48 protein-coding genes and 1 riboswitch (1 of these 49 running past the window's edge) are annotated in these 57,671 nt (G+C 52.1%); of the genes, 21 read left to right on the forward strand and 27 right to left on the reverse strand.

Annotated features, from left to right (window positions below; all coding sequences use genetic code 11):
- Positions 1-942 precede the first annotated feature (942 nt).
- Together Q8W24_RS11390 and Q8W24_RS11395 are read right to left on the reverse strand one after the other, a co-directional pair.
- Positions 943-1,947: an AraC family transcriptional regulator gene (locus Q8W24_RS11390; protein WP_305415666.1), complete on the reverse strand. Its 1,005-nt coding sequence runs from the start codon at positions 1,945-1,947 to the stop codon at positions 943-945.
- A gap of 3 nt (positions 1,948-1,950) precedes the next feature.
- On the reverse strand, positions 1,951-2,715 hold the full coding sequence (locus Q8W24_RS11395; protein ID WP_303434558.1) for a hypothetical protein: 765 nt from the start codon (positions 2,713-2,715) through the stop codon (positions 1,951-1,953).
- A 429-nt stretch (positions 2,716-3,144) separates the two neighbouring features.
- Here Q8W24_RS11395 and Q8W24_RS11400 point away from each other — a divergent pair, with 429 nt between their 5' ends.
- The gene (locus tag Q8W24_RS11400; RefSeq protein ID WP_305415667.1) at positions 3,145-3,387 is read left to right on the forward strand and encodes a hypothetical protein; all 243 of its coding nucleotides are present in this window, start codon (positions 3,145-3,147) and stop codon (positions 3,385-3,387) included.
- 80 nt (positions 3,388-3,467) lie between these two features.
- On the opposite strand, the gene nirD is transcribed toward Q8W24_RS11400, so the two are convergent.
- Positions 3,468-3,812, reverse strand: coding sequence for a nitrite reductase small subunit NirD (gene nirD / locus Q8W24_RS11405; protein WP_305415668.1), 345 nt, complete (start codon positions 3,810-3,812; stop codon positions 3,468-3,470).
- Between the two features lie 11 nt (positions 3,813-3,823).
- The gene (nirB, locus tag Q8W24_RS11410; protein WP_305415669.1) at positions 3,824-6,385 is read right to left on the reverse strand and encodes a nitrite reductase large subunit NirB; all 2,562 of its coding nucleotides are present in this window, start codon (positions 6,383-6,385) and stop codon (positions 3,824-3,826) included.
- A 1,008-nt stretch (positions 6,386-7,393) separates the two neighbouring features.
- Between nirB and Q8W24_RS11415 the strand changes: the two genes are divergently transcribed.
- Positions 7,394-10,063, forward strand: a complete 2,670-nt coding sequence (locus Q8W24_RS11415) for a nitrate reductase (RefSeq protein WP_305475345.1) — start codon at positions 7,394-7,396, stop codon at positions 10,061-10,063.
- A 15-nt stretch (positions 10,064-10,078) separates the two neighbouring features.
- Here the strand turns inward: Q8W24_RS11415 and Q8W24_RS11420 are convergent, their stop codons facing one another.
- Positions 10,079-10,447, reverse strand: coding sequence for an META domain-containing protein (locus Q8W24_RS11420; protein WP_303434562.1), 369 nt, complete (start codon positions 10,445-10,447; stop codon positions 10,079-10,081).
- A gap of 167 nt (positions 10,448-10,614) precedes the next feature.
- Here Q8W24_RS11420 and Q8W24_RS11425 point away from each other — a divergent pair, with 167 nt between their 5' ends.
- The 7 genes from Q8W24_RS11425 (at position 10,615) to Q8W24_RS11455 (ending at position 16,922) form a co-directional block, all read left to right on the forward strand.
- Positions 10,615-10,851, forward strand: coding sequence for a hypothetical protein (locus tag Q8W24_RS11425; RefSeq protein ID WP_305475347.1), 237 nt, complete (start codon positions 10,615-10,617; stop codon positions 10,849-10,851).
- Positions 10,852-10,955: 104 nt separating this feature from the next.
- Positions 10,956-11,537, forward strand: a complete 582-nt coding sequence (rsxA, locus tag Q8W24_RS11430) for an electron transport complex subunit RsxA (RefSeq protein WP_303434563.1) — start codon at positions 10,956-10,958, stop codon at positions 11,535-11,537.
- Positions 11,538-11,559: 22 nt separating this feature from the next.
- The gene (gene rsxB / locus Q8W24_RS11435; protein ID WP_303434564.1) at positions 11,560-12,180 is read left to right on the forward strand and encodes an electron transport complex subunit RsxB; all 621 of its coding nucleotides are present in this window, start codon (positions 11,560-11,562) and stop codon (positions 12,178-12,180) included.
- Positions 12,177-14,495 (forward strand): electron transport complex subunit RsxC, encoded by a 2,319-nt coding sequence (gene rsxC, locus Q8W24_RS11440; protein WP_305475349.1) that lies wholly within the window; start codon positions 12,177-12,179, stop codon positions 14,493-14,495. Before rsxB ends, rsxC begins: the two co-directional genes overlap by 4 nt.
- The gene (gene rsxD / locus Q8W24_RS11445) at positions 14,495-15,541 is read left to right on the forward strand and encodes an electron transport complex subunit RsxD (RefSeq protein ID WP_305475350.1); all 1,047 of its coding nucleotides are present in this window, start codon (positions 14,495-14,497) and stop codon (positions 15,539-15,541) included. Before rsxC ends, rsxD begins: the two co-directional genes overlap by 1 nt.
- On the forward strand, positions 15,541-16,209 hold the full coding sequence (rsxG, locus tag Q8W24_RS11450; protein ID WP_303434567.1) for an electron transport complex subunit RsxG: 669 nt from the start codon (positions 15,541-15,543) through the stop codon (positions 16,207-16,209). The genes rsxD and rsxG overlap by 1 nt, the downstream gene beginning before the upstream one ends.
- Positions 16,209-16,922, forward strand: coding sequence for an electron transport complex subunit E (locus tag Q8W24_RS11455; protein WP_303434568.1), 714 nt, complete (start codon positions 16,209-16,211; stop codon positions 16,920-16,922). The genes rsxG and Q8W24_RS11455 overlap by 1 nt, the downstream gene beginning before the upstream one ends.
- A 193-nt stretch (positions 16,923-17,115) precedes the next feature.
- On the opposite strand, the gene Q8W24_RS11460 is transcribed toward Q8W24_RS11455, so the two are convergent.
- Entirely contained in the window at positions 17,116-19,242 is a 2,127-nt protein-coding gene (locus Q8W24_RS11460; RefSeq protein WP_305475352.1) for a TonB-dependent receptor, read from the reverse strand.
- Between the two features lie 279 nt (positions 19,243-19,521).
- Between Q8W24_RS11460 and Q8W24_RS11465 the strand changes: the two genes are divergently transcribed.
- Both Q8W24_RS11465 and Q8W24_RS11470 read left to right on the forward strand, forming a co-directional pair.
- The gene (locus Q8W24_RS11465) at positions 19,522-19,959 is read left to right on the forward strand and encodes a BlaI/MecI/CopY family transcriptional regulator (RefSeq protein WP_303434570.1); all 438 of its coding nucleotides are present in this window, start codon (positions 19,522-19,524) and stop codon (positions 19,957-19,959) included.
- Entirely contained in the window at positions 19,949-20,857 is a 909-nt protein-coding gene (locus tag Q8W24_RS11470; protein WP_303434571.1) for a M56 family metallopeptidase, read from the forward strand. The genes Q8W24_RS11465 and Q8W24_RS11470 overlap by 11 nt, the downstream gene beginning before the upstream one ends.
- A 95-nt stretch (positions 20,858-20,952) precedes the next feature.
- Here Q8W24_RS11470 and Q8W24_RS11475 read toward each other — a convergent pair whose 3' ends face one another.
- From Q8W24_RS11475 to Q8W24_RS11485, 3 genes are all read right to left on the reverse strand, one after another.
- Positions 20,953-21,744, reverse strand: coding sequence for a sulfotransferase family 2 domain-containing protein (locus Q8W24_RS11475; protein WP_305475353.1), 792 nt, complete (start codon positions 21,742-21,744; stop codon positions 20,953-20,955).
- 381 nt (positions 21,745-22,125) lie between these two features.
- Complete coding sequence (locus Q8W24_RS11480) at positions 22,126-22,830, reverse strand: cytochrome c biogenesis CcdA family protein (RefSeq protein WP_305475354.1); 705 nt, start codon at positions 22,828-22,830, stop codon at positions 22,126-22,128.
- Between the two features lie 2 nt (positions 22,831-22,832).
- The gene (locus Q8W24_RS11485; protein ID WP_303434574.1) at positions 22,833-23,261 is read right to left on the reverse strand and encodes a thioredoxin family protein; all 429 of its coding nucleotides are present in this window, start codon (positions 23,259-23,261) and stop codon (positions 22,833-22,835) included.
- A 363-nt stretch (positions 23,262-23,624) separates the two neighbouring features.
- Between Q8W24_RS11485 and Q8W24_RS11490 the strand changes: the two genes are divergently transcribed.
- From Q8W24_RS11490 to Q8W24_RS11505, 4 genes are all read left to right on the forward strand, one after another.
- Complete coding sequence (locus tag Q8W24_RS11490) at positions 23,625-24,638, forward strand: amino acid ABC transporter substrate-binding protein (protein ID WP_305475355.1); 1,014 nt, start codon at positions 23,625-23,627, stop codon at positions 24,636-24,638.
- Positions 24,639-24,705: 67 nt separating this feature from the next.
- Complete coding sequence (locus Q8W24_RS11495; RefSeq protein ID WP_305452903.1) at positions 24,706-25,902, forward strand: amino acid ABC transporter permease; 1,197 nt, start codon at positions 24,706-24,708, stop codon at positions 25,900-25,902.
- Positions 25,903-25,904: 2 nt separating this feature from the next.
- Complete coding sequence (locus Q8W24_RS11500) at positions 25,905-27,050, forward strand: amino acid ABC transporter permease (RefSeq protein WP_303434577.1); 1,146 nt, start codon at positions 25,905-25,907, stop codon at positions 27,048-27,050.
- Between the two features lie 17 nt (positions 27,051-27,067).
- Complete coding sequence (locus Q8W24_RS11505; protein ID WP_303434578.1) at positions 27,068-27,862, forward strand: amino acid ABC transporter ATP-binding protein; 795 nt, start codon at positions 27,068-27,070, stop codon at positions 27,860-27,862.
- Positions 27,863-28,078: 216 nt separating this feature from the next.
- Here Q8W24_RS11505 and Q8W24_RS11510 read toward each other — a convergent pair whose 3' ends face one another.
- Positions 28,079-28,483, reverse strand: a complete 405-nt coding sequence (locus tag Q8W24_RS11510; RefSeq protein WP_305414101.1) for an STAS/SEC14 domain-containing protein — start codon at positions 28,481-28,483, stop codon at positions 28,079-28,081.
- A gap of 319 nt (positions 28,484-28,802) precedes the next feature.
- Between Q8W24_RS11510 and yghU the strand changes: the two genes are divergently transcribed.
- The gene (gene yghU, locus Q8W24_RS11515) at positions 28,803-29,663 is read left to right on the forward strand and encodes a glutathione-dependent disulfide-bond oxidoreductase (protein WP_305475358.1); all 861 of its coding nucleotides are present in this window, start codon (positions 28,803-28,805) and stop codon (positions 29,661-29,663) included.
- Positions 29,664-29,808: 145 nt separating this feature from the next.
- Here the strand turns inward: yghU and atzF are convergent, their stop codons facing one another.
- The 8 genes from atzF to Q8W24_RS11555 form a co-directional block, all read right to left on the reverse strand.
- Positions 29,809-31,641, reverse strand: coding sequence for an allophanate hydrolase (gene atzF, locus Q8W24_RS11520; RefSeq protein WP_305475360.1), 1,833 nt, complete (start codon positions 31,639-31,641; stop codon positions 29,809-29,811).
- A gap of 19 nt (positions 31,642-31,660) precedes the next feature.
- Positions 31,661-35,305 carry an urea carboxylase gene (uca, locus tag Q8W24_RS11525; RefSeq protein ID WP_305475361.1) on the reverse strand — a complete coding sequence of 1,215 codons (3,645 nt, stop codon included), beginning with the start codon at positions 35,303-35,305 and terminating at the stop codon, positions 31,661-31,663.
- 116 nt (positions 35,306-35,421) lie between these two features.
- Entirely contained in the window at positions 35,422-36,063 is a 642-nt protein-coding gene (locus Q8W24_RS11530; protein ID WP_305475363.1) for an urea amidolyase associated protein UAAP2, read from the reverse strand.
- Positions 36,064-36,066: 3 nt separating this feature from the next.
- A complete protein-coding gene (locus Q8W24_RS11535) occupies positions 36,067-36,783 on the reverse strand; it encodes an urea amidolyase associated protein UAAP1 (protein WP_303434584.1) in 717 nt (238 codons plus the stop codon).
- A gap of 16 nt (positions 36,784-36,799) precedes the next feature.
- Positions 36,800-37,621, reverse strand: coding sequence for an ABC transporter ATP-binding protein (locus Q8W24_RS11540; RefSeq protein ID WP_303434585.1), 822 nt, complete (start codon positions 37,619-37,621; stop codon positions 36,800-36,802).
- Positions 37,618-38,436, reverse strand: a complete 819-nt coding sequence (locus tag Q8W24_RS11545) for an ABC transporter permease (RefSeq protein WP_303434586.1) — start codon at positions 38,434-38,436, stop codon at positions 37,618-37,620. Before Q8W24_RS11545 ends, Q8W24_RS11540 begins: the two co-directional genes overlap by 4 nt.
- A gap of 88 nt (positions 38,437-38,524) precedes the next feature.
- Positions 38,525-39,577, reverse strand: a complete 1,053-nt coding sequence (locus Q8W24_RS11550; RefSeq protein ID WP_305414094.1) for a putative urea ABC transporter substrate-binding protein — start codon at positions 39,575-39,577, stop codon at positions 38,525-38,527.
- A 62-nt stretch (positions 39,578-39,639) separates the two neighbouring features.
- A riboswitch (guanidine-I (ykkC/yxkD leader) is annotated at positions 39,640-39,750 on the reverse strand.
- 536 nt (positions 39,751-40,286) lie between these two features.
- Positions 40,287-42,608 (reverse strand): YgiQ family radical SAM protein, encoded by a 2,322-nt coding sequence (locus Q8W24_RS11555; protein ID WP_305475365.1) that lies wholly within the window; start codon positions 42,606-42,608, stop codon positions 40,287-40,289.
- A gap of 340 nt (positions 42,609-42,948) precedes the next feature.
- Between Q8W24_RS11555 and Q8W24_RS11560 the strand changes: the two genes are divergently transcribed.
- The 5 genes from Q8W24_RS11560 to Q8W24_RS11580 all read left to right on the forward strand — a co-directional run bounded on the left by Q8W24_RS11560 (position 42,949) and on the right by Q8W24_RS11580 (position 48,383).
- A complete protein-coding gene (locus tag Q8W24_RS11560) occupies positions 42,949-43,515 on the forward strand; it encodes an ANTAR domain-containing response regulator (protein ID WP_303434589.1) in 567 nt (188 codons plus the stop codon).
- Positions 43,516-43,517: 2 nt separating this feature from the next.
- Positions 43,518-44,687: a CmpA/NrtA family ABC transporter substrate-binding protein gene (locus tag Q8W24_RS11565; RefSeq protein ID WP_303434590.1), complete on the forward strand. Its 1,170-nt coding sequence runs from the start codon at positions 43,518-43,520 to the stop codon at positions 44,685-44,687.
- Positions 44,688-45,058: 371 nt separating this feature from the next.
- The gene (locus Q8W24_RS11570) at positions 45,059-46,444 is read left to right on the forward strand and encodes a CmpA/NrtA family ABC transporter substrate-binding protein (protein WP_305475425.1); all 1,386 of its coding nucleotides are present in this window, start codon (positions 45,059-45,061) and stop codon (positions 46,442-46,444) included.
- A gap of 121 nt (positions 46,445-46,565) precedes the next feature.
- Positions 46,566-47,570 carry an ABC transporter permease gene (locus Q8W24_RS11575; protein ID WP_303434591.1) on the forward strand — a complete coding sequence of 335 codons (1,005 nt, stop codon included), beginning with the start codon at positions 46,566-46,568 and terminating at the stop codon, positions 47,568-47,570.
- Positions 47,571-47,594: 24 nt separating this feature from the next.
- On the forward strand, positions 47,595-48,383 hold the full coding sequence (locus Q8W24_RS11580) for an ABC transporter ATP-binding protein (protein ID WP_303434592.1): 789 nt from the start codon (positions 47,595-47,597) through the stop codon (positions 48,381-48,383).
- 489 nt (positions 48,384-48,872) lie between these two features.
- Here Q8W24_RS11580 and Q8W24_RS11585 read toward each other — a convergent pair whose 3' ends face one another.
- From Q8W24_RS11585 to Q8W24_RS11625, 9 genes are all read right to left on the reverse strand, one after another.
- Entirely contained in the window at positions 48,873-50,828 is a 1,956-nt protein-coding gene (locus Q8W24_RS11585) for an SGNH/GDSL hydrolase family protein (protein WP_305475367.1), read from the reverse strand.
- A gap of 139 nt (positions 50,829-50,967) precedes the next feature.
- On the reverse strand, positions 50,968-51,603 hold the full coding sequence (locus tag Q8W24_RS11590; protein WP_305475370.1) for a putative phage tail protein: 636 nt from the start codon (positions 51,601-51,603) through the stop codon (positions 50,968-50,970).
- Positions 51,596-52,300, reverse strand: a complete 705-nt coding sequence (locus Q8W24_RS11595) for a hypothetical protein (protein ID WP_305475371.1) — start codon at positions 52,298-52,300, stop codon at positions 51,596-51,598. The genes Q8W24_RS11590 and Q8W24_RS11595 overlap by 8 nt, the downstream gene beginning before the upstream one ends.
- Positions 52,301-52,320: 20 nt before the next feature.
- On the reverse strand, positions 52,321-53,370 hold the full coding sequence (locus Q8W24_RS11600; RefSeq protein ID WP_305475372.1) for a baseplate J/gp47 family protein: 1,050 nt from the start codon (positions 53,368-53,370) through the stop codon (positions 52,321-52,323).
- The gene (locus tag Q8W24_RS11605; protein ID WP_305475374.1) at positions 53,370-53,801 is read right to left on the reverse strand and encodes a phage GP46 family protein; all 432 of its coding nucleotides are present in this window, start codon (positions 53,799-53,801) and stop codon (positions 53,370-53,372) included. Before Q8W24_RS11605 ends, Q8W24_RS11600 begins: the two co-directional genes overlap by 1 nt.
- Complete coding sequence (locus Q8W24_RS11610) at positions 53,798-54,466, reverse strand: phage baseplate assembly protein (RefSeq protein WP_305475376.1); 669 nt, start codon at positions 54,464-54,466, stop codon at positions 53,798-53,800. Before Q8W24_RS11610 ends, Q8W24_RS11605 begins: the two co-directional genes overlap by 4 nt.
- A complete protein-coding gene (locus Q8W24_RS11615; protein WP_305475378.1) occupies positions 54,463-55,545 on the reverse strand; it encodes a phage baseplate assembly protein in 1,083 nt (360 codons plus the stop codon). The genes Q8W24_RS11610 and Q8W24_RS11615 overlap by 4 nt, the downstream gene beginning before the upstream one ends.
- Positions 55,542-56,759, reverse strand: coding sequence for a DNA circularization protein (locus Q8W24_RS11620; RefSeq protein ID WP_305475380.1), 1,218 nt, complete (start codon positions 56,757-56,759; stop codon positions 55,542-55,544). Before Q8W24_RS11620 ends, Q8W24_RS11615 begins: the two co-directional genes overlap by 4 nt.
- 10 nt (positions 56,760-56,769) lie before the next feature.
- Positions 56,770-57,671: the final stretch of a phage tail tape measure protein gene (locus tag Q8W24_RS11625; protein ID WP_305475381.1), read on the reverse strand. Its footprint extends 979 nt past the window's final position; only the last 902 of its 1,881 coding nucleotides appear in the window; its start codon lies off the right edge, out of view; its stop codon occupies positions 56,770-56,772.

The raw sequence follows: 57,671 nt of genomic DNA on the forward strand, positions 1-57,671 counted from the left end.
CTGGTAGTTCAGTTGGTTAGAATACCGGCCTGTCACGCCGGGGGTCGCGGGTTCGAGTCCCGTCCAGTCCGCCATCTTTTCCGATGTAAAAGGAAATGGAAAGACCATGGATCATACGATCTGAATGTCTCTCTGGTTCGTCAGCTTTACTATTTTACCTGCAATAAACGATTCATCCCGCAAATACGATTTCTCTGAAACGGTTTACCGTTGCTTCCCTCAAAAGACAGAATGATTTCTCGGGCACAATAGCACCGGCCATGTCCGCTGGAATACTGCTACCGCCTGCATTGCCTACGCCTCGTTTTTTAGTTATTGATCTAGTCTGTTTGACGCTGGTTACTGCCTGAGCAGTAGCGCCGTGACCCTGTGCGTCACCCGGTCCTGATGCTGACAACCGACGGTTACAGTCGCTTGTGGTCAGTCATACCCGGCAATCAGAGTGCTTCCGTTCACCTTCAGTAATAGCCGAACCAGCCACATCGCTGGCAGCTGTGCCTGAGGAGCCCATCGTCGTCCTGGTCACTTGATACTGGTAACAACACGCCAAAAACCCGGGGATACAAGCCCATGTGGTTATTTATGACACCAGTCTGATAAAACTGCCTTTCTGTGAAACGAGTCATGCACTTGTCACAGACAAAAGCTAACGTCAGCCCTGCTTGAAGAGATGGCAATACGGAACCTTCGCGGTTTCAGTGCATCTTATACAACAAGCAGAGAGTGTCGAAAGGATTTTGGCACACCAGCTGCTTGGTAATTGGTACCACAAACAACAATAAGTCGCTTCTGATTGCAGAGGCATAGTTCGAGTCAGCTAAAAAGAGCTGATCATAAAGGAAAAGGAGAAAGATATGTCGGATTACACAGATGAGCTGCTAGATACCAGCTACGACGAGTACGATGACGACGTCGATGACGCCGTAGAAATGTAAGTCCCGGTTACAACTGCCGATACTGGCGTGGTGTTTCATTCGTCCAACGTTTGAAAGCACGCTGGAAGGCAGTTGCTGAACCAAACCCCGTTAAATAAGCAATTTCCCCCATGGTCAACGGCGTTTCTCTCAGATAACACGTTGCCAATTCCCGCCTTGCCTCATTCAAGACCTCTTGAAAACAGGTATTTTCTGCCGCCAACAAGCGTTTGATCGTCCAGCCGGGTTTCCCCATTTGCGCCGCCACATCCGCCAACTCCGGTGTCTTGCCCTTGAGTAATGGCGAAATCGCCCGAGCCACCTGCTCTGCCATCGACAAACCATGCCGCACTTGCAGTAATTCGGCTTCAGCCAGATCACACAGATAACGAAACTGGGATGCACAAGGATGGCTCAACACTCGTTCAAGGGCGCCATCACGGAGCACCAGCGCATTACACCCCGCACCGAACTGCACCGGACATGGCACAAACCGGCCATAGGCCTCGGCATAATCCGGAGCCTCAAATTCAATACAAAGCGACGCCACAAGCTGATCACCACAGGCCTGGTTCAACACGTTCATCCAGCCCACCAGCACCGAATCAACAACAAAACGATTAAACTCGTTATAGGGGCTGATCGAATAAAACTGTAGCCGCCCTCGCCCCTGCTCAACCACAAATGCCGAACGACCACGGGCATTAAAGCTGAACAATAATTCATAACGCACCAGCGCTTCGCAGGCCTCACGCAAGGTTGATGCACTGTGAGCAATCAAACCCGCCAGCCCCAGATTGGCAGGCCCTGTTAACGACCCCATACGCAGCCCCAGCCAGGGAGCTGCCGACGCCTCAATCAAGGCATGACCAGCACGCATAAAGCGCGGAATACTGACGCGGTTACCGGGTAACGCCAGCCGCGAGGCCGGTAACTGATATCCTTCCAGCACGGCTGTCGGATCAACCCCCTCAGCCCGGGCGGCACGGGCGAGTAATTCGACATAGGCGACGGACAGATCTCCCAGCTTCATGATTCAGGCATCAAAGCCATCCGACGAAGAGGACACGACCGGATGATCATTCCCCGACTCAAACGACGTCAGAAAACGGTAGGATAACGACATCATCACCAACGAGATCAGGCTGGTTACATAAGAACCAAAGGCGGCCAGATAATTCAGCAAGGTATTGTCCAGTAAAAACAGCAGCAGGAATGGCCCACTGATCAGTAGCGGCGCAATCCACACCACCATGACCAGCCGCGAACCGTTACCCTTGCTCAGCTTCCAGGCTCGCTGGAAACTGGTGGTCTGGCCAACGGCGATTTCAGGCAAGGTTATCGCCAGCCGCGCACTCACATACAAGCCCGTCATAATGGCAAGCGCCCCCCCCAGCACCATCATTTGCTGCACTTGCAGCAATGCAAACAGTATTACTATTGGCGTAATCACAACCGAAGTCGCCAGCCCCATCAGCATCAATCGCATCAGATAACGCCACTCTTCCCGACGCCAGATGCCTTTTTGAACCAGACTTTTTTCCGGCATCAGCGTCATCCGATGACAGGCTGTCGCAAACACAACGCCCAACAACATGGAGACCAGCATAAACCCCAGCTGCCCGAATAGATGAGACTCCGACATCCAGGTACTACTGACCCAGTCCAGCCCCGCCAACAACAGCATCACCGGCAAGAATCGAGCGCTGACAATGCCCCGCTTGACCCACAACAATCCTAGTGACTCCTGCACGATATCCATCACCGGCAAGTCTGCATCGAGACCCAGTGGGCTCTTCATTCCTTTCTCCTGCTTGTTATGTCAATAATCACCGTCATCGCCAGTATAACCAAAGCGGATAGGTGGCTCATCTGCATGGCGCCCCGATACAGACCCGGTTTATCCATAAATGACTCCCCGCCCATCGACGGCAAGATGCAATACTCGACGAGATTATCACGACATTGCGATCCCAGGTTCATCGGTGCGGCGGTATCGTTGACCGAACCTTCCGATGATATTCAACTCATAACAAGCCAGGGTGCTCTGCCATAGCGGGAGTTTTCCCCTGTTCTGTGCGGTTGGAGGGTTAGCCTGTCAGTAACCAAAACACAATCATTGCACCAGTCGTCGCACACCGGTAATGATTTGGCGCATTCTTAACCTGTCATTAACCCTTACGCGGTGAGAATAGAATCAATCGAGACAGACACATTCGCAGGAATAACCATGAGACAGGCCAGCCGGTCTGTTGATTGGATCGGGAAGCTGATTGCACCAGCATTATCACAACCAGAGGAATTTACGATGCGTTTGAAATACAAAAATGTGGCACTGGCCATGGTAACGGCCGTTATGTTGGCAGCTTGCGCAGGCCCTCATCACGGTGGTAGTGGTGGCCACAGTCATGATGGCAAGGCACATGACGGGAAGTCACATAGCAGTAAAGATTACAAGGAAGACCACCGCTAATACCACTGCCATAACGATGCTGACTCTGTCCATATCCGCGATAACGGACATGGACAGAGCCACCGATATGGACAAATCCGCTAAACGGACAACGACGCTCCCTGCGCGAGTTCGACCTGTCCTGCAGCAATACGAACCGGATAAGCCTTGACCGTTACTGCGTCATCTTCCAGGCATTCCCCCGTCGCCAGATCAAAATGCTGCTTGTACAGCGGCGAAGCCACTACGTAGCGCTCACCGATAGAGCCAACAATGCCACGAGACAACACATTGGCTCTGCCTATCGGGTCGTAATTGCCAATTGCAAACACCTGTTCAGTCTGGCCAAGACGAAACAGCGCCACCTGCTCTCCCTGATGCAAGGCACACACCCCGGTATCAGGGGCAATATCGGTCAACGCACAAATCTGAGTCCACTGAGTCATGGGATTTTTCCTTATTTGCCAGAATTCAAATCAACGAGTTCGATACGTTCAACATCGGTGGCCGGACGGCGCTGCCCCCGCTCACGGACATACAGCAAGTTATCGTCTGCCGCATCGGCATTGATGTAATGTTGGAAACGCTTCATTTTTTCAGGGCTTTCGATGGTTGTTTTCCACTCGCACTGGTACGTACCCACCACTTTCGTCATGCCGTTTTCCAGCTCATCCGCAATGGCCAGCTTGTCGTCAATCACCACCTGTTTCAGGTAGTCCAGCCCTCCTTCCAGATTTTCCAGCCAGACCGATGTACGCTGTAAGCGATCGGCGGTGCGAATATAAAACATCAGCACCCGGTCGATATAACGAACCAGGGTTTCATCATCCAGCTCGGTCGCAAACAGATCGGCATGGCGAGGACGCATCCCCCCGTTACCGCAGACGTACAGGTTCCAGCCTTTTTCGGTGGCGATCACACCAATATCCTTGGATTGGGCTTCAGCACACTCACGGGTACACCCGGAAACACCGAACTTGATCTTGTGCGGTGAGCGTAACCCCTTGTAGCGATCTTCCAGAGCAACAGCCATCGACACCGAATCCAGCAGGCCATAACGACACCAGGTAGAGCCCACACAGGACTTCACTGTTCGCAGTGATTTGCCATAGGCATGGCCGGTTTCGAAACCGGCATCCACCAGTTTTTTCCAGATTTCTGGCAGCTGATGTAGTTGTGCGCCAAACAGATCGATCCGCTGACCACCGGTAATCTTGGTGTACAGATCGTAGTCACGGCCGATTTCCCCCAGAACAATCAACTTTTCCGGAGTAATTTCACCAGCGGCAATACGCGGAACAATCGAGTAGGTACCGTCTTTCTGCATGTTACCGAGGAAAATATCGTTGGTATCCTGCAGGCCAATGTGCTCGTCCTTGAGAATGTATTCGTTGTTGAATGACGCCAGAATCGAGCCCAGCGCGGGCTTGCAGATTTCACAACCGTGGCCCTTGCCATGGCCTTCCAGCACCTGCTGGAAGGTCGTGTATTCTTGCACCCGGACGATATCGGCCAACTCAACACGGGTGTAGGCAAAGTGTTCACAAATATCGGTGTTCACTTCGACGCCCAATGCTTCCAGCTCGGCATCCATCACCTGCTTGACCAGCGCCGTACACCCACCACAACCGGTTGATGCCTGTGTGGCACTTTTAATATCTCCCATGGTGCAGCAACCGCCTTGCACCGCCTCGCTGATATCGCCTTTGCTAACGTCGAAACAGGAGCAGATCTGGGCCGTATCCGGCAAGGACGACACCCCCAGCCCAACCGCTTCCTGGCCATCCATTGCAGGCAGAATCAAGGCTGCCGGATTACCGGGAATATCCATGTCGTTCAGCATCAGCTGCAACAAGGTACCGTAGGCTTCGGAATCCCCAACCAACACGGCTCCCAGCAGTTTTTTTCCATCCGCAGAAACCACCAGTCGCTTGTAGACTTCGGCGACATCGTCACTGAACACATAACTGTGCGACCCGGCCGTGCGGCCGTGGGCATCGCCGATCGAAGCGACTTCAACTCCAAGCAGTTTCAGCTTGGTGCTCATATCCGCACCCTGGAAGGCGCTGGTGGCCGGTTCATGGGTTACGAGCTGGCTGACAATATGCCCCGCCGTCACCTTGGCCATCGCGTAACCCGGAGCGACCAAGCCATAGATTTTGTTATCCCACAGTGCACATTCGCCAATGGCGTAAATATCGTCTGCCGAAGTCTGGCAATAATCATTAATAACGATGCCGCCGCGCTCACCGATTTCAAGATTGAACTGGCGCGCCAGTTCGTCTTGCGGGCGAATACCGGCCGAAAACAAAATCATGTCGGTTTCCAGAAAGGTACCGTCCACAAAATTCATGCGATAGCGGCACTCTTCACCGGCCACAATCTCTTTGGTGTTTTTCTCGGTATGTACCTGGACACCCAGGCTTTCGATTTTGCGCCGTAACAGCTTGCCGCCGCTTTCGTCCAGCTGCACCGCCATCAGGCGTGGGGCAAACTCGACAACATGGGTTTCCAGGCCGGCAGCTTTCAAGGCATTGGCCGCTTCCAGACCCAACAAGCCTCCTCCCACAACCACACCGGTCTTGCTGACTTTGGCGGCAGCAGAAATTGCTTCCAGATCTTCAATAGTGCGATAAACCAGACAGTGAGGCTGGTCTTTACCGGGAATCGGCGGCACAAACGGATAGGAACCGGTTGCCAGTACCAGCTTGTCGTAGCCTTCTTTGCGGCCACTGGCGGTGGTAACGGTTTTTTCGTGGGCATTAATCTCCACCACCTTGTCGTTCAGCGTGTAAATAACACCCTGGGACTGGTAGTCAGATTCGGTGGTCAAGGCGAGGTCTTCAGCGCTGGAGCCGGAGAAATACTTGCTCAGCTGCACCCGGTCATAGGCCAGACGCGGTTCTTCTGAGAAGGTAATAATATCGAATTCGGAGGAATGTTCTGAGGTGGCCAGTGTGTTGATAAAATTATGACCGACCATGCCGTTGCCAACAACGACGACGCGTTTCTTGCTCATGAGGGGAATCTCTCTATCTCATCATACGGATATGTGTCTCCTGTGTGCGTCGTTGCTCTGACCTTCTTTTTGCTCCATTGCAAAAAAAGGCATCAATCCGAGACAGCAATTAGGGTGCCAAGTCATAATAACGACCTGCTGTCTTCATAACCCAGTAGCCCGCCTGCTGGCAGCACCGCCACCTGCAATCCGCATAGTGAGTGCTTGAACACCCGACCTTCTCCTGCATCATGGTTGTAGTGATCAGCATAAACAGCTCCCGATACAGCGCCCCCGCACCCTCCTTTTCCCGTAATCAGACACCTTGTCTCGCACCATCAGCAAACACTGACAACCCCAAATGCGCCATGAGCGTGCAAGAATTCTCCCTGATTGGCTTGTCAGCCAGCAATATCTGGCACCACTGCCCCGCCGCCTCTTTTCTACCCTCGTATTCCCTGCTTTCTCCTCTATCAACCGCCGGAACCCCAGCCGGCTGACCCATAGGGGGCATCTATTTAATCCGGTGCTCACTCTGGGCTACCGGATGGTTTCGAATCACGAAGCCGACTTGCAGGCCTGACGGGTCAAGTCAAAAGTCGGCGACACCGAGTCGAGATCATCCGGCAGCCCCCGAAGGGCGCGGGTTGCCGCCGTCCAGTGCGGTGTTGACGAATTTGAAAAGGACTCGTCATTTCGCTGCATTCGTCGCCTTGCCCTGAACAACGGCAACTCTCGCGCAGAGCCGTGCAGGATTAAATGGATGTCCCCCATAGGCCGCTTCTTCACACCTCACCAAACGCGCCACAAGCATCACGATTTCTGGCAATTCAGAATGATCAGACAGCCGTTGGCATTTTTCTTGAATGTTTACTTTCTGAAATCTGTCGACGCTTTGGCTCGACCATGTGCATTGCCGGTACCAGCGTAGGTACCGCTCATCATTGTTTTACTGTTGTGCAAACAGAGCATTGGCGCTCACTGACTTATGTCAGTGGGCGCTTTTTTTTTGCGTATTGGAAAGCCCTTATGACCCAGACTCACAGCACCGCCAGCATTACCCACACCACTTGCCCCTATTGCGGCGTAGGCTGTGGCGTAACCGTCCGTCAGCATGGCAATGTGCTCTCACCGGTATCCGGTGACATACAACATCCTGCCAATGCTGGCCGCCTGTGCGTCAAAGGGTCTTCATTACATGAAACCGTCGACCAGATTGACCGGCTGCTTTATCCCACGGTATTGGGTAAACGTACCAGCTGGGACAACAGCCTCAATCTGGTGGCCGACAAAATGCAGCAAGTCATCCATGATCACGGCCCGGATGCCGTGGCCATTTATGCGGCCGGACAAATCCTGACGGAAGACTATTACGTTGCCAACAAACTGATGAAGGGGTTTATCGGCAGCAGCAACCTGGATACCAATTCCCGCCTTTGCATGGCATCTGCCGTGGTTGCCCACAAGCGGGCTTTTGGCTCCGATACCGTGCCCGGCTGTTACGACGATCTCGAAGAAGCCGACCTGTTGATTCTGGTCGGCAGCAATGCCGCCTGGGCACATCCGATTCTGTTTCAACGTATCGCTGCCGCCAAGCAGGCCCGCCCCGAGATGAAAGTAGTGGTCATTGACCCACGCCGCACCGCCACCTCTGACCTGGCCGACTTGCAGTTATCGCTTCGTCCAGGCAGTGATGCCCTGCTGTTTAACGCCCTGCTGTGCTGGCTGAGTGATCACGATGCCCTCGACCATGATTTTATCCAGCAACACTCGGAAGGCTTTGCCAGTACATTACAAGCAGCGCGCGACAGCACCCCGGACTCATTGCAGGAATGCGCCCAACAACTGGGCCTGGACAAGCACGATCTGGAAACATTTTTTCAATGGTTTGCCAGCACCGCCAAAACCGTCAGCGTTTTTTCACAAGGCATTAACCAAAGCAGCAGCGGCGTCGACAAGGGTAATGCCATTATTAATGCCCACCTCGCCACCGGACGGATCGGCAAACCCGGCGCCACTCCCTTTTCCGTCACCGGGCAGCCCAATGCCATGGGCGGCCGTGAAGTCGGTGGTCTGGCCAACCAGCTGGCAGCGCATATGGATTTTTCTGCCCCGGAGGTCGACCGGGTACGGCGCTTCTGGCAGGCTCCCAACGTTGCCACTCGCCCGGGCCTTAAAGCCATTGAGCTGTTTGATGCCGTCAAGCGCGGCGATATCAAATTCCTCTGGATCATCTCCACCAACCCGCTGGTCAGCATGCCGGATGCCGATGACGTCAAGGCCGCCCTGGCCCGTTGCGAACTGGTGGTCGTCTCTGACTGCATGGCCAATACCGACACCACGGCCGCCGCCCATGTGTTATTACCCGCCGCCAGCTGGGGAGAGAAAAACGGCACCGTCACCAATTCCGAACGCTGTATCTCCCGCCAGCGCAGTTTCTTGAGCCCTGCCGGGGAAGCCAAACCGGACTGGTGGATACTGGCCCAGGTCGCTCAGCGCCTGGGATTCGAAAAAGCCTTTGACTACCAGCACCCAGCCGAGATTTTTGACGAATACAGCCGCCTGACCGGCTTTGAAAATAACGGTGAACGCGACCTCGACCTGTCTGGCCTGAGCGGCCTGAGCCGGAGCCAGTACGATGCCATGGCCCCCACACAATGGCCGGTCAATCGCCAGTACCCACAAGGCCGCAAACGCTTTTTTGACGACCAGCGGTTTTACACCCCCAGCCAGAAGGCCCAATTTATTGCAATCACCGCGGCACTGCCCGCCTCCCGCCATCAGGATGGCAGCCTGATCATGAACACCGGCCGGGTACGCGACCACTGGCACACCATGACCCGCACGGCAAAATCAGCCCGACTGGCGCAACATATTCGGGAACCTTATGTAGATATTCATCCAGACGACGCCAAGCGCCTGACATTGGTCGATGGTGCCCTGGCCCGCATCAGTAATCACCGGGGGAAAATACTGCTGCGCACCAATATCACCACTAACCAGCGAGCGGGAGAAATCTTTGTTCCGATGCACTGGACCAGCCGCTACGCCAGCGCCGCCCGCATGGGCGTATTAATCGATAAAAGCTGTGACCCGTTTTCCGGCCAGCCAGAACTGAAATACACCGGTGTCGAAGCCGAACCTTTCCCGACCGCCTGGCAGGGCATGATACTCAGCCGCCATGACCTCGGCGCCGTTCCTTGTGACTATTGGGTGTACGGCCTCAACGACGGCTGTCACGGCTATGAAATCGGCGGTAACCAGCCTCTTGAACAGATACAAGACTGGGCACAACAGCAACTCCCCGACGCCGAATGGCTGACCCTGCATGACCCGGACACCCAACATATGCGGCTACTGGCGATTGTGGATCAACAACTGGCGCTGGTACTGTTTGTTCATCAGGATCAGGCCATTGGCACCCGCCAGTGGCTGGTGGAACAGTTTGCCCAGACCAGCCTGACCATTACGGAGCGTAAAGCGCTGCTGGCCGGACGCCCCCTAGAAGGTGTCGTTGATCAGGGGCGTATTGTCTGCTCCTGTTTCGGTATTGGTGAAAACACCATTCGTGACGCTATTCGCAGTGGCTGTCACTCCGCTGACCAACTGGGTGACACGCTGAAATGTGGCACCAACTGTGGCAGCTGTGTACCAGAACTGAAGGCCCTGATTCAAGACACCCACAGCGAGTGCAGTTAATCTGGACGACCTTGTTCAGCTTTTGGTCGATTTGGGAATCAGCTTCAGTAATGCCCGACCCTCGTCATCGGTCAAGAGCAGCCAGGTATCATGTAACCAGCGGTACTGACTGGCTCCCTGTAAGGCCGCCAAAAATCTCTGTTCCTGCATCATCAGGGCCGGAGCACAGGCTTTGCGGGTACTGATCAGTTGATCAAAACGGATATCACCATTATCCAGCTGCTGCCAGCGCCCGGAGTACTGATTGCAGCCGGAGGAACCGCTCACCTGGCCATCCATCCCAAAATTCACGGTAATCATGGAGTAATCGATGATGCCGCCCTGGTTAATATCCTCCACCTGCCATTCAAGCGCCGATGCCAGACTGGTTGACGCCGATGCCACAGCGTCTTGCTGACCAGCCGTGGAATCGTTACTGACAGAGGCAGGGACTGGACTCTGACTGCTGCAAGCCCCCAAAGCGGCAACCATTATTATTGAGGAACATAGCCTAACGATCGTTTTCACAGCGACTCCCGATACCTTTTGTCAGTAAATTGAAAAGACCGATTATGACCGATACCATCCAGAAAATATCCGGATTATATAACCGCGACCATGATCAAATCAGCGCCCATGCCGTTGAGGCAACAGTGTCGGGGGGGTATATCGAGGGTACGTCGAGCCAACATCGCAAGCAGACCTGTGGAACTCCAGTTCAGCCCAAACGACGGATGCGTGATACTTTTGTGTCATTCTTGTGCCCGAAAGTGATCACCACCTCTAAGGTTATTCCTAAAACAACTTAAAACTATCCCTTTTAATACTTGAGGGAAATAATAGAAGTTTGGGATAATACGCCCCCTGATTTTCAGGCTTGGCTACTTTTTAATCACAGCGGAGCAACCACTGCATGACCGAGTATTTACTGATTCTGGTCAGTACCATTCTGGTAAACAACTTTGTACTGGTACAGTTTCTCGGTTTGTGTCCATTTATGGGCGTTTCCAACAAGCTGGAAACCGCCATCGGCATGGGTGCCGCAACCACCTTTGTGCTGACACTGGCCTCGCTGTGCAGTTATCTGGTGTACACCTTCCTGCTGGTGCCACTGGAGCTGGTATACCTGAAAACCATCAGCTTTATTATGGTGATTGCCGTCGTTGTCGGTTTTACCGAATTGGCTATTCGGAAAACCAGCCCATTGCTGTATCGGGTTTTGGGTATATTCCTGCCCCTTATTACCACCAACTGCGCCGTTCTGGGCGTCGCCTTGCTGAACATCAAACGCGATAACAGTCTGGTTGAATCCATCCTTTATGGCTTTGGCGCTGCGGTTGGCTTCTCTCTGGTTATGGTGCTGTTTGCCGCCATGCGTGAACGTATTGCGGTCGCGGATGTACCCAAACCTTTTCAGGGGTCGGCCATTGCCATGGTCACCGCCGGTTTGATGTCACTGGCATTTATGGGATTCACCGGCCTGGTCAGCATCTGACCGGAACGAACAAGGCACTACTATGACAACAGTTCTGATTGCAGTAACCGTACTGGCGATTCTGGCCCTGATTTTTGGTGCCATTCTTGGTTTTGCGGCAGTACGTTTCAAGGTTGAAGGCAACCCCATCGTTGACCAGATCAACGACCTGCTGCCGCAAACCCAATGTGGCCAGTGCAGTTACCCTGGCTGCAAGCCTTACGCCGAAGCCATTGCCAACGGCGAGAAAATCAACAAGTGTCCTCCCGGTGGCGAGGGTACGATTCAGTCTCTGGCGGATTTACTTGGTGTCGAGCCAGAACCACTGGATGCCGAACACGGTGCTGAAAAAGCCCTGCCCACCGTCGCGGTTATTCGTGAAGCCGAATGTATCGGCTGCACCAAGTGTATCCAGGCTTGCCCGGTAGACGCCATTATTGGTGCCGCCAAACAAATGCACACCGTCGTTGCAACAGAATGTACCGGCTGTGATTTGTGTGTTGAGCCGTGCCCGGTGGACTGCATCGATATGGTGCCGTTAACACCGACGACCAACACCTGGTATTGGCAAGCACCCACCCCCGGGGTTGAGTTGATTGCAACCGATCGTCAGCCCAATACCCACGACACCAGCAGTAATGACCACAAAGGACAAGCCGCATGACCCATCAGATTCAGCTGCACAGCTTTGATGGGGGCATTCACCCGGCAGAAAACAAACAGCAAAGCACCCGCACACCGATTCGCCCTGCACCACTGCCCGCCCTGCTGACGCTGCCACTGGGCCAACATATCGGCGCACCGGCAGTGCCTTGCGTTGCTGTCGGTGAACGCGTGCTTAAAGGTCAGCTTGTCGCGCACGCAGATGGTTTTGTCAGCGTGCCCCTGCATGCGCCCACTTCCGGTACGGTGGTGGCGATTGAAGACCGGCCGGTTCCCCATGCTTCTGGATTGACCGCGCTTTGTCTGATCATCGAGCCGGATGGCCAGGAACAGTGGATCGAGCACCAAAGCCTGCTGGATGAACTGGGGGTCACGTCTCTTGAAGATATCGCCGCCAGTGATCTGGTTGAGCGTATTCGTGGCTGCGGTATCGCTGGTATGGGTGGCGCGGGTTTTCCGACCGCGGTCAAACTGGCCGTTAAACGTGACGATAACGGCAACAGCCCGATCAATACCCTGATCATCAACGGCGCGGAGTGTGAACCTTATATCACCGCCGACGATATGTTGATGCGTGAACGGGCCGACGAGGTGATTCATGGTATCCGCGTATTGCTACATATTCTGGGTGCCCAGCGTTGTCTGGTAGGCATCGAAGACAACAAGCCAGAAGCGATTGCCGCGTTAAACAACGCATGCCAGTCGCTCGACCAGTCCAGCCAGATCAGTATCGTTGCCATTCCGACCAAATACCCGTCGGGTGGTGAAAAACAGTTAATCCAGATTCTGACCGGCGAGGAAGTACCCTCTGGCGGCATTCCCGCCAACCTGGGAATCGTCTGCCAGAACGTCGGCACCGCCAGCGCCATTTATCGTGCGGTTTACCATGGCGAACCACTGATCAGCCGCATCACCACCGTCACCGGTGACGCCGTCAGTGATCCCGGCAACTGGGACGTCATGCTGGGAACACCGGCATCGCACCTGTTGCAGTTATCCGGCTATCAGCCACAGCCATTGCCACGCGTCATTATGGGAGGCCCGATGATGGGCTTTACCCTGCCGGATGACTCGCTGCCGCTGGTCAAAACCAGCAACTGCCTGTTAGCCCCCAGCGTGACAGAAATGCCCGTTAACGAAGCCGCCATGGCCTGTATTCGTTGCGGTATGTGTACTCTGGCCTGTCCAGCCCAATTATTGCCACAGCAATTGTACTGGTTCAGCAAGGCAGAAGAATTCGACAAGGCCGAACAGCACAACCTGTTTGACTGCATTGAATGTGGTGCCTGCTCGTATGTTTGCCCCAGCCAGATTCCGCTGGTGCAGTATTACCGCCACGCCAAAGGGGCGATTCGTGAAGAACGCGCCGCCCATCAAAAATCCGAACAGGCCCGTGAACGGTTTGAACGTCGCCTGGCTCGACAAGAGCGTGAAGCGGCTGAAAAAGAAGCCAAACGCAAGGCCCGGGCCGAAGCCGCTGCTCTGGCAGCAGCCAATAAAAAAGCCGCTGCCGCGGCGGAGAACAGTGCTTCAGCCACTCCCGCCGCCAGTGGTGGCTCAAGCAGTAGCCCAGCGGCGGCGGCCTTGACCTCGCCAGCGCTGGAAAAACTACAAAAGCAGCTGACTGCCGCCCAGACCGCGATCAGCAAAACCAAAGAAAAACTCTCGGCCGCACAACAAGCGTTGTCCGCCGGGGACGAAGACCAGCAAACCAAGGTAGCAGCCCTGGAAAGTGCACTGGTCAAGGCCCAGACACGGATGAAAGATCTGGCCAAAGACATTGCCGCCGAGAAAAAAGCCCTCAAGGCGCAACCGGCAGCCGCGACAGATACCGCCGCCGGCCCCGACAAGGGCGACCCCAACAGCCCGGAACGGCTGCAACGCAAATGGGAAACCGCCCAGGCACGCCTGGATGCCGCCATCAAGCGACTGGAAGAAGCCAAGGCTCAAGGTCTGGATACGGTCGCAGCACTGGAAACCGGCATCGTCAAACAGCAACAGCGAGTTGATGAAGCCAAGGCCGCCTGGCAAGCCGTAACCGGCGCGTCGGTAGCGACAAACACAGACAGCACCGAACCCAGCAGCCAGTCCTCCGCAGAGGCCGACGCAGTACGTAAAAAAATCCGTGCCGCCCAAGACCGCCTCAACAAGGCACAGGAACGACTGGCCATGGCCCGAGAGCAACAACTGGATACCGTCGATGCCCTGACTCTGGGTGTTAACAAACAGCAGGACAAGCTCAACGCCCTGACTCAACAGCTGGCTGAGCTGGAGCAAACGGCCAGCCAAACGACTACCACAAGTGGAACCGACTAATGGCGTTGATGACCCTTTCTTCCCCTCACGCACACGGTAACAACAGCACCCAAAAGGTGATGCTGACGGTCACTCTGGCCACCCTGCCAGGGCTGGCGGTAATGACCGCCTTGTTCGGCTTTGGCACACTGATTAACGTGGTGCTGGCGGCACTGTTCGCGATCGCCACCGAAGCCCTGATACTCCGGATTCGTCAACGTCCGGTGATGTTCTTCCTGAAAGACAACAGCGCCCTGCTCACCGGGGTACTGATTGGCCTGGCGCTGCCACCGCTGGCCCCCTGGTGGATCACCCTGGTGGCCACGGCGTTTGCGATTATCTTCGCCAAACAGCTGTACGGCGGTATGGGCAACAACCCGTTTAACCCGGCCATGATCGGTTACGCCCTGGTGCTGATTTCCTTTCCACTGCAGATGACCACCAACTGGGCACTGTCCAGCCAGATGGGAGCTTCCGTTACCGGGCTGGGTGATGCCCTGTCAGTAATTTTTGCCGGTGGCAGTGCCGACGCCTTTAGCGGCGCCACACCGCTGGATAGCTACAAGCACCTGATCAGCAATAAAACGGCCACAGAAGTCCTGACCGACACCACCTTTAATGGCTGGCTGAACGGTGGTTGGGAATGGGTCAATCTGGCCTTTCTGGCCGGTGGTCTGGTGCTGCTCTGGCGACGTATCATTACCTGGCATATTCCGGTGGCCATGCTGGCCGGACTGTCGCTGTGCTCACTGATACTGGGATGGGACGCCGATATGTACACCCCGGCTTCACTGCACTTGCTCAGTGGCGCAACCATGTTGGGAGCCTTTTTTATTGCCACCGACCCGGTATCAGCGGCTACCACGCCACTGGGAAAACTGATCTACGGCGCCGGCATCGGGATTCTGCTCTATATCATCCGGACCTGGGGCTCTTACCCCGACGCGGTGGCCTTTGCCGTGTTGCTGATGAACTTTGCCGCTCCCTTTATTGATGCCTACACCCAGCCACGCACCTATGGTCATGCCAAGGCCAATCGCGGCCTGAAAAAACCGGAGGCCAAATAATGAAAGAGTTACTGGCTTCCATTCAGCGTAATGCCATTGGCCTGGGACTGTTTGCCATCGTCACCGCGGGTGCCATCGCCATCGCCCAGGTCGGTACAGCCGACCGCATTGCCCATAACATGCGTTTGGCGCAGTCCCGTGCGCTCAACGAAATCATCCCGGCCAACCAATACGACAATGACCTGCTCACCGACGTGATCAGCGTAAACCGGAACTTTGATACCCGGCTGTTAGGCCCTCTCCCCGACGATGCCAGTATTCATCTGGCGCGCCACCAGGGACAGGTGACGACCGTGATTTTGCCGGTGGTCGCGCCAGACGGTTACACCATGGAGATCGGCTTGCTGGTTGGTATTCATGCCGATGGCCGCCTTGCTGGCGTACGGGTAATCAGCCACCGCGAAACCCCTGGACTCGGTGACAAGATCGACCTGAAAAAATCCGACTGGGTCATGGCATTTAACGGCAAGTCATTGCTATCCCCAGCAGAAAGTGCCTGGGCCGTCAAAAAAGACGGCGGCGATTTCGACCAGTTTACCGGTGCCACCATTACCCCAAGAGCGGTCGTGACTGCGGTCAAACACGCGCTGCAGTTTTTCGAACGACACCAAACCCAACTGCTGAGCTATCCGCTGCCTGCATCGGCCAGCCGTGTGGAGAATCATTAATGGCTACCAAATCCCTGCGGGATATTTCCCTCGACGGCTTATGGAACAACAACCCGGCCCTGGTCCAGTTACTTGGCCTTTGTCCATTGCTGGCGGTGACCGGTTCGGTTGTGAACGCCCTGGGCCTTGGCCTGGCCACCATGATGGTGCTGATTGGCTCCAACTTTTCGGTCTCGCTGATTCGTAACCACGTACCGGATGCGGTGAGGCTGCCTGCCTTTGTGATGATTATCGCCTCCTTTACCACGGTCGCCGAACTGGTGATGCAAGCCTTTACCTACGAGCTGTATCAGGTGCTGGGGATCTTTATTCCCCTGATCGTCACCAACTGCGCGATTCTGGGCCGCGCTGATGCCTTTGCCTGCAAAAATCCTATCCTTCCCTCCATCGTCGACGGCTTTATGATGGCGTTGGGCTTTACCGCCGTCCTGGTGGTGCTGGGTGCCATGCGTGAAATACTGGGTCAGGGTGTGATTTTCTCCAATATGCAGCTGCTGTTTGGAGCGGATGCCGCACACTGGAAAATAGAGCTGTTCAGCGATTATCCGGATTTTCTGTTTGCAATTCTGCCACCAGGTGCCTTTATGGCCATGGGCTTGCTGATTGCGGTGAAGAACATCATTGATGGCCGTATCAAAGCGGCGGCAGAAGCGGCCAAGGCACCAACGGAAGTCGGTGGCAAACGGGTACGAGTGACCGGCAAGATCGGCTGACCCACACAATATCACCGCAGGGCCCGGCTCCGTCCGTGGCCATTTCACTCTGGAATAACCGGAGCGGGAAATAACCAGAGGGAAACAACCGGGACACCCAAATCAGGATGGACTCAAAACACGGCTGCCCATCAGCGGAGCAGCCGCATCGCAATAACAGTCCCAGTCTCCAGCCCCTCCAGCAACCCCGCCGTTAAAACATCAGTGCCGCACTCATCCGTACCGTGCGCGGCTCCATCACATGGTAGTGCAAGCCTTCCTGCGCTTCGCTTTCTCCAGCCAGCTGGCTTTCGTACCAGTAGTCGATGTCATGGTCATCGCTATCGAGCAGATTGAGCACTTCCAGACCAAACTGCCAACTCTGTAACTCCAGCTGTGTGGCGGCATTAAGCACCAGGTTGCTGCCTGCCCGTTCCGAGTTATCTTCAAGCAACGCACGAGGGCCAATGTAGCGCATACGCAAGCTGCCAGACCATGGCTGAGCGGACGGCGTCGCGCCAATATAGGTCAAGCCAGCCTGAGCAACGGATTCCGGAGCACCCGGAATGTAGTCGCCATCATCCGAGCTGTCGCGAAAGCGGGCGCGGGTATAAGCGTACTCCAGGTCGGCGTTCCAGGCTTCGGTAAGGTTGAGGTAGCCGGTCATTTCTATCCCTTGCCTGCGTGATGACCGGGTGGCTTCCGTGTTACCGGCGTCACCAACAAACAGCAGCTCGCTATCAAGATCCAGTTGCCACAACACCAGTGAAGCATTCAGGCGTTCGGCTATCAGACCACGCACGCCCAGCTCATAACCGATGGAGTCCACCAGTGGATCAACGGCATCAACGGCGCTGCCATCCGCCGGATCCACCTGAATAGTGGTACCGCGCGCATCGTTGGAGTGCAGCCCTTGCCCGATCGACAGATAGATTTCCCGGTTTTGATCCGGTGCGTAGACCAGGCTGCTTTTCAACGACAGGTTAGTATCATCCGCAGTGCCGCTGTTGGCGCTCAGATCAACGCCGTTCTGGTTCACATCCACCCGGCTGTCTACGTCAAAATCAAAGTAGTCGTAACGTACGCCAATCATGGTGCGCCATTGCTCGTTCCAGTACAGCGTGGTATCGGCAAACAAGCCCAGGCTTTGCTGGGTCACTGCGTCGCTGCGAATGGTACCAAGGCGCTGGCGTTCAGTGGTGTGATACAGACCCACTTCATCAATATCATCAAGCTGGTAGTCCGCCCCGATGCGGGTACTGGCAACCACACCGGCCAGCTCGGATTGCTGCCGATATTCGATCTGGCCGCCGTAGATCCAGCGATGATCGACCTGTTCAAACTGATCACCATTGTCGCTGTCATCCAGGTAATAAGTGAAGTTCGACCACAGGTTCATATTGTAGCGAATAGCGTAGGCCGACAGGCTCAGGTTGGCGCTTTGCCATTGGCTATTGATGCTGTAGCGGTCACTCTTGCCGCCGACAGTGTCGTCAAGTGAACCCAGTTCATCAATCTGGCCGCTGGCCACTGCCCGTTCCGGGATCTGATCGGCGCTGTTCCATTGGTTGTCGTAACCCATCAGGCTGATCGACCAGTCGCCACCGGCTAGCGGCTGGCGGTATTTCAGCCATACATTGGTTTTATCAATGTCTTCGCTCACATCCGTCCAGGGGCCATCGTAACCCTGTTTTTCCAGGGCGTAGAAGAAGTCCCCCGTACCGGTGTTAACACTGTCCATCAGCAAGCCGCGCTGATAGGCATCCTGCCCCAGGGTGATTTTGGCGAGGCCCTTATCCAGCCGGGAAGCCGTCGTGAACGCTGCGTTGCCGGAGCTACTGAAGTCACCAATGCTGGCGTCGTAACTGCCCTTCTGGTATTCCAGCGATTGAATTGCTTCAGGAATCAGGAAATTCAGGTCGGTGTAACCCTGACCATGGCCGTGACTGCGCATATTGACCGGCATCTCGTCTACCAACACGGCAAAGTCAGTGCCATGGTCAAGATTAAACCCCCGCAGGAAATACTGGTTGGCCTTGCCCGAACCACTGTGTTGGGTCACCACCATGCCGGGGACCAGTTCCAGCACTTCACCGGTGCGCAGCAACGGGCGCACCTCAATGGCATCCTGATCAACGTACCCTTCGGAAGCAGAAATGGCCTCTCCCAGCATAGGTTTGCGGCCAAACACATGAATACTTTCCAGGTCATGATAGCTATCGTCCATGTCGCTGCCATGCGCATGGACCATCGCTGACAAACAGGCCAATACCACAGCCTGCGGCAAGACAAGCAGTGTATTAACCGCTGAATAAATAGAGGCGGAGCGTTTACGATTCATAAAGATTCCCGGATTACGGCCGTGCTTGCAACGGCTTGCCAGCCACGGTGTGGACAGTGTTATCCGGGTGATTGAAGCATTACAGGCCAATACCGATAACAGCTCGGTGTTGGTCATCGGTTATTAAAGATTTGCTTTCCAGATTTGCTTTCCAGGTGCGTCTCTCCGCTAACACCAGCTCCAGTCTGGGGCTGGCAGCAAAAAACACCTTAACAAACACCTTAACAAACAACGGAAGGTGTAAGATTGGGTCACTAAGTGGAAAATACTCAATCTTTTATGACCGTCTCACTGAAACGCTGGCTTGGTTTTCATCGCTGTCACTCTCGCACCCCAACGCTGGGTGAACGGGAAATTCTGGTGATGGAGCTGCTTTGGCAGCAGAGTCCGCAATCAGCCCAGTCTTTACAAGTACAGCAAGAAAACATCAGCCTCAGTACAGTGCAGAGTACCCTTGAGCGTCTGCACCGCAAACACCTGCTGGCACGGGAGAAAAGCGGCCGCTCCTATCTATACCGGCCACTGCTGCAGAAAGCTGATCTGGTGGCCTGTTTGTTGTCTGATATAGCTACAGATCTCGGCGATGCCAACGGCCAGGCACTGGTCGCCGGGTTTGTCGACTATCTGTCGGCCACGACTCCGGAGGCTCAAGGACAGTTGCGCCAGGCACTGGAACAAGACACCCCCTCAGCCGCCAACCCAAGCAATGATCAATAATCTGGCTCCTGAACTGACCGATGTATTTCTTGGTGGAGCCGTGGCGCTTTGTGGCTCTGCCTGGTTGTGCAGCCTTCTCACCGACCGGCTGTTACGTTTCGGCACCAGCTCATCTGCCCAGCAAGAGCGCTGGCTCTGGTATTGGAGCCTGATGCCCTGGATGGTTGGCTTGTGTGCAGGCCTTTGGCTGGCCAATCCCGACTGGCTTGGCTTCTGGTTTATCCCTCACTGTCACGGTGATCTATGCGGCGTCCATGCACCAGAACTGATTGAGTATTCCGCAACGGCAATTAACAGCCTGCTGGTCCTGAGTCTGATATTGGCCATGGTGCTGGGATCGCGCCTGTGGCAGTTACAGCGGCGGCATCGGCAACTGCAATTGATGCAGCACCTTTCAACTCTGGATCGCCAGCGCAATATTCGACTGGTGCCATCGACAAAGCGTCTGGCCTGGTGTGTTGGCTTTTGGCAGCCGGTGATTTACCTGTCACAAGGTTTGTTTGATGAACTGACCGAACGCGAACGCCGACTGGTGTTGATTCATGAACACAGCCACCAATGGCGGCGCGACAATCTCAGGCGCTGGTTGCTGCAACGGCTGCTTTGGTGCTGGCTGCCACAGACCCGCCGTCGATTAATATCCATGTATCATCAAGTAACTGAACATATCGCCGACGAACTGGTGTTGCAGCAAGGCTTTCAGCCACACGAGCTGACCAATCTGCGCGATCGCATGGCGACGAGTGATCCAGCATTGGCTTCCGAAACGGTTCTGCCATCAGCGTCGACAGCAACTGGCCGCTATCTGACAACCCTGCTGGCGCTGTTGGCCATCGTACAAATATTGCTGTTCGGGATGTTGCTGCACCCACTGCTGGATTATCTGTTTCTGCACTGAGTGATCCGCCACTCATAAACAGACACCCATTGTTGAAAGGATGCCTACATTCAGCTGAAATGGGTGTCCATCTTTAGTCGTGACACAGCAGGAAATTAAAACAACAAATCCCTGGCATCACATCTTTTTTTATAAAGGGTAAAGTCTTTGGCATAAACACGTTTTACCACCTCTATTAACTTGGGTGTATATAAAGAAGCAGGACTAGGGCACTTTCCTTGCCTCTTTAATATCGAAATATCAAAAGCATTTATTTGACTATAATCTTTATCATCCAATAGTTCATAACCATCAATACCATGCATGGTCAGTGGTCGAGCATCGATCACGTCAAGAGAAATCTTCTCTTTTAATGTGCTTATCGCTTTGGAAAAATTCTCCAAAGAAAAATAATCAGAATATTCTTTATACAATAAAAAATCACTTTGTTGACACCAGTGAATATCACTATTCAAAATATCTTTCTTTTGCAAAGATAAAACAAATGACTCAAAGGTCAAATCATCTAATTCAATGTTTCGATTCAGAACATCCCGATACATCCAGGCATTTATCTCTTTCGCAACAAATTTATCAAGAAAAACGCTTGCCAGGCGCCTGAACGGGCAACGTAAAACAACAAATTTATAGTTGGCTCGCACTGCTTCTGCCAAAGAAGGTATAAATGTACCATTATTATTATGTATCCAATGGCCTTGCTCTATTCCATCAATACAACCATTAGCGACAGCAACAGATAGACGCATAGTTGAACAGCCATTTTTAGGTATAAAACTATAAATAGCATTAGCATGAAACAACGTCATTGCATGTTGCATCGCAAACTGGTGTTGATCATTTTTCGGCAGGGATAGCTGACTTCCAGATGAGTATTTAAACAATGACATAATAATCCTGATTCTGGTTCGAGTAATTTATTTTAAAATAAAATCACAAGAATTTACATAATACATTCCTGATAATCAAGCCATCTTTTTACAATAGAGCCAGCCGAACGAAATAAATCCGAGAAAATCTATTTCAACTTGTGGTTATTGGTTCTATTCTTTAATTGCCATCCAACATTTTATTTGTAAGATTCAGCAGTAATTTCTGGGATTTTCATGAATAAACAAGCGAATAAGCCGGATAAAAACAAGCCGGACACCCACTATTAAACAGATACCTATATTTCATCCTTCCAATGGGTATCCATTCAAGAGCGTTAGTGGGTGTCCACCTTCAGCATTAGTCCATCAATTCAAGTGCATTCAAGTGGGTGTCCATCTTCAGAAACTGACCATCCAGGTCGGCAACCAGCCCACCGCCCAGCGTTCTGCCAGTTTGTCGATCCCCAACAGCACCGACAGACCCAGCAACAGCATCATGCTGCCCAACAGGTATTTGCCAGCACGACCACCGGAAATCATCCGGTTATTCAACCGTCGTAATGCCGCCGATGAGGTCAGCCCGGCAACGATCATTACCGCTGCGGTTCCCAAACCAAAGGCCAGCATAATCACAAAGGCCAATGCCAGATCCTGCCCTACCGACGCCAGTGCAATCGCCGCTCCCAACGTTGGCCCCACACAGGGCAACCAGACAATACCGGTTAACAAACCAGTGCCAAATGGCCCCATCCAGTCGAGTTTGGCGCTGTTGATATTGCGTCGCGACATCCACATCGACAAACGCAGAGTCAGCGCATCCGCCAACGGCCGGATCACCAGAATCAGCCCCATCACAATCAACAGTGCCGCCGAGAAGTAACGGAACAGTTCCGGGTCCAGACCCAGACTGACCAATACAAAGGTCAGCAGCGAACCGGCAATCGCAAACGCCAGACTGAGCCCGGCTCCCATCGCCAGCACGCCCATCTTGCCATTGGCACGGGCAACCCCGACAGTCATCGGCAATAGTGGCCAGACACAAGGAGAAAGAATGCTGAGCATACCGGCAACAAATGCCAGTGGAATCGACGAAAACTCCAGCATGATCAGCAGCCGATCCGTTGTTTCAAGGCATCTGTGATCACATTTTGCCGTGTTTCAGCGACACTGAACCAGCTACGTTCACCGCCGGTATACAACACAAAAGTGGACTGCCGTGGTGCCTTGAAATGACGCACCCATTCTTTTTGATCATCAAAGTCGACCTGTAAAATGGTCAGATCACACTGGGCATGCTCTTTCTGGAAGGCAGACAGTACTTCGCCCTGCAACTTGCAGGTCGGACACCACACCGCATGAATATCAACCAGCACCGGGGCTTGCTGCTCGACCAGTGCCTCAAACCGCTCTTGTGTGAAGGGTTCAAACAGGCCTTCGGCGGCGGTGGCCCAATGGGAAAAAAATGCCAGACAAGCCATCAATAGCCAGTTATTCCGGCTCGTCGTCGAGCGCAGGAAGTTAACAGAACGGGACATAAACATACTCTTGTAGTCAGGGAATTTACTTTACAGTCGTTTATCAGACTGTTTTCTTACAGGTAATTCCTGCTTCAACGCAAAAACCCCACAAAAAAAATCGCTCCAAAACAGGGCAAAAAACAATCCCGATCGCCCAGAATTAATGCATAGCCAGTACAGTTCTGGATAAAAATGCCAGAACTGCGTCTTGTATTGCCCATTGTATTTTGCCGACCTAGCCACGATGCTGATCACAAGGGGTCATGAACGATTTCAGTGCATTATTTGAGCAACAGTAACTTATTGGCACTTTTATTGAATAACAGAGCGAAGCAAGCAAACGCTTTTATTACTCGATACTACTCACACAGGGAGCACACTATGTTGAAACAAGTGACGATGGCTGCAACAGGCCTCGTACTCGGTCTTTCTATGACAGCACAAGCCGGAACGCTGGAAGATGTACAGAAACGAGGTTCCGTATCCTGTGGTGTCAGCACTGGACTGGCCGGTTTCTCTCAAAAAGATGAAAAAGGCAAGTGGAGCGGTATCGACGTTGATGTCTGTCGCGCCGTTGCTGCTGCCGTACTGGGTGACGCTGACAAGGTTCAGTACAAGCCACTGACCGCCAAGGAGCGTTTTACCGCGCTGCAATCTGGCGAAGTCGATATGCTGTCCCGTAACACCACCTGGACCCTGACCCGTGACGTATCACTGGGCCTGAACTTTGCCGGTGTCAACTACTACGATGGCCAGGGCTTTATGGTTTCGAAAAGCCTCGGCGTCAGCAGCGTGAACGACCTTGACGGTGCTGCGGTTTGTATTCAGGCCGGTACAACTACCGAACTGAACCTGGCGGATTATTTCCGCGCCCACGGCATGAAATACACCGCGATCACCTTTGATACCTCCGACCAGACCCGTTCCGGTTTTGAAAGTGGCCGCTGTGACGTACTGACTTCCGACCAATCCCAGCTGTATGCCCTGCGTATTGGCCTGAAAAAGCCATCAAGCGCCATGGTATTGCCAGAAGTCATCTCCAAAGAACCTCTCGGACCCGTAGTACGTCAGGGTGACGACGCCTGGTTCAACGTTGTGAAATGGTCACTGGCTGCCTTGATTGAAGCTGAATTCCTCAATGTCACCAGCAGCACGGCATCCAAACTGGCCAAGTCCGGTACACCGGAACAACAACGTCTGCTGGGTAACACCGGCGACGCAGGCTCCAAACTGGGCCTTGACGCCAAGTGGGCCTATAACATCGTCTCTCAAGTAGGTAACTACAGTGAAGTCTTCGAGCGTAACGTCGGCTCTGGCTCACCACTGAAAATTGCCCGCGGCCTCAACGCCCAGTGGAACAAGGGCGGCATTATGTATTCCAACCCGATCCGCTGATCGCCACGATGACATTCACCCGCCTTTTGGCGGGTGAATGCGTTTTACCGGATACAGAGAGAGACCTATGACCAACGGTACGCGCCCTACCCAGCCTGCGGGCTCGGCTCCCGCGTTTTATAATAACCCCCGTTTCCGTGCCTTGTTTTACCAGCTGCTCCTGGTAATCGGGATCGGATATCTTGTATTTCTGATCATCAGCAATACCCTCGCCAATATGGAATCCCGGGGTATTCAGACCGGCTTTGATTTCCTCAGCACCACGGCCGGCTTCGACATTCTGATGACCCTGGTGGATTACGACGCCACCCATACCTACTTCGATACATTTATTGTTGGCTTGCTCAACACCATACTGGTCGGTGCCATTGGTATTGTGCTGTCCACCATCATCGGCTTTTTGATGGGTGTTGCCTATTTTTCCAGCAACTGGCTGGTACAGCGCCTGTCAGTGGTGTACGTCGAAATATTCCGCAACATCCCTCTGCTGCTGCAAATTTTCTTTTGGTACTTCGCTGTCCTGGCGGCGTTACCCAGCGCCCGTAACAGTTACAGCCTTGGAGACGCTTTTTTCCTGAATATCCGCGGGCTGTATTTGCCCAAGCTGATTAGCGAACCCGGTGCCGGTCTGGTGTACGGCTCGATCGTTGCGGCCATCATCGGTATTTTTGCCCTGTACCGCTGGGCCAAACGCAAACAGGAACTGGAAGGTGTACAACTGCCGGTATTACGTCTGTCACTGGCCTTGCTGATCGGTTTGCCACTACTGGCAACTCTGTTGTCCGGTATTCCTTTCACGCTGGATTACCCGCAATTAAAAGGCTTCAACTTCCGTGGTGGCATCACCGTTATCCCCGAACTGATGGCACTGGCGGTTGCCCTGAGTATCTATACCGGTGCCTTTATTGCCGAAGCCGTGCGCGCCGGAATCCAGGCCGTGCCTCATGGCCAGACCGAAGCCGCACGCAGTATCGGCCTGAAAGACAGCCAGATCATGAAGTTGATCGTTGTACCACAAGCCATGCGGGTTATTGTGCCCATGCTCAACAGCGAATATCAGTCGCTGGTGAAAAACTCGACCCTGGCAACAGCCATCGGCTATCCCGACTTGTTTACCGTCTTTGTCGGTACCAGCCTGAACCAGACTGGGCAAGCCATTGAAATTGTCTTTATGACTCTGGCCGTCTACTTCGCCATCAATATGACCATTTCGTTCACCATGAACTGGTTCAACAGCAAAGTCAGCCTGGCAGAGAGGAAATAACCATGAGTCACCCGGTCGTACCCTCTGATACCACAACGCCAACTGGCGGTCGTATCTTTCATCCCAAAGCCGCTGAGCCAGCGCCCGTTACCGTTGTTGGCAAACAAGCCTGGCTCAAGAACAACCTGTTCTCCTCGCCACTGAACAGTGCCATCACTCTGGTTCTGCTGGCATTGCTGGGGTCATTTATCCCGGCATTGGCCGACTGGCTGTTTATTTCAGCCCATATCAGTGGCCAGACCCAGGATGCCTGTACTGGCGACGGTGCCTGTTGGGTATTTATCAAGGTCTGGATACAACCGCTGATGTATGGCAACTATCCGGATGCCAGCCTGTGGCGGGTCAATCTCAGCCTGATATTGCTAGGGGCCGTATTATCCTCCCCTTACTGGTTGCCACCGAAACTGCGCAACAAGGTCGATATCATGTTGCTGCTGGCCTTCCCCTTTATGGCCATTATCATTCTTGATGGCCGTTTACTGGGTCTGGAATACGTCAGCACCGCCTACTGGGGTGGTTTTTCTCTCAACCTGTTCCTGGCGTCTGCCAGTATTATTCTGGGGATGCCACTGGGGTTTCTATGGGCTCTGGGACGACGTTCCAATATGCCTATGGCCCGCAGCATCTGTGTGGTACTGATCGAATTTTTCCGTGGCGTACCGGTACTGGCACTGTTCTTTATGGGCTCGGTCATGTTGCCGCTGTTCTTCCCGGAAGGCACCAACGTCGACAAACTGTTGCGGGTCTGGATCGTACTGACGCTGTTTATGGCGGGGTATATGGCCGAAGTGTATCGCGGTGGTTTTCAGGCGATTCCATCCGGACAGTATGAAGCCTCTGCCGCCATTGGCCTGAGCTACTGGCAAACCACCTTGCTGGTGATTTTGCCGCAGGTGATCAAGGTCTCCATGCCGAATATTCTGGCCACCTCGGTCATGCTGTTCAAAAACACCACCTTCCTGATGATCATTGGTATTTTTGAAATTCTCAGTACAGCCCAAAATGCCCTTACCAATTCCAACTGGCTGGGTGGCTTCTCCACCGAAGCGTACCTGTTTGTTGCGGTGATTTACTGGATCTGCTGTTTCAGCATGTCGATGGTCGCCACCCGCATTGAACGCAAACTAGACACCAGCCACAAGTCCTGACTTACGGAAACCAAGCGATGAGTACCAATCTGAACAACAGCAACGTCTCTCAGGGCACAGCGCCGATACAGGCTCCCGGCGATGTCATCACCCTGGCCAGCCTGAACAAGTGGTACGGTGATTTTCATGTTCTCAAGGACATTAATTTCACCGTCAAGAAAGGCGAACGTATCGTTATCTGTGGCCCCTCCGGCTCGGGTAAATCGACCATGATCCGCTGCATCAACCGCCTGGAAGAATTCCAGCGCGGCGCGCTGATCGTCAACGGCATCGAAATGATCGATGACGTCAAAAACATTGAAGCCATTCGTCACGATGTCGGTATGGTGTTCCAGCATTTTAACCTGTTCCCACACCTGACCATTCTGGAAAACCTGACCCTCGGGCCGATCTGGGTGCAAAAAAAGCCCAAGGCCGAAGCAGAAGCCATGGCGATGAACTATCTGGAACGGGTCAAGATTGCAGAACAGGCGCTGAAATACCCAGGCCAACTGTCTGGCGGTCAGCAACAGCGGGTAGCGATTGCCCGGTCACTGTGTATGGCACCAGAAATCATGCTGTTTGACGAACCCACCTCCGCCCTCGACCCGGAAATGGTCAAGGAAGTGCTCGACGTGATGGTCGAACTGGCGGATGAAGGCATGACCATGCTGTGTGTTACCCATGAAATGGGCTTTGCCAAAAAAGTGGCTGACCGTGTGATCTTTATGGACGGTGGCGAAATCGTTGAAGAAAACACACCGGTTGAGTTTTTCGAACAACCAGAAACCGATCGCTTGCAGCTGTTCCTCAGCCAGGTACTGCAGCACTGATCAAACCCTCGCTCGATGGGCTGCATTGCAGCCCATCACGCTGATCAATACCAACGCTGGCTATCCTTTTATTCTTTGTATCCCTGGCTTCGGCCTCCCGCCTGATAGCGTCACAGCGCCCGAACCCTGGTGGCCCAGTCGTAACAAAGACAAACCAGACACAGCATACCGACACCACCCTATCGTGGGTTTATTTCCTGGGTTTATTTCCTGGGTTTATTTCCTGGTTGCACCCACCTTGTTATCACAGAGCCAATCCAGCGCATCGATATAATTATCAAAAAAGCGCACTTCCCCAGCAATAAACCAACTGGCAATTCTGGCAATCCACTGCTGCCAGTCGGCATTACCATAAATGGCAATCCGCTCAAATTCGGAGCCGTGCTTCAACCCCAGTTTGAGATCATCCCAGGCGGCCTGTAACTCCCAGCCTTCAAATTCGGAACCATCGATCATGATTCTGACCTTGGGATCATTGACTTCCGCCAGCGCCCCATCCAGCAACGGAGTAATGGTTTCATAATCGCGATGCGTCAGGATTCCCTGAGCCTTGAGAGAGATAAAAAACCGCTCATTTTCACGGTTGATTCCAATCGATAACCCATGCTGTTTACGCGTCATTGCAGCCTCCTTGATCAGGCAGTCATGAAGAGATAAGTATCAGATTACCCAAGAATAAAACGACCACAAGCAGCTGCATCAAGCCAACTGCAACTCATCGTGCCAGAAAGCACCGTAGTCAAACCCCGCTAACTTCATACACTGTAGGGGACATCTATTTAATCCTGCACGGCTCTGCGCGAGTGTCGCCGACTTGTGACTTGACCCGTCAGGCCCGCAAGTCGGCTTCGTGATTCGAAACCATCCGGTAGCCCAGAGTGAGCACCGGATTAAATGGATGTCCCCTGTACACTTTTACCCTGTCGATGGAGACTGAATCATGAGCGATACGACCTATACGCCTCCCAATGTCTGGACCTGGGAACCTGGCAATGGCGGCAAGTTTGCCAGTATAAACCGCCCGGTAGCCGGAGCCACTCACGACAAGGAATTGCCTCGGGGTGAACACCCATTGCAGCTTTACTCCATGGGAACACCTAACGGCATCAAGATCACCGTAATGCTGGAAGAGCTGCTGGCAGCAGGAAAAACCGCCGCAGAATACGACGCCTGGATGATCCAGATTGTTGATGGCGACCAGTTCAGTTCCGGTTTTGTCGACGTTAATCCGAACTCCAAAATTCCAGCGCTACTGGATTACAGCGTCACACCACCACAACGAGTATTTGAATCCGGCTCCATCCTGATGTACCTGGCCGAAAAGTTTGATGCCTTTATTCCCACCGATGCCGCCGGCCGTACCGAATGCTTTAACTGGTTATTCTGGCAAATGGGCAGTGCCCCCATGCTGGGCGGTGGCTTTGGTCATTTTTACGCCTACGCCCCAGAAAAATTTGAATACCCCATCAACCGCTTCACCATGGAAATCAAACGTCAGCTCGACGTACTCGACCAGCACCTGGCACACAACACCTTTATGTGTGGCGACGAATATACCATCGCCGATATCGCCATCTGGCCCTGGTATGGCGCATTGATTCTCGGACGCCTGTACGATGCCGCCGAATTTATTGAAGCCGAGGGTTACACCCACGTGATGCGCTGGGCCAAAGCCATTGATGCACGCCCGGCGGTTAAACGCGGCCGTATTATCAACCGCAACTTTGGTGAGCCAAACGAACAACTGTTAGAACGTCATAACGCCAGCGATATTGATACCGCTTTGAACGCGGGTAAATAAAAACCGCCGGAAGTGCTCTAACAAACACAAACGGCACTGTTGTAGTGGTTCAATAATCCCGTACACCTCTCTTATGGTGGTAATCTTACCACTTACGTTGGTGCCCGAAATTATTGAACCACTACAGGTATGCTTTCTTAAGCATTCATATTGAACTTAAGTAAGCTTTCCAACCTTTAAAATTGGTGATTTCTTCCGCACCTTCTATTCCAGAAGGTTCACATATAAACCCGCTCACTTGACTGCCATTCGCAAGAATCACTTTACCTATACCTAGTGGCGCTGGAATGCATGCCACAAAGCTACCGAAGTTTTCAGTAGGTATAGACCAAACTTCCACTTCAATCGCTGAGCCTTTTTCTTTGTCTAAAACAAGCCCGGGCCTTAACGGCGGGCCACCGGCTAAGGCGTACATGCGATAACTGGCTGCAGTTTTTGTTTTGGCTTTCAACATGGCTCCACGCTCAACAAGTTGCCAATTCAATGGCTGCCCTGTTAAATGAGCACCACAAACCATCACATCAATGGTTTTAGTGCTTGTCACTGGTGTCGTATTTTTCGGTGTGGCGATGCTGTCTAGAGCCCCTTTTTTCAAAGGTAAAGCTTGCTGAATACGGTTAGCAATCGACATCAACTCTCTATCACTAAAAGTCGAACCGACTAAAGTAATACCAAAAGGCATATCACTTTCCATCATCATCGTCGGCACAGCGATAGAAGCGAGGTCTAATAGGTTCATGAAGTTAGTGTAATAACCCAGCTCGCTATTATGCTTAATCGGCTCTGCCAACATTTCTGCGACCGTGAAATGACGACCTGCGGTTGGCGTTAGCAAACAATCGACCTGCGCTATTTGTGCTAAACAATTTTGTTTTAAATCATTAATACGATACTGTGCTTTAAACAAAGACGTAGCAGGTGGTTTTCCACCGGGTGCAATAATTTCTCGAACCACAGGAAATATCGCCTCTGGCTTGTCGTCAATCAAAGGTTGAGCGGCAATATAACGCTCCGATACCCACGGGCCTTCATACAACAGTTTGGCGATTTCATCGAATGGGGCAAAATCAATTTCTTGGAATGAAAAACCTTCGTCCTTGAGTTTTGCCAAAGTGGCTTCATAAGCTTTTTGATAACCTTTGTCACCAAAGAATTTCAGCTGATGTTCTGGGATCACACCGACCATTAATGGCCCTGTTCGCAATCCATATTGCCTTGCTTGGTTCAAAAATGGATTAGCACGGCTGTAACCATCTCTTTTATCAAAACCTTCTGCTACTGATAAAACAAGATTCGCATCGTCTGTGTTGTAAGAGAAAATGGTGATGCAGTCCAAACTACGGCATGCTGGTACTAAACCGGTTGCCGATAACAAACCGATACTTGGCTTCACACCGACAAGATTATTAAAACAAGCTGGAATACGACCAGAACCTGCCGTGTCGGTTCCTAAACTGAATGAAGCTAACCCCAATGCAACCGATACCGCAGAACCTGAACTAGAACCACCGCTCACATAATCGTAATTAAACGCGTTATGGCACGCGCCATAAGGTGAACGTGTACCATTTAGCCCTGTTGCAAATTGGTCTAAGTTCGCTTTACCAACAGGTATAGCACCAGCATCAATAAGCTGTTGTACGACTTGAGCAGAAACGTCCGGTGTATAAGCAAACTCTTTACATCCTGCCGTCGTCGGAATACCTGCAAGGTCAATATTGTCTTTAATAACAAAGGGAATCCCCCACAATGGATGAGTATCCAAAGGTTTTTCTTTTAGACCTTCTAACCAAACAGATTGCTCTGCTTGCGATAGCTGATGAATCCAAATATTGTGGTCTTTATACTGCTCTGCACGCTGTCGAATATCTTCCATAATTTTCTCTGGTGTGACTTTTCCTTCTGCATATTGAGCGCGCAGTGCATCAATGCCCATATCAAGGCTATGTTCTATTTCGTTATTCATCGTCATACTCATAATTCTCAGTTCCCATTCTCTACTTATTTGCAGCTTCTAACACGACAATGGCTTGCCCTGCGCTGACTCGACTACCGTCGGTTAATAACAAATCCGTCACGACACCGGCTTCTGTAGCGTATAAAGGAATTTCCATTTTCATCGACTCTAAAATAACCAATAGTTCGCCTGCTTGTACTTCTTGTCCTACTGTCACCTCTGTCTGCCATAAGCTGCCAGAGACAGGGCTATCGATAACAATCGCGCCTTCATTCCATGTCACTTCACTTGCTACTACATCCGCTTCTTCACTATCAAAATGGAATTGGCCATTGGCGTGCCAATTCGCCAACTCCGTTTCGAAGGCCTCATTGCGTTGCTGCTTAAAAGTATCGATGCTGTCGCTTTGTTCCTCTATAAAAGCTTGATAGTCAGCCAGAGAAAATTCACTTTCCTCAATACGAATTGGGCTTTTGTTATTAGAAAAGCCACCATGAGGGAAATCGTCACGAATTTGTTGTAGCTCTTCATGACTCACCTCGTAGAAACGAATTTGATCGAAGAAACGTAATAGCCAAGGCTTGCTGAATTCTGTCGTTTGGCGGTAGCGGTTCCACATTTGCAGCGTTCGTCCCACGAATTGATAACCTCCAGGTCCTTCCATGCCATACACACACAAATAAGAACCGCCAATGCCAACGGAATTTTCTGCGGTCCATGTTCTCGCTGGGTTGTATTTGGTTGTCACCAAACGATGACGAGGATCCACTGGCGTTGCGACTGGTGCGCCGAGATAAACATCCCCAAGCCCCATTACCAAGTAACTCGCACTGAAAAGAATGTCTTTCACATCATTTATGCTGTCCAAGCCATTAATACGGCGGATAAATTCCAAGTTGCTTGGGCACCAAGGGGCATTCGATCGTACGGATTGGCTGTATTTATCAATGGCTTCTTGGCAGGCTTTATCGTCCCAAGAAAGCGGTAAATACACGATACGAGAAGGCACAGATAATTCCGTGAGTTTTTCGCTGAGTGCCATTTCAGCTTGCTCAAGATGCTCAAGTAATGCGGTGTAACTTAATACTTGGCTATCATAGTGAATCTGCAAAGAGCGAATACCTGGAGTGAGTTCTCGCATGCCTTTTAACGGATTTTTTTCTAGCCATTGCATTAAAGCATGAGCGCGAAAACGTAAACGAATATCTAAAATTTGTTCGCCGTATTCCACTAACAAGAAATGATCGCCAGCAGCACGATAAACAATCTCGTCGCCAAAACGATCAGCAGGTAAGGTTTTCAGAATAGGACTCAAAACAGAGCAAGGCATCGTCCTGTTTTGAATGCTTGTTAATTCAGATAAACCTTTATTTTGTTCCGCTTCTAACGCGACAGCATCTTCAATACTGACAGAGACAAAACGAATTTTATCTCCCGCACGCAACTGCCCAAGCTTCCATAAATCAGCCGTAATGACGGTTGCAGGACAAACAAAGCCACCTAAAGAAGGACCATCAGGTCCAAGAATCACCGGCATATCTCCGGTAAAATCCACGCTGCCAAAAGCATAAGCGTTATCGTGAATATTCGAAGGATGCAAGCCAGCTTCACCACCGTCTTTACGAGCCCATTCAGGTTTAGGCCCGATTAAGCGTACTCCCGTTCGGCTGGAGTTATAGTGAATTTCCCACTCTGTTTCAAAAAAGGTTTTAATGTCTTCATCGGTAAAGAAATCCGGTGAACCATGAGGACCATAGATAACACGCAGTTCATATTCATTAGTAAGTTCCCGCAGCAAACCAGACGGTACAACGGTGTTTGGTTCTTCTGTCACGGGTTCCAGTACATGAAGTACGTCACCCGTTTGAATCGCACGCCCGTTGTGGCCGCCAAATTGTCCTAGCGTAAAGGTGGACTTTGAGCCCAAATAATCTGGACAATCAAAGCCACCTGCCACCGCAAGGTAGCTTCTTGCACCACCGTCTTTGATTCTACCTAACGTCAATGTTTGACCCGCTGATAGCTCGATGACTTGATTAAGAGGAATCGGCAGACCATCTAACTTAGCGTCAATTTTTGCCCCTGAAAGCGCAATTTTTGTGTCATAACTGAAACATAACGTTGGCCCTTGGAGAGTAATTTCCATCGCAGCCCTGTCTATTGGGTTGCCTAATAAACGATTGGCTAAGCGGAAATGATAATTATCAAACGGACCAGAAGGTGGTACGCCGACATTCCAGTGATGCTCACGACCTGGAAAGTCCTGTAGAGTGGTTTGCGTGCCGCCACTTTGCACATCAATACGTTTTGGTTGATATTTAAACTCATTAAGATAACGGGTACTGACCTCTCCCTTTAAAAGAACAGGATCAACAACAAGATTACGTAGGTAATCTAAATTGGTTTCCGTACCATAAATAATACTCTCATCTAATGTGTTTTTTAGCGCTAGAAAAGCACTGTCTCTATCTTCTTTGTGAACAATAACCTTGGCGAGCATTGGATCAAAATAAGGCGATACTTGTAGGCCTGTTTCTATCCAAGAGTCGATACGTACTTCATTGTCTTGGTTCTCAGGAAAGGACACCTGACTAAGTAAGCCAGACGACGGCTGAAAGTTTTTATAAGGGTCTTCTGCATAAACTCGAACTTGTACTGCATGGCCTTTGGCCACCAGATTATGACGTTTATCGTCTAAGGCCAAATCTTCCCCAGCGGCTAAACGAATCATCCACTCTACAAGGTCAACACCGTAGACTTCTTCTGTCACACCGTGTTCAACTTGTAAGCGAGTATTTACTTCCAAAAAGTAGAAGTCTTCACTGTCCATGTCATAAATAAACTCGACCGTCCCTGCATTACGGTACTTAACGGAAGACAGCAAAGATTCTGCTGTGGCATGAAGCTGTGCACGAACTTGTTGAGTTAAATGTGGGGCAGGACATTCTTCCACGACTTTTTGGTTGCGGCGCTGACTGGAACAATCTCGCTCCCCTAAAGCTAATGCTTTACCTTTACCATCGGCAAAAATTTGAACTTCTATATGACGCGCACGAGCGATGAATTTTTCTAAAAACACACCGTCATCGGCAAAGTTATTCGCGCCCAAACGCTTCACTGAATCGAAGCCGTCTTGAAGCTCCTTTTCATTGTGGCAAAGCTGCATACCGATACCGCCACCACCAGCGGTACTTTTCAGCATAACGGGATAACCAATATTATTAGCTGTCTCGCAAGCGGAAGTTAAATCTTTTAATAAGTCTGAGCCTGACAATAAAGGCACATTCGCTTGTTCCGCTAACCCACGAGCACGATGTTTCAGACCAAATTCCACCATTTGCTCTGCAGTAGGGCCAATAAAAGCAATACCTTCTTCTTCACAACGACGAACAAAGGTCGCATTTTCACTTAGAAATCCGTAACCGGGATGTATAGCGTTCACGCCAGATTGTTTCGCAATGGAAAGGATTTTCTCCATATCCAGATACGTTTCGCTGGCACTGCCTTCACCCAATGAAAAGGCTTCATCGGCCTGTTTAACATGTAAACTCTTAGCATCTGATTCCGCATAAACGGCTACGGAGCCAATCTGCATTTTTTTCAGCGTTCGCAGAATACGGGTCGCGATCGCGCCACGATTAGCAATGAGTACCTTGTGAAACTCATAATTGGTTTTGCTCTGCATACTTTAACCTTGTTCGGGCCGTCCCGATTGCACTCTCATCACAATGGCCGTCCACTGTGCGTGTTATTATTCAAATCTCAATATGCCTCTCTTTTACTACCTTAAGCGAGACTCAATTAAGCTTCCAAAACTAATAAATTAATCGGTGTTGGGTTGTAACCATTACAAGGGTTATTTAATTGCGGACAGTTCGAAATCAGTATCACTATGTCCATCTGAGCTTTCATTTCCACATACTTTCCAGCACCAGAAATGCCATCTTCAAACGTTAAACCACCCTCTTCCGTAACAGGCACATTCATAAAGAAATTGATATTGTGGCTGATGTCGCGTTTCGATAAGCCATACTCTGGATTTTCCGCAATCGCCAACATCCAGCTATCACGACAGGCGTGCATACAACGCTTTTCTAGGTCATAACGTATGGTGTTACTTTCTGTTGCACAGGCACCACCTAAGGTGTCATGTCGACCACAAGTATCTGCTTCAATGGTGATCATTACGTTATTTTCGTTGGTACGAAGCTCTGATCCAGCGGTCAAATAAACATTCCCTTGTTCACGAATAGTGTCAGTTGCACTATAACGCTCAGACGGTTTATTGGCGTTGTAAAAAAGTGTGTCCGCTGCTTGGTTACCTTCCAGGTCAACGATACGAAAATAACTGCCTGATTTGATAGTAGCAATAAAATAATCGCCCGCTTCAATATGAAAAATTTGGCTTGCTTCATTGGTATTTAATACGCTTTCTTTGATCATGGATTAACCCTCATAGCCAAGATAATAAAGTTCGTTGTTCGCAAAACCTCGTTCATTTTCTGGGCGAGAAATTTTGCAAAAATCGTCTGCTTCAACTGGCGCTGCTTTTTCTAATAGAATTGAAACTGGCTTTTTCGGATAGGTCGTTGCTTGACTCAAAGGATGAGCACAAGTGTGCAGCATAACCAAAGTATCCATTTCAAAACGCAAAGTGATACGACTACCCGCTGGGCTGTTGTCTTCTACTAAACGCATATTACCGTCAGCATCTGTGACAACTTTGCTAAACAAATTTAAGTTCGCAGTACTGTCCGCTTGAGTTAATCCGTATTTTGCCATCTCGACTAATAAAGCATCCGTACCATTTTGCAGCCATTCATTATGATCTTTTTGATAATCACGCTTACCCCATTTCGCTTCCACATGAGAGGCATGGCTGTTTCCGCTCACAGTTTCATGCCAACCTACTGAATCTTCGATGATGGAAGCGAAAATACGCCCCATATCGGAATACAGACAATGACCTTTTGTTAGCTTGAAAGTATGTTGTCCTTTCAATGTATCTGGCGCGTTATAACGCTCTAGCAAGTTCTCAGGGTTGTAAAAAACCATGCCAACATTGGCACCGCCTTCCACATCTGTTAGCGTCATTTGCATACCGCGACGCACTTTCAAAGACCAATGACTGGCCGCTGGAATAATAGTTTTGTAATTTTTCATTGCTTTTCCTTTTCAACTAATTACCAGTCATCAAACTGGCGCTTGGATCTACAGGATGAAGTCGGTCATCAATTTCCTCATAAAGGTCTTTTGAACCATGACCAAGCGGTAAATCGTAAGTAATGGAAGCCCCATAAGCATTTGGAGAATGCGGATCGTGGCGCACCTTATCGAATACCCAAAGTCTTGAGCCTAGATAAAACCCTTCTTTTAAGTCATGAGTCACCATAAAAACGGTTAGATTGTGCTCTCGCCATAGTTCCAACACTAAAGCGTGCATATCGGCTCGGATACCAGGATCAAGGGCACCAAACGGTTCATCAAGTAATAGAATTCTTGGTTTACATATAAGCGCTTGGGCAATAGCAAGGCGCTGCCTCATACCGCCAGACAGTTCATCGGGATAACGATGTAACGCATGATCTAAACCGACTTTTTCTAACATTTCTGTTGCTTCTTGCTTCGCTTGGCTCTTTTCTTTACCGAACAAGTAGCCCGTTAAAGAAGACTTTTGAAAACCTTTAGCAGCGATCACATTTTCCAAAACGGTCATATGAGGAAACACAGAATATTGCTGAAATACGATGCCACGATCTGGACCTGGCTCATTAGGTATCGATTTTCCATCCATCAACAACTCACCTGAACTTGGATCTTCAATACCTAAAATCATTTTCAAAAACGTACTTTTACCGCAACCAGACGCGCCGACTAAAGTAATAAACTCACCTTCTTGAACCGTCACATCAACGCGTTCGAGAATGACATCTTTTCCGTATTTTTTACCGATTTTCTTTGCTTGAATAATCGGATTAATCTGAGTATTAATTTGGCTCATGATTTCGCCTCCTGACTCCAAGGAAAGAGTTTTTTATTCACTAGTCCCAGTAAGTAATCAAACAAAAATGCCAATAAAGTAATCCACGCCACATAAGGTAAAATGACATCCATAGATAAGTAACGTCGTACTAAGAAAATTCGATAACCTAAGCCGTCCGTTGACGCGATGGCTTCAGCAGCAATCAAAAACAGCCAACCAGATCCTAATGACAAACGCACCGCATCGATCAATTTCGGCATCACTTGTGGCAATAGAACACGGATTAAAATTTGGAGAGTACTCGCACCTAACGTTTGCGCTTTCACCAGCTGTTCGCTGGGAATCTCTTGTGTTCTTCGCTGAATATCCCGGGCGATAAAGGGCGTTATCCCCACGGCAATCAGAACAACTTTAGACATTTCCCCTAATCCCACTACGATGAATAAAATCGGTAAGAGAGCCAGAGGTGGTACTAACGAAATCACAGTTAAAAGAGGAGAAAAACCAGCAGAGACTAGAGGTAAAGCCCCTGTTAACAGGCCTACCAGCAAACCGATTACCGCCGCTATCGCAACACCTGACGCCAGGCGAATCAAACTGCTTAATGTGTCTTTCCAGAAAATGAGCTCCCCAGTTCGTTTACTGGGCTCAAATGCCATTCTGTACATGGCATCTCCCATTTGACTGAACGCTGGTAACAATTTGTCATTGGAATTAACCGCCAACCTTGCTTCCGATCCCATCATATAAACGATGATTAAAAGAAGAAAAGGAAGCAAACCCAGCAAAATCCCACGGGTTCGAGTCGGCTTATAATTGATCAGTTTTTTCATGCTATTACTCCTCAGTGTTTCCCACTTACCATTGGCGCTATTACCGTAACGCCAATGGTCGTACTGGAAATAGATCATGAGCTAATGCTTATAACTGACCGTTTTTGGCCATTTCCATATAAGTAGGATCAAAGCGAAGTTTTATATAGCTTGGGTCACCGAAAACACCTGCAGGGGTTTCAATACCAATCACGCCGGCACCGGGTGCACCATCGCCTAGCAAGCCATGTTCAAAAGAGAACTCAGCGACGTTTTGCATTGTCGCGATAAGTTTTTCACTATTGGTTAGAGATAAAGCCGCTTCGGGTGTGTAGAACATCTCTGTGCTTGCTAACTGTGCATCATAACCAGCAAGATCCGTTTCAGAGGCTTCTGCCATGAAAGTACGTGTATCGATTGCTACTTTATCGCTGCCACTCATTAACTCCATGATTTCATACCAAGCGCCCACTAAAGCTTTACCTAGATTAGGATTCGCGTTTAGCGTGTCAGTATTGATCACCAATAGGTCAATAATTTCGCCTGGGATTTGAGAGGAATCAAACACCTTGTTGCTATTAGGCTGAGCTAGGATTTCACTTACTAGAGGGTTCCAAGTCACAACAGCCGTAATATCGTCAGTACCATAAACAGAAACCATGTCAGCATCAGATGTGTTAACAACATTCACATCCGCTTCTTTTAAACCAACTGTGTCTAATCCACGAGCCAATAAGTAGTGAGACACACTTAATTCAACAAGGTTAACTATTTGACCTTCGATGTCTGCAAGAGAGGTTTTATCTTTTAGAATGATGGCGTCATTGCCGTTGGAGAAATCACCTACGATTAACGCCGTGCTGTCCACACCACCTGCAGCAGGAATCGTCAATGCGTCCATGTTTGTCATGGTACAAGCATCGAACTGGCCTGTGGTGTATTGGTTGATAGATTCAACGTAGTCGTTGATTTGCACGACATCAATATCGATACCGTATTTGTCGCCCCATTTTTCGACGATACCTTCTTGAGCGCCATATGCCCAAGGCATCCAACCGACATAAATAGACCAACAAACTTTAAAAGAATCCGCCGCCATGGTATTGGCAGAAACAAGAAGGGAAAATAGTAGAACGGTTACTTTTTTTGAGCAGTATTTCATTAGAAGTCACCTTTTCAGTTTTAAAGTTACACATGGAGTACCCTTGGCAATAACGCCATGCGGTCTCCCGGGCTTTTATCCCGCCGTGTAACCCTGAAACATCAAGGTCGAAAGCTCTCGGACCAGTCTTCACTAAACTTTTCAGCCTAGCCGGAACCCTAGCTTTCTATTGAATTCTAAATTGTCTTGTCCGATATCACCAAAGATACTAACAAAAAAATTCAAGCATATAGTGTGCCAAATCAAAAACCACTTTAAAAACAAAGTGTTAGATTTTAATCATATCTATTTCACTCTACTCAAAGACAAGTATTGCTCTAAAATAGAGCAATACTGATAAGCATTGCTCTATTTAGGGTCTACTTGTAGTGGTCAACTAATCCCGGACAGTGTTTTGAGTTTTTCCTCAGCCTGCAACGGGCGAAATGCCACCATTGAATGCGTGAGATCGCTGTCGGTTGTAATAGCCCATCAAGTAGCTCCCGACATCTTTCTGGTCATCCGGCACCTCATTTATGGCGGCGATCTCACCACCTACGTGGTGTCCCGAATCATGGGACCACTACATACCACCCCGAATCGTAGGGACGCCCTCCATGGCTGCCCCAATATCTACTCCAATACCCGCTCCAATACCCAATCTGACAAACACAAACGGCACTGGTATGGCCACGGACGGCGCTGTTCCCTACCGTTCTGTCGCCATCGGTTATTTCAGTTTACGCACGCGTTTGGCAAATGGTGCCTTGCCTGCGCTGCCTTTTCCTGCGCCAGCGGCCTTGCCACTGACCACGCCTTTGGCTTTTTTCGCTGCAGCGCCTTGAGAGCGGGCTTTGTTATTGCCGCTGTCGGCTTTTTGCGCAACCGGTGCTTTGGCAGCCTTGCCTTGCACACCACGTCCTTTGGCGTGGTAGCCAGGACGCTGGCGGCTACCGGAGGGAGCATCTTCGGCGGGGATCAAGGCATCCGGGCCTTTACCAATCAGGTCATGGCGTCCCATACGTTTGAGTTCTTCACGCAGCATCGGCCAGTTTCGTTCGTCGTGGTAACGCAAGAAGGCTTTTTGCAAACGACGCTGTTCAATGTCGCGGGGAATGGTCATTTTGGCGGTTTTGTAGCTCATCCGTTGCAACGGGTTACGTTCGGAGTGGTACATGGCCGTGGCCAGTGACATCGGTGATGGATAAAAAGTCTGCACCTGATCAACACGCATTTTCTGGCTTTTAAGCCAGCGCGCCAGGTTCATCATGTCTGAGTTTTCGGTGCCTGGATGGGCGGCAATAAAATACGGCACCAGATATTGCTCTTTACCGGCTTCTTTCGAGAACTTGTCGAACATGCGTTTGAAGTTGTCGTAGGTGCCCATCCCCGGTTTCATCATTTTGGTGAGGACGTTTTTTTCCGTATGTTCCGGGGCAATTTTTAACAAGCCACCCACGTGGTGGGTCACCAGTTCACGTACATATTCCGGGTCTTCTACCGCCAGGTCGTAACGCAAGCCAGAGGCAATGGCGATACGTTTGACGCCGGGCAAGGCCCGCGCAGCACGATACAACTCGGTGGTCGGTTTATGGCTGGTTTTGAGGTTTTTACAAATACCGGGATACACACACGACAGTCGACGACAGTTTTTCAGGATCGTCTCGCTTTTGCAGTTGAGCATATACATGTTGGCGGTTGGGCCGCCCAGGTCGGAGATGGTGCCTGTGAACCCTGGTACCTTGTCACGGATTTCTTCAATCTCGTGAATAATGCTTTCCTGCGACCGACTCTGAATAATGCGGCCTTCGTGCTCGGTAATCGAGCAGAAGGTACAGCCGCCAAAACAGCCACGCATGATGTTCACCGAAAACCGGATCATGTCGTAAGCCGGAATACGGGCATCACCATACGCCGGATGTGGAATGCGCTGATACGGCAATGCAAAGACGGCGTCCATTTCGTCGGTTTCCAGTGGAATGGGCGGTGGGTTGACCCACACTTCCTGGGTACCGTGTTTTTGCATCAGCGGGTGCGCGTTATAGGGGTTGGATTCCTGGTGTAACACCCGTGAGGCATGGGCATACAGGGCGCTGTCGTTGCGTACCTTGTCGAATGAGGGCAAGCGAATATAGGTGCGGCTGTTGTCGTGTTCGACCTTGCGCTGCAATGGCATCGGGACAATTTTGACCGGCATGATATCGGTGTCGGCATCGGCCCCTGCTTCCAGCGCTTGCTGGTCGGAAGCACAGCTGTCGCTGTTGGCTTCTTTCATTTCATAGGGGTTGGCAATAACGTCGATTTTCCCCGGCCAGTCGATGCGGGTTGAGTCGATTTCAGTCCAGCCTTGTGGCGCGGCATCACGCAAAATGGCGGTACCACGCAGGTCGATAATATCCTTGATATCGCGCCCTTCGGCCAGTTTGTGGGTTAGATCCACCAATGCCCGTTCAGCGTTGCCGTACAGCAGGATATCCGCTCCGGAATCGATCAATACCGACCGCCGTACCTGATCGCTCCAGTAATCGTACTGGGCAATCCGGCGCAGGCTGGCTTCGATTCCGCCAATCACAATCGGAATATCCTTGTACACTTCACGGATTTTCTGCGAATAGACAATTACGGCCCGATCCGGGCGCTTGCCCGGTTCACCGCCGGGCGTGTAAGCGTCTTCCGAACGTACCTTGAGATCCGCTGTGTAGCGGTTGATCATCGAGTCCATATTGCCCGCTGATACCCCAAAGTAGAAATTGGGTTGGCCAAGGCAGGTAAAGGCATCGGGATCGTTCCAGTCTGGCTGACAAATCAGGCCGACGCGGAAGCCCTGGCTCTCCAGCAGCCGTCCGATGACGGCCATCCCGAAACTGGGATGATCGACATAGGCATCACCACACACCACAATAATGTCACAACTGTCCCAGCCCAGCTGATCCATTTCCTCTCGCGTCGTTGGCAAAAACGGTGCGGTGCCGAAACACTCGGCCCAATAGGGAAAATGCGAAAACAGGTGTGGCACCTCGGTCGTGACCGGCTGCTGGTTGGACTGCGACATAAAATTCAAGCTCTTGTATACACGGACTGGCGGACGCCAAAGATTGGCTATTCTCCCAAAATTCGGCCCAAGACTGAAGAATAACCCAGTCAAATAGTCGGAAATTGGCGGTAATATCCCTATTAATTAACACCTGACCGCCTCAGCCGTGCAAAAGACCAGTATCTGATCACAAAAGCGTCATTGGCCGCTGCGTCCATAACAACAACAGGGAATCCCTGCGCGCTTCTGTTATTCCAGCAAAAACTGCTAACATCCTTATTAACTTATCGAGATACAGCCCAACATAATGGCCCACCGTGAATCCCGAGCAAAACAGGGGAGCCCTCCGCCCCGAATCATGGTTGTTGATGACCAGGCCCCTCGGGCTGCCATCCTGCAACAGGCACTGTCGGACGCCGGTTGTGAAGTCGTTGCCTGCCTCGCCAGTGCCCAGGGCCTGATGAAAAAGGTGATGGAACACCAGCCAGACGTCATTATTATCGACATCGAAAGCCCGGATCGGGACATGCTGGAGCATATGACCGTGCTGAATCAGCACAACCCCAAGCCGGTGATCATGTTTTCTGATGAAGACGACCCCGCCACTATTGAAAAAGCCGTACGGGCCGGAGTCAGTGCTTACGTTGTCGATGGTCTCAACCCCGCTCGCGTCAAGTCCATTATGGATGTGGCCGTCGCCCGCTTTCGGGAATTCCAGGCTTTGCGTGGCGAGCTGGAAAAAACCAAAAACCAGTTGGCCGACCGACGTCTGCTGGACGAAGCCAAAGCCTTGCTGATGAAGCAAAAAAACATGTCGGAAGAAGAGGCGTATCACGCCATGCGCAAAATGGCCATGGATCGCGGCCAACGTATGGTGGATGTCGCCAAAAACATTATTTCGGTAATGAACCTGCTGAACGGTTGACTATGACAGACTCTGATCCACTGGAAAAATCCAGCCTGATACTGGGCTACATGCCACTGAGCGACAGCCTGCCCCTACTGGTAGCCGATGCCCAGGGTTACTTTGCCGCAGAAGGCCTCAACGTCGAGCTGCAACAGGAAGTCTCCTGGGCCAATATTCGCGACAAGGTACTGGTTGGCCATCTCGATGGTGCACAAATGCTGGCCCCGATGTTACTGGCGACCCATTTGGGTCTGGGTGGTCTGAAAAAAGCCATGATGGCTCCCTTTGCCTTTGGCCTGAACGGTAACGCCTTTACGATCTCACGATCGTTAGGCCAACAGCTGGAAGAGCAGGCCTCCGGGCAATCTCCTGCAGGGGATGCTATCGCCTCAGGCAAAGCACTCAAAAAGCTGGTTCAGAGCCGCCGTTCCCGGGGTGAGTCGCCGCTGATTTTTGCCACCGTTTATCCCTACTCCATTCACAACCTGTTGCTGCGGGACTGGCTGGCCGCATCGGGCGTGGACCCGGATCAGGATGTGATTCTGGTGGTACTGCCGCCATCACAAATGGTTGATCATTTATCGCTGTCTCATATCGATGGGTTTTGTGCCGGTGCCCCCTGGAACTCAGTAGCGATCCAGCAAGAAGTTGGCGAATGCTTGCTGACTGGCCCGGACTTGTGGCACAGCGCCCCCGACAAGGTACTGGGACTGACCCAGGAGTGGGCCAATACTCACCCCAACACCACCCAGGCCCTGATCCGGGCACTGGACAAGGCCACTCTCTGGCTGGACGATCACCGCGAAGCCGCAGGAGCCTTATTGGCCGATGCGATTCAGATTCCGGTTGCGGCGGCTTTGCCAGCACTGGTGGGCGAGTTTGTTTACCGCCCCGGAGAATCCCAACAGCAGCAGCCGGATATGCTGGTGTTCCACCGCTCATTGGCCAACTATCCCTGGCAAGAGCATGGCGTCTGGTTCCTGCAACAAATGCAGCGCTGGGGCTGGGTCAGTTCCGCCCTGGACTGCGAAGAAACTATCCGCGAGTGCTACCGTAGCGACCTGTACCAGCAAGCATTACAGCGGCCTGCACTCGTGGCAGAAGGTACCCGGCTGGCGCTGGATCATCGCGATCCGTGGCAGCTGGATGGTGTGGCCATGGCACCAACGGCGTTTAGTTATCATCGTTAATCCTGTCACCAGAAACTATGGCCAGAGACCAGAAACCACCGTCAGAAAACGCCCAAAACCGGGCTAACCCGGCCCGTTATTGCACCAGTCTTGTGCCGATTGATCAGGCGATGAGGGATTACCACTTGTTGGCCCAGCCTTGAGGTATTCACAAAAATACCACCCAAGGCCCGCTGTATGGGCGTGACAGCGGTTTTTGTTTCTTTTTCCGGGTGATGCTCAGGTTTTGGCACATCGTTTGAATATCAGTCCTTATACAAGTCCAATGGCGGACTGCATTTAAAACACAGAATTCAAGCAAAGGCGCTACAACGTTTACACGTTGTGGCGCTTTTTTTTTGCTTCAAAACCTGCTTCAGAGAGGAAATATGATGCGAGTAATTACTCCATTACGCCGAACATTACTGACCAGTGCTGCCATTCTGGCAACCGGACTGGCGACGCTGGCGGCACCCGCTGCGCTGGCAAAGCAGTACCCCGAGAAAGAAGAGCTCACGTTCGGCTTTATCAAACTGACGGACATGGCGCCTCTGGCCATTGCTTATGAAAAAGGCTACTTCGAAGACGAAGGCCTGTACGTCACACTGGAAGCCCAGGCGAACTGGAAAGTGCTACTGGATCGTGTGATCGACGGCCAGCTGGACGGTGCTCACATGCTTGCAGGCCAGCCATTGGGCGCCACCATCGGTTTTGGTACCAAGGCCGATATTATCACCGCCTTCAGCATGGACCTGAACGGCAACGCCATCACCGTCTCCAACGACATCTGGCAACAAATGAAGCCTTATGTCCCCATGGGAGCCGATGGCAAACCGATCCATCCAATCAAGGCCGATGCCCTGAAGCCGGTCGTTGACAAGTACAAGGCAGCAGGCAAGCCCTTCAATATGGGCATGGTATTCCCGGTATCGACCCATAACTATGAGCTGCGTTACTGGCTCGCAGCCGGTGGCATTCACCCCGGCTACTACGCCCCCGCCAAAGGCGATACCTCGGGCAAACTCAATGCCGATGCCTTGCTGTCGGTTACGCCACCACCACAGATGCCCTCCACCATGGAAGCCGGTACCATTTACGGTTACTGCGTGGGCGAACCCTGGAACCAGCAAGCCGTGTTCAAAGGCATTGGCGTACCGGTGATTACCGACTATGAAATCTGGAAAAACAACCCGGAAAAAGTCTTTGGTGTAAGCCAGCAATGGGCCGATAAATACCCGATCACCCACAAGGCCGTGGTCAAGGCACTGATTCGTGCCGCTGCCTGGCTCGATGCCGACAACAACGCCAACCGTCCGGAAGCCGTTAAAATTCTCTCCCAATCCAACTATGTGGGGGCTGATTACGACGTGATCGCCAACTCCATGACCGGCACCTTTGAATACGAAAAAGGCGACACCCGGGACGTACCGGATTTCAATGTTTTCTTTCGTTATAACGCAACCTACCCTTACTACTCCGATGCGATCTGGTACCTGACCCAAATGCGCCGCTGGGGACAAATTGCCGATGCCCAACCGGATAGCTGGTACATGGATATTGCCAAAAAAGTCTACCGTCCAGACATCTATGCCGATGCAGCCAAAGCCCTGATCAAGGAAGGCAAGCTGGATGCTGTGGATTTCCCGGACTTCACGGCCGAAGACGGTTTCAAAGCCCCACAGACCCAGTTTATCGACGGCGTAACCTATGACGGTAAAGCCCCCAACGCCTACCTGAAAAAATTCAAGATTGGTCTGCAAGGCAACGACAAAATCTAACATTCGATAGATTTATCAGACCCCGTATCGACCCATACCAACAACAACGGTCGATGCGGCATACACGGCGGGGCGATGCCCCGAACGTCAGCAACCACCGTGCGACCCGGAGATATACAACATGAATATGGCACTGTCGAAATTGCCGTGGCTTGAGCCTATAGTGAAAATCCTGCAAGGCGACAACATCGGTCTGAATTTCCAGATCATCGCCAAAGCCATTGGTGTGCCGCTGGCCGGTATCCTGGTGTTCCTGATGATCTGGCACGGAGCCGCCAGTAATATCGAAACCTCGTTGGGTAATTTCCCCGGCCCAGCGGATGTGTACGAACAGAGCAAGGGCCTGATCAGCGAACACATTGCCGAGCGCGAAAAGGCAGAGGCCTTTTATGAACGCCAACAGCTGCGCAATGATGCCCGCGTGGCCGAAGACCCTGATTATGTGCCAAAGATTCGGGACTACACCGGCAAAGCCACGTATTTTGATCAGATCCTGACCAGCCTGATAACCGTCATGACGGGCTTTATTCTGGCCTCGCTGATCGCTATTCCACTGGGAATCCTGACAGGCCTGAGCGCCACGCTGAACGACGCGTTTAATCCGATTATCCAGATATTCAAACCCGTATCCCCACTGGCCTGGTTGCCACTGGTGACCATGGTGGTCAGCGCCGTATACGTCTCGGATGACCCGGCGGTGCCCAAGTCGTTTGTGAACTCCATGATCACGGTCATGCTTTGCTCGCTCTGGCCTACCTTGCTCAACACATCCGTGGGCGTTGCGTCCATTTCACAGGACTTGCAAAACGTCAGTCAGGTGTTGCGCCTGAACTTCATCACGCATGTCACCAAAATCGTCCTGCCCTCTGCCATTCCCATGATTTTCACCGGCTTGCGACTGTCATTAGGGATTGCCTGGATGGTACTGATTGCTGCCGAAATGCTGGCCCAGAACCCCGGGCTGGGCAAGTTTGTCTGGGATGAATTCCAGAACGGCTCATCCGACTCCCTTGGCCGCATCATGGTAGCGGTAATCACCATTGGCCTGATCGGTTTTGCCCTCGACCGTCTGATGCTCAGCCTGCAAAAAGCAGTGTCCTGGGACAAATCAGCCAACGTACGTTAAGCCATTAACACCGGAGAATTTATTATGAGCGTGATCCTCGACATCAGCCGCGTTGGCATCGAATTTCCAACCCCTAATGGCGCCTTCCGCGCTTTGCGCGACGTTGACCTGAAAATCAGACAGGGCGAATACATTTCCCTGATTGGGCACTCGGGCTGTGGCAAGTCCACGGTGCTGAATATCGTTGCTGGCTTGCTGCAAGCAACCGAAGGCGGCGTCATGCTCCACGGCCGTGAGGTCAACGAACCGGGGCCGGAACGGGCGGTTGTATTCCAGAACCATTCGTTGCTGCCTTGGCTAACGGCCTATCAAAACGTTGAGCTGGCGGTCAAAACCGTCTTCCAGGGCAAAAAATCCAAAGCCGAGATGCGCGCCTGGATTGAGCACAATCTGGAGCTGGTACATATGACTCACGCCATGCACAAGCGCCCGGACGAAATTTCTGGCGGCATGAAACAGCGGGTCGGTATTGCCCGGGCACTGGCAATGGAACCCGACATTTTGCTGATGGACGAGCCGTTCGGGGCGCTGGACGCCCTCACCCGTGCCCATTTGCAAGACTCGCTGATGGACATCCAGAAAGAGCTGAACAACACCGTTATCATGATTACTCACGATGTCGATGAAGCTGTTTTGCTGTCGGATCGGATCGTGATGATGACCAACGGCCCGGCGGCGACCATTGGCGAAATTCTCGACATCGATCTGGAGCGGCCACGTAACCGCCTGGAACTGGCCGACGACCCTCGCTATAACCACCTGCGCCATCAAGTGCTGCGGTTTCTTTATGAAAAACACAAAAAAGTCGCCTGATCCGTCCTGATACACCTCCCCTCCGTCTTGCCCCAATCGTCACAGCAGCCACCGTTCTGATACTTTTATGTCAGAACGGTGGCCTGAAATCATGTCGTAATTCCTACAAACTCATCCTTTTGTCTTACAAAAAACAACAGTAAACGTTTGTTCTGACGACTTTATCCGTTCAAAACAGCGCCATTAAAGGTTTTTCACTCTGGTATGTAATTTGCCGTTATATAAAAATGTATATAACGAAACCATGGCTCAGATAATATTCACGAGCCAGGCAACCACTAGGGGACATCTATTTAATCCTGCACGGCTCTGCGCGAGTGTTGCCGTTGTTCAGAGCAAGGCGACGAATGCAGCGAAATGACGAGTCCTTTTCAAATTCGTCAACACCGCACTGGACGGCGGCAACCCGCGCCCTTCGGGGGCTGCCGGATGATCTCTGTAGCGCGCCGCTTGTTTTTAGACGTTTGGCGCTTTGTTTTTAGACACTATTTAACGCGGTGGAATTTGATTAAGCCAGCGCGCCATAGCGCTGCCAATGCGGTTACCGAACTCAGAATTGGGATGCAAATTGTCTGGCATGTGATCTGTCAAATTTAGCTCATTAACCCCCATGATTTCCAGCGTCGGAAAATATGGACAGCCCCACATCATTGCAGCGTCTTGCATTGCTTTGTGACAGTCGACAACAGTCATACCACTAACATTGGCCTCGCCATACTCTGGCCCTGTATCGTACACGCCAGAGTGCATAGGCCCCCAAAACGCCACAACCGTGTCAGGGTTGCAGGCATGTACTTTTTCAACGATAGCTCGAACTGCTCCGTACATTGTGTTGTCTGTTGCTGCATCACCCCATGCACCTGATGCCGTGTTGCCGTGATGCCAGTTGTTAATCCCAGTACCACACAAAACCAGATCTACATCAGAAAGCGTTTCGGTTGTTAGCCTGTCGGCCATTGTTTGCAGCAATTGACCAACTATTCCGTCAACGCCTGCCTGAATCAGACCCGTGTCATGTATAAATTTCCGCAGATATAACCCCTGAAACGTGATGCTGTCACCAATGACATACGCGTTTTTTCCTAGCCACGGCAACGCCAGTTTGTTCATGTCCTTGTCGATCTGAGCAGTAATGTCAACTGCTATCCCTGACGCCGTACCTGTGAACTCCTCGTATTCTGTATCCCCGCTAAAAGAATACGCACCCCCAGATGACCGCTTCAGCAGCGTGGCACCGCCGTCCTGTGGGATAAAAACACCCAGATTTACACCAGCCGGGATAGCCTGAACCGGGAAGTCAACCCCAGCGATAAACGTGGTCATCCCCAGGCTAGTGGCAACAACTGGTAGTGCAGTAGCCACCTGATACGTGTCTGGGTGTGTTATCTTTTCTGCAATTAACAATTGCAGCTCGCCAATGGCCGATACGTTTACCGTCACAGCCCGCAATAGTCCGTCACCTGTGGTCGATTGAGCATTGATTATCGTCGTGTTTGAGGATGTGGTATATGTTGTGGTATCGGCGCTCATGATGTAGTCGAAAGTCGGTTGCGAAAACCTGACTTGCGCATCCAGCGCGTGAGCTACTTTGTCGTTATCTATTCGCGCTCGCCGCTCCACATCCAATGCACGATCGACGATCGTGCAATTGATCTGCACAGTATGAGCGTAGGCCGTGAATGTAGCGGCGGTATCGTCCCCTGAGTCCCCGGAAAATTTATAATGAACCCCTCCTGTTTTCAACGCACAATACGCGCCGCCAGCGTCGGAACGAATGCCAACATACAAACCGGTGCCCAGCATGAACGGGTCAAAATCACGACCGGCGATGAACTCACACACACCGGTCCGAGTCGCAGTTAGCGGCACGGAATATTGACGCGAATAAACCGTTGATGAACTCTGAGCGAAAAACTCCAAATTAAAATCGCCGCTGCCGACACTGTGAATATAAACAGAAAATAATGTCAGCACGCCCGCAGTTGTCGTCGACGTAGAAACGACCGTGTTGCCGGAACCGGTTCCGAAACCACCGCTTTCCAGATCGTCAGGGCCAATTTCCGTTCTCAGGTCTCCAACCGCCGTCACTGCCGTTTTTTGATCTTGCAGCGCAATGCTGTAGCTGTAGTCCAATGTCGATTTAACCAGCGCCCCATCATCCCAAACCCACAACCCATTGTTATCGGTATCGGGGTCATTGGTTACCTCAACAGATGACGTTGTTACTCCTGCCGCTGTAGCTAGTGCCAACGTGGGGTAGGAGTCTCTCCCGGAAATCCACGCCCGCAGCTCCTCAACCTTTGCATCCATCGCAACCTGTGCCGAATCCATATCAACCATGGCAACACCGTTGCCATTTACAACAATCGCACGGTCTCCTGATTGATAATCTCGCAGGGGAGCTTCGCTGGAGTCCGTCAGTTCAAAATATTCTTGATCAGCCATTATTGACCTCCGAATGAAACCGTGCGGCCGTTAAACGCCAGGCGTTTACCAGAAACCAGTAGGATGGATGTGATGAAAATTGGCTTTGTGTACTGCACCGGCTCTTCCGAGCCGAATGAGATCTGCACCAGAACAGGCATCAGGCTGCCTCCACAGGATTTGTTGAGTTGAACGTAACGGCGACGGGTTCGCCTGCGTAGTTGATGAGCGCGCCATTAACCGCCAAATAATTGGTTTCTGAGCGGTTGCTGATCAGCACTTTGTGAGCATGGATCATGCGCCACAGCACGCGCTCCAGGCGTGTGATAGATACACTGCTGGCGTTGATGGTATGGACGTTAACCTGCACAACAAACGCCCAGTCTGTGCCATAAAAATACCCGCCGAAATTGCCGCCGAAGGTCGTTTCGGAATACTCGGTAATCGTGATCTCAAATCCCAAAGTAGCGGCCATCGCCGCGAGAAACTCACGACTCTGACTGCCATACTGTTGGTACTTTTGTATTACGGCGTCGCGGCGGTCTGCGAGCGTTGTGGCGGCGATTGTACTGTCGTCTGGCAGGCCGTATTCCACTTCCCACTCGTCAATCAGCTCTGAGACTTGAGACGGCAGTGACTCAGCGGCTATCGCATCTGAGCGGGCGTCGATACGTGCGAACTCGTCCGCGATACCACCCATGAGCTGGCCTAACGTGCTGTCTAATTCACGAGACCATGCAGCCCCATAGGGTAGCAGTGCGAGCAGCTGTTGCTGGTAATCGGATACGTCAGACATCGTGATCAATCAGAACGAATGAGAAACCAACCCCACCGTCGTTATTACCAATATCTGCGATATGGACATCGACAGAATTTGACGATCGGGTGTACTCGATGGCCATGGTGTTGTTTGGTGCATTGATTGGGCTGACCACAACCGCATAATTGCTGTGGCCGAGGTTGTGCGTCAGAACGAAATCGCCGTTCGAGCTTTCCGTTGCGCTCCACGTCGCATCACCAGCCGAACTGGGCACGACATTAAACCCGCCGCCGTCCGCGACCTCCCCGGAATACCAGCCCAACGTCGCCAAAAAATCTTTCCCGGTGGCAGGGTTGTCCAGCTTTGTGTCTAGCTCGCTTTGCAGTCCGCTGACATCGGCGATTGCATGACCATGGCCATTATCGCTTTTTAGATCCAGCGCATTCTGCGTCGCTTGTGCCAGGGTATCAATTGAGTCATCGACATAGACAGTGTTGTTTGTGCCAATCGCACTGGCAATGACGTTGTTGATAGCGGTAATCAGCTGGGTCACAGACTGATCTGACGGCGTCAGGCCACCGGCTGTAATCACACCAATTAGCTCGTCAAACACCATGTTTTGATAATTTGCTGAGTTCTTTGATGGCGGCACAACTGGTGATGCAGTGACGTCACCATCGGTAAACTTGCCATTTTCCAGTCGGGCTTCTGTATCGGACGTCGGGTAATCCATAAAGCTCTATTTAAACCCTGTTAATTCGGCCATGTAACCGTGCCCAGGACGATCAGCTCGTCGCTGTTGCACGTAACATCAGCAGTCAGGTTGATGGTGTGATCGGTCTCGCCAGTCGCGAGCGAGATAGCCTCACGAATCCGGCTCAGTTTAATTGCGCCACCGGGTTCGGCATCACGTCGGATCATGTCATCCAGTTCAGCCTCAACGGCCGCACGCACAGCGGTGGTGTCTGGCACCAGTTCCGTTACTGTAATATCCAGCGGCGCACCGGTAATTGAACCCAGATTAAAACCGCGCATACCCGCTGGCCGCTGGGTGTCGATGTAGTCAGTTACAGCGTCGACGTGGGCCTGGGTTGGAATTGGGCTATCCAGATCGTCGGTGGTAAACCGCACAACAACGGTGCCAGGGCCAAGTTCGTTGCTGTAACACCAGGCGCGGGTGACGTCGCTGTGAGCGGCTTTGGCCCAAGCGATATAGTCGGTGGCGTTGCCACCCTGGGGTGGATTCTGACGGCGCTCTGCCAGCCGCTCACTCAGTCGAGTGATGGTCTCTATGTCGGAGCCACCGGATAACTCAACAACCGTCGCCACAGTGTCCAGACCGGCTACGGTTTCGGTCAGGCTCAGTTCTGCATCAGCGTCCTGGTTGCCGTCTGCTCCGGTCTCAACCGCACGGATCTGCGCAGTCAGTGTGCCGCCAGATACGGTGGCGTCAGCCGTGACGCGATAGACCAGTTCGTCTTTGGTCAGCAGTGACTCAGCAGGCAACACAGTGCCGTTGTTGCCGGGGATCGTGACGGTGCCGGATGCACGGCTGGCAGCAATGCGATAAATGCCCACTTCAGCGGCACGCTTCACCAGGTTGGTATCGGTGCAGGTGTCATCAAAAAGCTGCGCTTCGAGATGGTCAATTTTGCGGTGCAAGCCGTGCGCGGTACCGGCCATAGCCTGGCTGACTGGGTAGTAAATATCACCGCGCTTTGATGCTGCTTTGCCTGTCCATCGCTCGATGTCGGCCGTGATCCGACTGCGGATAGTGCCCAGGACCTCTTTGATGTACGCCATCAGCTTTGCCCCTGTTCGAGTGTCATATTCAGTGTTTCGCCATCCAGCAATGTGATGTCGATTTGATAGGCGAGTCGATCCGGTGGCTGACGCTCCACGGTCACCGCCAGCGATGACACATGACTGTCTTCAACCAGCCAGTCCAGAGCCGTTTGCGCTTCGTCTTGAACCTGGTTGGCAACGTCGTTGGTCAGTTTTGAACGGCGGTGCAGCCAGAGCTTGCTGCCCAGGCTGTCATCGTCATCCAGCTCAATATCACCCCAGTAGCCGCGACGTTCGGTAATCTCCGGCTCTTCGTCTTCGGTGGCGCGTCCGTCAGTAAACAGGCTCATGATCACGGCGGAACGCAGCCAGGTTTCCAGTGTGTCGTCAGCTTCGATCAGCTCGGCTTGCTGGGTGTCAGCGTTCCAAGACAGGGCCAATACCGTCATTGGGCACCTCCGGTAACAGATGGATTACCATCGTCTGTGTAGCTGTGCGCATGGCTGGCGAATGCAACACCACCCACAGTGGCTGATGCAGCGCTCATGGCTCCCGCGAATGCAGCCGATGGCGCAGATACAGCACCGCCAGCGGTCACGGTGGCGGATACGCTCAGGGTGGTTTGCAGGGTTGCAGCGGCAGCCACATTGAGCGTATTGCTCAGAGTTGTTGCGCCGGTCACTTGCAGCGTGCCGGTGATCTCAGTGGCGGGGGCGTCGATCACAGCTTTGGTCGCGGTTTTGAGTGTCGCGGTGCCGTCCTTGCCCATCTTTAAATAGTCACCAGCTTGGTTGTAAATCGCGGCTTCGCCTTCTTCTATTACGAGCCGGTACCGGCGATCCCCAACCAGTAAACCAACCGAGTGCGAGCCATTGCCACCGAACGCGAGCACGATGGCCTCAGCGCCCTGGGGCGGGTGGCTGGTAAAGCCGAACGGCTCCAGATGCTCGACATCAGACAGCGCCTGACCACCCGGCACCTGCACTTGCAACAGTCGGATCTTGCCTTGGTACTTGGTCAGCAACACTTGCGAGCGCTGCAGCAGCACACGCAGACGGCGGCTCAGTGGCGCGGTGAATGCCTGCAGAGTGCGGATCAGTTGATCTCGTGTCATCCATCATCTCCAGACAGAATATAGCCTCGACCAGCAGCGGCAGGATCTGCTGCTAACAGGTCGAATGCCTCCGGCGGCATCACAGTGATCTCCGTCGTGCGGCCTGAGCGACTATCCATCATTAACCGAGTCTCTGTGATCAGCCGCTGGCTGCTATCCAGTTGGTTGCGGGCGTCGGTAATGGGGACTCGTTCATTCGGAGTCCAGATCGGGCCACCATCAGACTGTCGCCAGCCTTGAACGGTGTAGATAATCTGGCGGCTACGACCGTAGCCGATGCGACGGCGGTGTTGCGCTTGAGCTTCACAGGCGGCAACATCGGCCGGGGAATCAGAAAACAGCACCATTGGCCGATATCGAACAGCATCACCGGTCTCGGTCGCGCCCGATTGAGAGGTTGCACTAGTGTCGCTGGAAATATACGCGGGCTGCTGACCAGTCACACTGATCGTGCTGAACAAACTGCGATGCGATCGGCTTCCTTTAGCGGCCAAAATATTTTTACCCAACTCCAATGCAACGGCTGCTTGTGTCGTGCCAGCGCGTGTGATCACCAAGTTTCCACCGGCATCTGACATCAGCATCACGCCTCGCACGCGCGCCAACTCTTCGAGAAATTCCCAGATCGGTTGACCGGCATCCAGTGCCAGATCCGTACTGGCAAACGCCTTGTTGGCCGGTGCGGTAGCGGTATTGTCAACCACCACCCCAATGCCGAAATCTGCGCACAATTTGCGGGTAATACTGGCCAGTGTTTGGCCCGGCTTGACTTGCTGGCCAGCGGTTGAGCAGTCCACCAGATCACCCAATTTGCTGCGCCCACGTACCTTTACGCTGTGGGTTTTTGCGTCGTAAACCACATCAATGTCGTCGATATAGCCTGTAGTGATAAGGTCATCATCGACATAAACCTCAACAGCCATGCCGTCTTCAACAGCAAAGATACCGGCTTCGGCGTCCAGATCCGGCGCGGCTTCAACCTCGAACTGATGCGGCCCCTGTTCGATGCCACGGCTGACCGCAACGCGCTTCCAGCCGCGATATAGCTGGCCATCGATAGTCAGAATCAGCTCACTCACAGCAGCACCTCCAGATCCGTCCCGGCTGGTACAAACAGTGGGTTTTCAATACCGTTTCGCTCTGTCAGTTCATCGGCACGGGTGGCGTCCCCATACTGCTGATGCGCAACAACCAGCGCCGGTAACGACACATCAATTGCCAGTGTTTGAGCATCCAGCAAACCGGGTTCGATTGCAGTGATATGGCGTTGCAGGGCGGTTGCCAACGCCGACGTTGTGTCGTACTGGTCCGCCGTCAGTGTTTCGGACTCCAGCTGCTCATCCAGCTGATCCAGCAGTGCATCACGGATCTCACGCGCCTGTTGCAGAGAGTCGAACTCCGATGCGCTGGAATCCGCAATACGCACGACCAGAGCCACGGTCGCGATGGCTGAAAACTGTGTGCTGATGGCCTCTTGGTTGTCGGCCATGCGAGCGCGAGTCTCCGTGGCCGTACCTGTTGCCGCTGTACGTGAGATCGGGTCAGTAATGCCGAAAGCGGTTAGCAAATTGCTGTAAGCATTAAAGGCGTTTGAAATGCTATTAAAGCCGCCAATAACAGACGTAACGACTGCCCCGACGTTGCTGATCAGAGTCAGCGGCTGCAATACCAAGTCGGTCACCTCAGACGTCAGACCTTCGATACCGATGGCAATGTCTTCGATTTGATTGAGTTCAGCCGCGATGGAACCGTTGATCGCATTGAGCGAATCAAATGCGGATTCCAAAAACGAGGTGCTGGACTCCACCACAAACGCAGGCTGCCCAGCACAATCAAACGTGTTTGAAAATGCAGTTTCCGTTTGTGCCTGGGCCGCTGTTGCAGCCGCTACCAGCGCCGATCCTGTGGATACCGTGGCCGGCGCCTGGCGTTTGCCAGCGGTGACATAGCGAATCGTAAACTGACAGAACCCACCACGCCGACTGCTGATTGTCCACTCATAGTCCTGTACCTGGATGAGTTGCGAGCCGCGATAGGGATGCGTCAGCTTGCCAGGGCCTTGCTGATCCAGCGCAGTGATCAGCTGATCTCGCGCCAGATCGTAATCCGCACCAATCAGATAAACCGTCAGGCGTTCAGAGCCAGCGGATTTGCCCAGGTCTTCAGAGTAGTGTTGCTCTTGCAGTGGGAACTCATGCACCGCCACATTGCGGCCGCCGTTGCCTTGAGCGGAGTCGGTCAGAAATTCAACGCCCCTGAATGAGCCGGACTGTAGCCGATCACGCCAGCTCATGCCCAGACCCTCATGGGTTCACCATCATCATGCCACTGACATCCACATATAATCCTGTCGATTCCAGCTCTTTGACCAGTGTCCGGTCTTCTGCAATTTCGATTTTCAGGCGTGCGGATTTTTCTTCAGAGGATGTGTTTTGGCTGGCCCGGTAACGCTGACTGATTTCTGCTTCCAATGCTCGTTCTGCTTCGTCTGAACCCAGCCCGGCCATAATGAACGCACCGCTGCGGCCAATAGCATTGCCAATTTCTCTTCCAACCTCCGTGCCATCAATCAAAAAATCATTGATCAACGTGCCAACTCCATAACCCGCAGCACCCGCTGCGGCACCCCAGCCCAACATGCTGAGCATACCGGTGGCCGGAGTGCCTGCGGGCAAACCGGGTGGTGTCCCCATGGCAGGATGTGGCAACCCCGGTGCACCAGACCGGCCAACGCGCGGCCCGGATCGTGGAGCACCCGCACCGCCGGGCAAGCCACCTCGACCGCCGACACTGCCAATAGGGCTGATGCCATTGGGCATATTCACCACATAAACCGGTGTAACACCAACAGTGGCCTCCAGCGCTGCACCAACGGCCACGCCACCCGCCAGATTACCCGCATTGCCCAGTAAATTTTTAACCGCCGGGCCGCCGTATTTATAGGCCGCAACACCACCTGCTAATAATGCAACACCACCACCCAGAATATCATCACCATCCAGCGCCAAACCGCCGTCTTTTTTATCATCCAGCAGGAATTTGGTTATCTCCACAAATCCGGTATTAATAGCCGACATAAAACCGTCGACACTTTCGCGCAAAACCCCGCTCAGTCGCTGGCCCTGGATAACCGCATTATTCATAGCGTCATCCAGGTCGCGGGCAATCGTGCCGTTAGCTGCTAATATTCTGCTGGTTTTCTCTC

Source organism: Oceanobacter sp. 4_MG-2023, assembly GCF_030689165.1.
In the GTDB taxonomy this organism is placed as follows: Bacteria; Pseudomonadota; Gammaproteobacteria; order Pseudomonadales; family Oceanobacteraceae; genus Oceanobacter.

Excerpts from the sequence above, each read along its gene's own strand:
- Q8W24_RS11390 (WP_305415666.1), bottom strand. The coding sequence starts at position 1,947 with ATGAAGCTGGGAGATCTGTCCGTCGCCTATGTCGAATTACTCGCCCGT.
- Q8W24_RS11395 (WP_303434558.1), bottom strand. The coding sequence starts at position 2,715 with ATGAAGAGCCCACTGGGTCTCGATGCAGACTTGCCGGTGATGGATATC.
- Q8W24_RS11400 (WP_305415667.1), top strand. The coding sequence starts at position 3,145 with ATGAGACAGGCCAGCCGGTCTGTTGATTGGATCGGGAAGCTGATTGCA.
- nirD (WP_305415668.1), bottom strand. The coding sequence starts at position 3,812 with ATGACTCAGTGGACTCAGATTTGTGCGTTGACCGATATTGCCCCTGAT.
- nirB (WP_305415669.1), bottom strand. The coding sequence starts at position 6,385 with ATGAGCAAGAAACGCGTCGTCGTTGTTGGCAACGGCATGGTCGGTCAT.
- Q8W24_RS11415 (WP_305475345.1), top strand. The coding sequence starts at position 7,394 with ATGACCCAGACTCACAGCACCGCCAGCATTACCCACACCACTTGCCCC.
- Q8W24_RS11425 (WP_305475347.1), top strand. The coding sequence starts at position 10,615 with ATGACCGATACCATCCAGAAAATATCCGGATTATATAACCGCGACCAT.
- rsxA (WP_303434563.1), top strand. The coding sequence starts at position 10,956 with ATGACCGAGTATTTACTGATTCTGGTCAGTACCATTCTGGTAAACAAC.
- rsxB (WP_303434564.1), top strand. The coding sequence starts at position 11,560 with ATGACAACAGTTCTGATTGCAGTAACCGTACTGGCGATTCTGGCCCTG.
- rsxC (WP_305475349.1), top strand. The coding sequence starts at position 12,177 with ATGACCCATCAGATTCAGCTGCACAGCTTTGATGGGGGCATTCACCCG.
- rsxD (WP_305475350.1), top strand. The coding sequence starts at position 14,495 with ATGGCGTTGATGACCCTTTCTTCCCCTCACGCACACGGTAACAACAGC.
- rsxG (WP_303434567.1), top strand. The coding sequence starts at position 15,541 with ATGAAAGAGTTACTGGCTTCCATTCAGCGTAATGCCATTGGCCTGGGA.
- Q8W24_RS11455 (WP_303434568.1), top strand. The coding sequence starts at position 16,209 with ATGGCTACCAAATCCCTGCGGGATATTTCCCTCGACGGCTTATGGAAC.
- Q8W24_RS11460 (WP_305475352.1), bottom strand. The coding sequence starts at position 19,242 with ATGAATCGTAAACGCTCCGCCTCTATTTATTCAGCGGTTAATACACTG.
- Q8W24_RS11465 (WP_303434570.1), top strand. The coding sequence starts at position 19,522 with ATGACCGTCTCACTGAAACGCTGGCTTGGTTTTCATCGCTGTCACTCT.
- Q8W24_RS11470 (WP_303434571.1), top strand. The coding sequence starts at position 19,949 with ATGATCAATAATCTGGCTCCTGAACTGACCGATGTATTTCTTGGTGGA.
- Q8W24_RS11475 (WP_305475353.1), bottom strand. The coding sequence starts at position 21,744 with ATGTCATTGTTTAAATACTCATCTGGAAGTCAGCTATCCCTGCCGAAA.
- Q8W24_RS11480 (WP_305475354.1), bottom strand. The coding sequence starts at position 22,830 with ATGCTGGAGTTTTCGTCGATTCCACTGGCATTTGTTGCCGGTATGCTC.
- Q8W24_RS11485 (WP_303434574.1), bottom strand. The coding sequence starts at position 23,261 with ATGTCCCGTTCTGTTAACTTCCTGCGCTCGACGACGAGCCGGAATAAC.
- Q8W24_RS11490 (WP_305475355.1), top strand. The coding sequence starts at position 23,625 with ATGTTGAAACAAGTGACGATGGCTGCAACAGGCCTCGTACTCGGTCTT.
- Q8W24_RS11495 (WP_305452903.1), top strand. The coding sequence starts at position 24,706 with ATGACCAACGGTACGCGCCCTACCCAGCCTGCGGGCTCGGCTCCCGCG.
- Q8W24_RS11500 (WP_303434577.1), top strand. The coding sequence starts at position 25,905 with ATGAGTCACCCGGTCGTACCCTCTGATACCACAACGCCAACTGGCGGT.
- Q8W24_RS11505 (WP_303434578.1), top strand. The coding sequence starts at position 27,068 with ATGAGTACCAATCTGAACAACAGCAACGTCTCTCAGGGCACAGCGCCG.
- Q8W24_RS11510 (WP_305414101.1), bottom strand. The coding sequence starts at position 28,483 with ATGACGCGTAAACAGCATGGGTTATCGATTGGAATCAACCGTGAAAAT.
- yghU (WP_305475358.1), top strand. The coding sequence starts at position 28,803 with ATGAGCGATACGACCTATACGCCTCCCAATGTCTGGACCTGGGAACCT.
- atzF (WP_305475360.1), bottom strand. The coding sequence starts at position 31,641 with ATGAGTATGACGATGAATAACGAAATAGAACATAGCCTTGATATGGGC.
- uca (WP_305475361.1), bottom strand. The coding sequence starts at position 35,305 with ATGCAGAGCAAAACCAATTATGAGTTTCACAAGGTACTCATTGCTAAT.
- Q8W24_RS11530 (WP_305475363.1), bottom strand. The coding sequence starts at position 36,063 with ATGATCAAAGAAAGCGTATTAAATACCAATGAAGCAAGCCAAATTTTT.
- Q8W24_RS11535 (WP_303434584.1), bottom strand. The coding sequence starts at position 36,783 with ATGAAAAATTACAAAACTATTATTCCAGCGGCCAGTCATTGGTCTTTG.
- Q8W24_RS11540 (WP_303434585.1), bottom strand. The coding sequence starts at position 37,621 with ATGAGCCAAATTAATACTCAGATTAATCCGATTATTCAAGCAAAGAAA.
- Q8W24_RS11545 (WP_303434586.1), bottom strand. The coding sequence starts at position 38,436 with ATGAAAAAACTGATCAATTATAAGCCGACTCGAACCCGTGGGATTTTG.
- Q8W24_RS11550 (WP_305414094.1), bottom strand. The coding sequence starts at position 39,577 with ATGAAATACTGCTCAAAAAAAGTAACCGTTCTACTATTTTCCCTTCTT.
- Q8W24_RS11555 (WP_305475365.1), bottom strand. The coding sequence starts at position 42,608 with ATGTCGCAGTCCAACCAGCAGCCGGTCACGACCGAGGTGCCACACCTG.
- Q8W24_RS11560 (WP_303434589.1), top strand. The coding sequence starts at position 42,949 with ATGGTTGTTGATGACCAGGCCCCTCGGGCTGCCATCCTGCAACAGGCA.
- Q8W24_RS11565 (WP_303434590.1), top strand. The coding sequence starts at position 43,518 with ATGACAGACTCTGATCCACTGGAAAAATCCAGCCTGATACTGGGCTAC.
- Q8W24_RS11570 (WP_305475425.1), top strand. The coding sequence starts at position 45,059 with ATGCGAGTAATTACTCCATTACGCCGAACATTACTGACCAGTGCTGCC.
- Q8W24_RS11575 (WP_303434591.1), top strand. The coding sequence starts at position 46,566 with ATGAATATGGCACTGTCGAAATTGCCGTGGCTTGAGCCTATAGTGAAA.
- Q8W24_RS11580 (WP_303434592.1), top strand. The coding sequence starts at position 47,595 with ATGAGCGTGATCCTCGACATCAGCCGCGTTGGCATCGAATTTCCAACC.
- Q8W24_RS11585 (WP_305475367.1), bottom strand. The coding sequence starts at position 50,828 with ATGGCTGATCAAGAATATTTTGAACTGACGGACTCCAGCGAAGCTCCC.
- Q8W24_RS11590 (WP_305475370.1), bottom strand. The coding sequence starts at position 51,603 with ATGTCTGACGTATCCGATTACCAGCAACAGCTGCTCGCACTGCTACCC.
- Q8W24_RS11595 (WP_305475371.1), bottom strand. The coding sequence starts at position 52,300 with ATGGATTACCCGACGTCCGATACAGAAGCCCGACTGGAAAATGGCAAG.
- Q8W24_RS11600 (WP_305475372.1), bottom strand. The coding sequence starts at position 53,370 with ATGGCGTACATCAAAGAGGTCCTGGGCACTATCCGCAGTCGGATCACG.
- Q8W24_RS11605 (WP_305475374.1), bottom strand. The coding sequence starts at position 53,801 with ATGACGGTATTGGCCCTGTCTTGGAACGCTGACACCCAGCAAGCCGAG.
- Q8W24_RS11610 (WP_305475376.1), bottom strand. The coding sequence starts at position 54,466 with ATGACACGAGATCAACTGATCCGCACTCTGCAGGCATTCACCGCGCCA.
- Q8W24_RS11620 (WP_305475380.1), bottom strand. The coding sequence starts at position 56,759 with ATGAGCTGGCGTGATCGGCTACAGTCCGGCTCATTCAGGGGCGTTGAA.